This window comes from uncultured Allobosea sp. (assembly GCF_945956895.1).
GTDB lineage: Bacteria > Pseudomonadota > Alphaproteobacteria > Rhizobiales > Beijerinckiaceae > Allobosea.
In genome coordinates, this window is record NZ_CAMFJF010000011.1 from 56694 (window position 1) to 111996 (window position 55303).

General features: G+C 66.5%; 58 protein-coding genes (2 of these 58 only partly in view). 20 read left to right on the forward strand and 38 right to left on the reverse strand.

Going from position 1 to position 55303, the window contains the following annotated elements; translation table 11 throughout:
* The 3 genes in view from Q0Q02_RS09195 to Q0Q02_RS09205 are tightly spaced (at most 30 nt apart) and all read right to left on the reverse strand, a layout consistent with a single transcriptional unit that may run on beyond the window.
* Window positions 1-344 carry the start of an amino acid ABC transporter permease gene (locus tag Q0Q02_RS09195; protein ID WP_293808683.1) on the reverse strand. Its footprint begins 574 nt before the window's first position, so only the first 344 of its 918 coding nucleotides appear in the window; it begins with the start codon at window positions 342-344; its stop codon lies off the left edge, out of view.
* A gap of 3 nt (window positions 345-347) precedes the next feature.
* Window positions 348-1241: an ABC transporter substrate-binding protein gene (locus Q0Q02_RS09200; RefSeq protein ID WP_293808685.1), complete on the reverse strand. Its 894-nt coding sequence runs from the start codon at window positions 1239-1241 to the stop codon at window positions 348-350.
* Window positions 1242-1271: 30 nt separating this feature from the next.
* Entirely contained in the window at window positions 1272-2243 is a 972-nt protein-coding gene (locus Q0Q02_RS09205; protein ID WP_293808686.1) for a nitrate ABC transporter substrate-binding protein, read from the reverse strand.
* 96 nt (window positions 2244-2339) lie between these two features.
* Here Q0Q02_RS09205 and Q0Q02_RS09210 point away from each other — a divergent pair, with 96 nt between their 5' ends.
* The gene (locus Q0Q02_RS09210) at window positions 2340-3674 is read left to right on the forward strand and encodes a PLP-dependent aminotransferase family protein (protein ID WP_293808688.1); all 1335 of its coding nucleotides are present in this window, start codon (window positions 2340-2342) and stop codon (window positions 3672-3674) included.
* Window positions 3675-3692: 18 nt separating this feature from the next.
* On the opposite strand, the gene Q0Q02_RS09215 is transcribed toward Q0Q02_RS09210, so the two are convergent.
* The 5 genes from Q0Q02_RS09215 to Q0Q02_RS09235 form a co-directional block, all read right to left on the reverse strand.
* The gene (locus Q0Q02_RS09215; protein ID WP_293808690.1) at window positions 3693-4343 is read right to left on the reverse strand and encodes an ATP-binding cassette domain-containing protein; all 651 of its coding nucleotides are present in this window, start codon (window positions 4341-4343) and stop codon (window positions 3693-3695) included.
* Complete coding sequence (locus tag Q0Q02_RS09220) at window positions 4343-5089, reverse strand: ABC transporter ATP-binding protein (protein ID WP_293808692.1); 747 nt, start codon at window positions 5087-5089, stop codon at window positions 4343-4345. Before Q0Q02_RS09220 ends, Q0Q02_RS09215 begins: the two co-directional genes overlap by 1 nt.
* Window positions 5086-6009 (reverse strand): branched-chain amino acid ABC transporter permease, encoded by a 924-nt coding sequence (locus tag Q0Q02_RS09225; RefSeq protein WP_293808694.1) that lies wholly within the window; start codon window positions 6007-6009, stop codon window positions 5086-5088. Before Q0Q02_RS09225 ends, Q0Q02_RS09220 begins: the two co-directional genes overlap by 4 nt.
* A 5-nt stretch (window positions 6010-6014) precedes the next feature.
* Window positions 6015-6914, reverse strand: a complete 900-nt coding sequence (locus Q0Q02_RS09230) for a branched-chain amino acid ABC transporter permease (RefSeq protein WP_293808695.1) — start codon at window positions 6912-6914, stop codon at window positions 6015-6017.
* A gap of 76 nt (window positions 6915-6990) precedes the next feature.
* Window positions 6991-8283, reverse strand: coding sequence for an ABC transporter substrate-binding protein (locus Q0Q02_RS09235; protein WP_293808697.1), 1293 nt, complete (start codon window positions 8281-8283; stop codon window positions 6991-6993).
* A gap of 201 nt (window positions 8284-8484) precedes the next feature.
* Between Q0Q02_RS09235 and Q0Q02_RS09240 the strand changes: the two genes are divergently transcribed.
* Together Q0Q02_RS09240 and Q0Q02_RS09245 are read left to right on the forward strand one after the other, a co-directional pair.
* Window positions 8485-9171, forward strand: coding sequence for a DUF2848 domain-containing protein (locus tag Q0Q02_RS09240; RefSeq protein ID WP_293808698.1), 687 nt, complete (start codon window positions 8485-8487; stop codon window positions 9169-9171).
* Between the two features lie 58 nt (window positions 9172-9229).
* Window positions 9230-9895: a GntR family transcriptional regulator gene (locus tag Q0Q02_RS09245; protein ID WP_293808700.1), complete on the forward strand. Its 666-nt coding sequence runs from the start codon at window positions 9230-9232 to the stop codon at window positions 9893-9895.
* A gap of 18 nt (window positions 9896-9913) precedes the next feature.
* Here Q0Q02_RS09245 and Q0Q02_RS09250 read toward each other — a convergent pair whose 3' ends face one another.
* Genes Q0Q02_RS09250 through Q0Q02_RS09265 form a run of 4 tightly spaced genes read right to left on the reverse strand, consistent with a single transcriptional unit; the run spans window position 9914 to window position 13679 of the window.
* Window positions 9914-11266 (reverse strand): amidase, encoded by a 1353-nt coding sequence (locus tag Q0Q02_RS09250; RefSeq protein ID WP_293808701.1) that lies wholly within the window; start codon window positions 11264-11266, stop codon window positions 9914-9916.
* Window positions 11267-11273: 7 nt separating this feature from the next.
* Window positions 11274-11654, reverse strand: a complete 381-nt coding sequence (locus Q0Q02_RS09255) for a cupin domain-containing protein (protein WP_293808703.1) — start codon at window positions 11652-11654, stop codon at window positions 11274-11276.
* Window positions 11655-11669: 15 nt separating this feature from the next.
* Window positions 11670-13133, reverse strand: coding sequence for a 4-hydroxyphenylacetate 3-hydroxylase N-terminal domain-containing protein (locus Q0Q02_RS09260; protein ID WP_293808705.1), 1464 nt, complete (start codon window positions 13131-13133; stop codon window positions 11670-11672).
* Window positions 13134-13160: 27 nt separating this feature from the next.
* Entirely contained in the window at window positions 13161-13679 is a 519-nt protein-coding gene (locus tag Q0Q02_RS09265; protein ID WP_293808707.1) for a flavin reductase family protein, read from the reverse strand.
* 94 nt (window positions 13680-13773) lie between these two features.
* Between Q0Q02_RS09265 and Q0Q02_RS09270 the strand changes: the two genes are divergently transcribed.
* Window positions 13774-14322, forward strand: coding sequence for a MarR family winged helix-turn-helix transcriptional regulator (locus Q0Q02_RS09270; protein ID WP_293808709.1), 549 nt, complete (start codon window positions 13774-13776; stop codon window positions 14320-14322).
* A gap of 879 nt (window positions 14323-15201) precedes the next feature.
* Here the strand turns inward: Q0Q02_RS09270 and Q0Q02_RS09275 are convergent.
* Both Q0Q02_RS09275 and Q0Q02_RS09280 read right to left on the reverse strand, forming a co-directional pair.
* On the reverse strand, window positions 15202-16578 hold the full coding sequence (locus Q0Q02_RS09275) for a PleD family two-component system response regulator (RefSeq protein ID WP_293808710.1): 1377 nt from the start codon (window positions 16576-16578) through the stop codon (window positions 15202-15204).
* An 18-nt stretch (window positions 16579-16596) separates the two neighbouring features.
* Window positions 16597-16965: a response regulator gene (locus tag Q0Q02_RS09280; RefSeq protein WP_047574547.1), complete on the reverse strand. Its 369-nt coding sequence runs from the start codon at window positions 16963-16965 to the stop codon at window positions 16597-16599.
* A 135-nt stretch (window positions 16966-17100) separates the two neighbouring features.
* Between Q0Q02_RS09280 and Q0Q02_RS09285 the strand changes: the two genes are divergently transcribed.
* Window positions 17101-17391, forward strand: a complete 291-nt coding sequence (locus Q0Q02_RS09285; protein WP_293808712.1) for a DUF3572 domain-containing protein — start codon at window positions 17101-17103, stop codon at window positions 17389-17391.
* A complete protein-coding gene (locus tag Q0Q02_RS09290) occupies window positions 17388-18737 on the forward strand; it encodes a DNA polymerase IV (RefSeq protein ID WP_293808714.1) in 1350 nt (449 codons plus the stop codon). The genes Q0Q02_RS09285 and Q0Q02_RS09290 overlap by 4 nt, the downstream gene beginning before the upstream one ends.
* On the opposite strand, the gene Q0Q02_RS09295 is transcribed toward Q0Q02_RS09290, so the two are convergent.
* Window positions 18694-19539: a cell envelope integrity EipB family protein gene (locus Q0Q02_RS09295; protein WP_293808715.1), complete on the reverse strand. Its 846-nt coding sequence runs from the start codon at window positions 19537-19539 to the stop codon at window positions 18694-18696. The genes Q0Q02_RS09290 and Q0Q02_RS09295 overlap by 44 nt on opposite strands.
* A 356-nt stretch (window positions 19540-19895) precedes the next feature.
* Between Q0Q02_RS09295 and Q0Q02_RS09300 the strand changes: the two genes are divergently transcribed.
* From Q0Q02_RS09300 to Q0Q02_RS09330, 7 genes are all read left to right on the forward strand, one after another.
* Complete coding sequence (locus tag Q0Q02_RS09300; protein ID WP_293808717.1) at window positions 19896-20369, forward strand: RidA family protein; 474 nt, start codon at window positions 19896-19898, stop codon at window positions 20367-20369.
* Entirely contained in the window at window positions 20369-21148 is a 780-nt protein-coding gene (locus tag Q0Q02_RS09305; RefSeq protein WP_293808719.1) for a glycerophosphodiester phosphodiesterase family protein, read from the forward strand. Before Q0Q02_RS09300 ends, Q0Q02_RS09305 begins: the two co-directional genes overlap by 1 nt.
* A complete protein-coding gene (locus tag Q0Q02_RS09310) occupies window positions 21145-22371 on the forward strand; it encodes a GNAT family N-acetyltransferase (protein WP_293808721.1) in 1227 nt (408 codons plus the stop codon). Before Q0Q02_RS09305 ends, Q0Q02_RS09310 begins: the two co-directional genes overlap by 4 nt.
* A 148-nt stretch (window positions 22372-22519) precedes the next feature.
* Window positions 22520-23260, forward strand: coding sequence for a hypothetical protein (locus Q0Q02_RS09315; RefSeq protein ID WP_293808722.1), 741 nt, complete (start codon window positions 22520-22522; stop codon window positions 23258-23260).
* Between the two features lie 246 nt (window positions 23261-23506).
* On the forward strand, window positions 23507-23935 hold the full coding sequence (locus tag Q0Q02_RS09320) for an HIT family protein (protein ID WP_293808724.1): 429 nt from the start codon (window positions 23507-23509) through the stop codon (window positions 23933-23935).
* A 62-nt stretch (window positions 23936-23997) separates the two neighbouring features.
* On the forward strand, window positions 23998-24465 hold the full coding sequence (locus Q0Q02_RS09325; protein WP_293808726.1) for a carboxymuconolactone decarboxylase family protein: 468 nt from the start codon (window positions 23998-24000) through the stop codon (window positions 24463-24465).
* A gap of 37 nt (window positions 24466-24502) precedes the next feature.
* A complete protein-coding gene (locus tag Q0Q02_RS09330) occupies window positions 24503-25387 on the forward strand; it encodes a sigma-70 family RNA polymerase sigma factor (RefSeq protein ID WP_367275026.1) in 885 nt (294 codons plus the stop codon).
* Window positions 25388-25479: 92 nt separating this feature from the next.
* On the opposite strand, the gene Q0Q02_RS09335 is transcribed toward Q0Q02_RS09330, so the two are convergent.
* The 5 genes from Q0Q02_RS09335 to clpS all read right to left on the reverse strand — a co-directional run bounded on the left by Q0Q02_RS09335 (window position 25480) and on the right by clpS (window position 30134).
* Window positions 25480-25839, reverse strand: a complete 360-nt coding sequence (locus Q0Q02_RS09335) for an AzlD domain-containing protein (protein ID WP_293808730.1) — start codon at window positions 25837-25839, stop codon at window positions 25480-25482.
* Complete coding sequence (locus tag Q0Q02_RS09340) at window positions 25836-26558, reverse strand: AzlC family ABC transporter permease (protein WP_293808732.1); 723 nt, start codon at window positions 26556-26558, stop codon at window positions 25836-25838. The genes Q0Q02_RS09335 and Q0Q02_RS09340 overlap by 4 nt, the downstream gene beginning before the upstream one ends.
* A 356-nt stretch (window positions 26559-26914) precedes the next feature.
* A complete protein-coding gene (locus tag Q0Q02_RS09345) occupies window positions 26915-27211 on the reverse strand; it encodes a hypothetical protein (protein ID WP_293808733.1) in 297 nt (98 codons plus the stop codon).
* A gap of 7 nt (window positions 27212-27218) precedes the next feature.
* Entirely contained in the window at window positions 27219-29744 is a 2526-nt protein-coding gene (clpA, locus tag Q0Q02_RS09350) for an ATP-dependent Clp protease ATP-binding subunit ClpA (protein WP_293808735.1), read from the reverse strand.
* A gap of 45 nt (window positions 29745-29789) precedes the next feature.
* Complete coding sequence (gene clpS / locus Q0Q02_RS09355; protein WP_293808795.1) at window positions 29790-30134, reverse strand: ATP-dependent Clp protease adapter ClpS; 345 nt, start codon at window positions 30132-30134, stop codon at window positions 29790-29792.
* A 270-nt stretch (window positions 30135-30404) separates the two neighbouring features.
* On the opposite strand from clpS, the gene kdsA reads away from it, so the two are divergent.
* Both kdsA and Q0Q02_RS09365 read left to right on the forward strand, forming a co-directional pair.
* Complete coding sequence (kdsA, locus tag Q0Q02_RS09360; protein ID WP_293808736.1) at window positions 30405-31277, forward strand: 3-deoxy-8-phosphooctulonate synthase; 873 nt, start codon at window positions 30405-30407, stop codon at window positions 31275-31277.
* Window positions 31270-32493, forward strand: a complete 1224-nt coding sequence (locus Q0Q02_RS09365) for an MFS transporter (RefSeq protein ID WP_293808738.1) — start codon at window positions 31270-31272, stop codon at window positions 32491-32493. Before kdsA ends, Q0Q02_RS09365 begins: the two co-directional genes overlap by 8 nt.
* Here Q0Q02_RS09365 and queF read toward each other — a convergent pair.
* Window positions 32478-32933 (reverse strand): preQ(1) synthase, encoded by a 456-nt coding sequence (gene queF, locus Q0Q02_RS09370; RefSeq protein ID WP_293808740.1) that lies wholly within the window; start codon window positions 32931-32933, stop codon window positions 32478-32480. The genes Q0Q02_RS09365 and queF overlap by 16 nt on opposite strands.
* Before the next feature lie 288 nt (window positions 32934-33221).
* On the opposite strand from queF, the gene Q0Q02_RS09375 reads away from it, so the two are divergent.
* Window positions 33222-33545, forward strand: a complete 324-nt coding sequence (locus Q0Q02_RS09375; RefSeq protein WP_293808741.1) for a hypothetical protein — start codon at window positions 33222-33224, stop codon at window positions 33543-33545.
* A 202-nt stretch (window positions 33546-33747) separates the two neighbouring features.
* Window positions 33748-35031, forward strand: coding sequence for a phosphopyruvate hydratase (gene eno, locus Q0Q02_RS09380; RefSeq protein ID WP_293808743.1), 1284 nt, complete (start codon window positions 33748-33750; stop codon window positions 35029-35031).
* Between the two features lie 23 nt (window positions 35032-35054).
* Here the strand turns inward: eno and Q0Q02_RS09385 are convergent, their stop codons facing one another.
* On the reverse strand, window positions 35055-35735 hold the full coding sequence (locus Q0Q02_RS09385) for a hypothetical protein (protein WP_293808745.1): 681 nt from the start codon (window positions 35733-35735) through the stop codon (window positions 35055-35057).
* A 126-nt stretch (window positions 35736-35861) separates the two neighbouring features.
* Here Q0Q02_RS09385 and Q0Q02_RS09390 point away from each other — a divergent pair, with 126 nt between their 5' ends.
* Entirely contained in the window at window positions 35862-36851 is a 990-nt protein-coding gene (locus tag Q0Q02_RS09390) for a DMT family transporter (RefSeq protein WP_293808747.1), read from the forward strand.
* Here Q0Q02_RS09390 and Q0Q02_RS09395 read toward each other — a convergent pair.
* From Q0Q02_RS09395 to Q0Q02_RS09420, 6 genes are all read right to left on the reverse strand, one after another.
* Window positions 36765-37550 (reverse strand): hypothetical protein, encoded by a 786-nt coding sequence (locus Q0Q02_RS09395; protein WP_293808749.1) that lies wholly within the window; start codon window positions 37548-37550, stop codon window positions 36765-36767. The genes Q0Q02_RS09390 and Q0Q02_RS09395 overlap by 87 nt on opposite strands.
* Window positions 37547-38689, reverse strand: coding sequence for a tRNA guanosine(34) transglycosylase Tgt (gene tgt, locus Q0Q02_RS09400; RefSeq protein WP_293808796.1), 1143 nt, complete (start codon window positions 38687-38689; stop codon window positions 37547-37549). Before tgt ends, Q0Q02_RS09395 begins: the two co-directional genes overlap by 4 nt.
* 82 nt (window positions 38690-38771) lie before the next feature.
* Complete coding sequence (locus tag Q0Q02_RS09405) at window positions 38772-39530, reverse strand: hypothetical protein (RefSeq protein WP_293808751.1); 759 nt, start codon at window positions 39528-39530, stop codon at window positions 38772-38774.
* A gap of 81 nt (window positions 39531-39611) precedes the next feature.
* A complete protein-coding gene (locus Q0Q02_RS09410) occupies window positions 39612-39968 on the reverse strand; it encodes an ArsC family reductase (RefSeq protein ID WP_293808753.1) in 357 nt (118 codons plus the stop codon).
* A 12-nt stretch (window positions 39969-39980) separates the two neighbouring features.
* A complete protein-coding gene (locus Q0Q02_RS09415) occupies window positions 39981-40688 on the reverse strand; it encodes a glutathione S-transferase N-terminal domain-containing protein (RefSeq protein ID WP_293808755.1) in 708 nt (235 codons plus the stop codon).
* 118 nt (window positions 40689-40806) lie between these two features.
* Window positions 40807-41496 (reverse strand): 2'-5' RNA ligase family protein, encoded by a 690-nt coding sequence (locus Q0Q02_RS09420; RefSeq protein ID WP_293808757.1) that lies wholly within the window; start codon window positions 41494-41496, stop codon window positions 40807-40809.
* A 97-nt stretch (window positions 41497-41593) separates the two neighbouring features.
* Here Q0Q02_RS09420 and Q0Q02_RS09425 point away from each other — a divergent pair, with 97 nt between their 5' ends.
* On the forward strand, window positions 41594-42973 hold the full coding sequence (locus tag Q0Q02_RS09425) for a M20/M25/M40 family metallo-hydrolase (RefSeq protein ID WP_293808759.1): 1380 nt from the start codon (window positions 41594-41596) through the stop codon (window positions 42971-42973).
* A gap of 246 nt (window positions 42974-43219) precedes the next feature.
* Here Q0Q02_RS09425 and Q0Q02_RS09430 read toward each other — a convergent pair whose 3' ends face one another.
* The 3 genes from Q0Q02_RS09430 to Q0Q02_RS09440 all read right to left on the reverse strand — a co-directional run bounded on the left by Q0Q02_RS09430 (window position 43220) and on the right by Q0Q02_RS09440 (window position 46793).
* Window positions 43220-44002, reverse strand: a complete 783-nt coding sequence (locus Q0Q02_RS09430) for an enoyl-CoA hydratase/isomerase family protein (RefSeq protein ID WP_293808761.1) — start codon at window positions 44000-44002, stop codon at window positions 43220-43222.
* A 12-nt stretch (window positions 44003-44014) separates the two neighbouring features.
* Complete coding sequence (locus Q0Q02_RS09435) at window positions 44015-45208, reverse strand: CoA transferase (RefSeq protein WP_293808763.1); 1194 nt, start codon at window positions 45206-45208, stop codon at window positions 44015-44017.
* A gap of 268 nt (window positions 45209-45476) precedes the next feature.
* Window positions 45477-46793 carry an aspartate aminotransferase family protein gene (locus Q0Q02_RS09440; protein ID WP_293808765.1) on the reverse strand — a complete coding sequence of 439 codons (1317 nt, stop codon included), beginning with the start codon at window positions 46791-46793 and terminating at the stop codon, window positions 45477-45479.
* A 134-nt stretch (window positions 46794-46927) separates the two neighbouring features.
* Between Q0Q02_RS09440 and Q0Q02_RS09445 the strand changes: the two genes are divergently transcribed.
* Window positions 46928-47719 carry an IclR family transcriptional regulator gene (locus tag Q0Q02_RS09445; RefSeq protein WP_293808767.1) on the forward strand — a complete coding sequence of 264 codons (792 nt, stop codon included), beginning with the start codon at window positions 46928-46930 and terminating at the stop codon, window positions 47717-47719.
* 8 nt (window positions 47720-47727) lie between these two features.
* Here Q0Q02_RS09445 and Q0Q02_RS09450 read toward each other — a convergent pair whose 3' ends face one another.
* From Q0Q02_RS09450 to Q0Q02_RS09480, 7 genes are all read right to left on the reverse strand, one after another.
* Window positions 47728-48675, reverse strand: a complete 948-nt coding sequence (locus Q0Q02_RS09450) for an ABC transporter permease (protein WP_293808769.1) — start codon at window positions 48673-48675, stop codon at window positions 47728-47730.
* Window positions 48672-49550 carry an ABC transporter permease gene (locus Q0Q02_RS09455; RefSeq protein ID WP_293808771.1) on the reverse strand — a complete coding sequence of 293 codons (879 nt, stop codon included), beginning with the start codon at window positions 49548-49550 and terminating at the stop codon, window positions 48672-48674. Before Q0Q02_RS09455 ends, Q0Q02_RS09450 begins: the two co-directional genes overlap by 4 nt.
* A gap of 43 nt (window positions 49551-49593) precedes the next feature.
* Window positions 49594-51132 (reverse strand): ABC transporter substrate-binding protein, encoded by a 1539-nt coding sequence (locus tag Q0Q02_RS09460; RefSeq protein ID WP_293808773.1) that lies wholly within the window; start codon window positions 51130-51132, stop codon window positions 49594-49596.
* 32 nt (window positions 51133-51164) lie between these two features.
* Window positions 51165-52673 (reverse strand): M81 family metallopeptidase, encoded by a 1509-nt coding sequence (locus tag Q0Q02_RS09465; RefSeq protein WP_293808775.1) that lies wholly within the window; start codon window positions 52671-52673, stop codon window positions 51165-51167.
* Window positions 52674-53004: 331 nt separating this feature from the next.
* The gene (locus tag Q0Q02_RS09470; protein WP_293808777.1) at window positions 53005-53967 is read right to left on the reverse strand and encodes an ABC transporter ATP-binding protein; all 963 of its coding nucleotides are present in this window, start codon (window positions 53965-53967) and stop codon (window positions 53005-53007) included.
* Complete coding sequence (locus tag Q0Q02_RS09475; RefSeq protein ID WP_293808779.1) at window positions 53964-54776, reverse strand: ABC transporter ATP-binding protein; 813 nt, start codon at window positions 54774-54776, stop codon at window positions 53964-53966. Before Q0Q02_RS09475 ends, Q0Q02_RS09470 begins: the two co-directional genes overlap by 4 nt.
* On the reverse strand, window positions 54773-55303 hold the 3' portion of the coding sequence (locus Q0Q02_RS09480) for an ABC transporter permease (protein WP_293808781.1). 324 nt of this gene lie beyond the right edge of the window; 531 of the gene's 855 nt are visible here — the last part of the coding sequence; its start codon lies beyond the right edge, outside the window; the stop codon is at window positions 54773-54775. The genes Q0Q02_RS09475 and Q0Q02_RS09480 overlap by 4 nt, the downstream gene beginning before the upstream one ends.

Below are 55303 nucleotides of genomic sequence, written 5' to 3' on the forward strand. Positions count from 1 at the left end.
CGGAAGAACCAGATGAACAGCCCCGACAACGAGCCGAACAGCCGGTCCTTCGACATGCGCGCGATGGCGAGGACGAGGCCGAGCGCGGTGCCCAGCGTCATCGCCACCACGGTCAGGCCGAGCGTGACGCCGAGCCCGCGCAGGATCGAGGCTTCGGTGAACCACTGGCCGACGATCGGCCAGCCGAAATGCGGGTTATGCGCGGCGATCCAGGCGAAATTCGCCGCGACCGCCAGCACGAAGGCCCAGAGCAGCCAGCGCCCCCAGGCGGGGGGCTGGTGCGCGTTGGCGACGTCGCGCAGCGCCGCCTCGCCCGAGCCGATCTCCACCGAAGCGGCTGCCATGGCTCAGTTCTGTGACAGGTTGATGCCGGGAGCCTCGAGCTTGTTGTTCTCGAGCCCCCATTTCTTCATCACGGCCGCATAGGTGCCGTTGTCGACCAGGACCTTGATGGCGTCCTTGAGCACGCCGCCGAGCTCCGTCCCCTTCGGCACCACGGCGCCCTGGAACAGGTCGCTGAAGCCGTTGGACTTGCCGACCGCGGCCAGCTCCAGCTCGCCGTTCGACTGCTGGACGAAATAGGTCAGCGGTGCCTGCGAGGAGAAGAAGGCGTCGGCCCGCTTCGAGCGCACGGCGAGGATCGAGGTCGGCTGGTCCGGATAGGACTGGACGGTGAGCGTGGGCTTGCCCTCAGTGGCGCATTTCTCGGCCTGCGCCTTGATAACCTTCTCGGCCGAGCCCGCCGACTGCACGGCGATGCGCTTGCCGCAGGCATCGTCCAGGCCGTTGATGCCGCCCGGGTTGCCCTTGTGCACGGCGAAGACGACGTATTCGCGCACCCAGTCGACGAAATCGTTGGCCTCCTGCCGCGACCTGAAGTCTCCGACCGGCCCCATCGCGAACTGGTAGCGGCCGGCCTTGATGCCGGTCAGGATCGACGACAGGCCGTTCACCGTCGCGTGCTCGATCTTGATGCCGAGCAACTCGCCGATGGCATCGCCGAGATCGGCGCTGGCGCCGGTCACCTCGGTCGGGGACTGCACGATCTCGTAGGGCGGGAAGGAACCGCTGTTGACCGCGGTCATCTTGCCGGCGCTGCGGATCGCTTCCGGCAGGCGCGCGCGCAACTGCTCGTTCACGCTTTGCTTGGCGATCTTCACGCTCGCGTCGGCCTGGGCGAAGGCGGGAGCGGTGGCGAGGGCGGCGAAGACAACGGCGCAGGCCGCAATGCGAAGCTTCATGGTCTGATCCCCTTCTTTTTGCCTGTCGGTTCAGGCTGCGTCGGCGAGATGGTCGAGCGGCGGAAACAGCGTATCCGGCGTCAGATCGGTCCGGGCCAGGCCCTGATTGCGGATTTCGTCGAGGAAGCCCGCGATCATCCGGCGATTGGCTTCGAGCCCGCTGGCGTTCCAGCTCTCGGGCAGGTCGCGGCCGCAGCGGCCGAGCTCGTCGATGATCCAGGGCGTCGTGTCGGCGTATTTGCGACGCTTCTCCAGCCAGACGCGCTGTGACTCGTCGAGGAGGTCGCTCAGGGCCTGCGGCAGCCAGGGATGGCGTCGGGCGAAATCGGCCTTGAAACCGAGGATATGGATGCCGGGCACGTAGCCGACCGCGCGGAAATAGGCGAGTTCGGCGCCCGGCAGGTCGGTCAACAGATGCCGGAACGGCGAGTCCGGTGCGTAGAAACCCGGCGGCATGAACGGCGTGAAGATGGCGTCGAGCTCGCCGTCGAGCAACGCGTCGAGCATCGGCTTCTCACCGGGCATGGCTTCGATCCGCCCCGGCCGGGCATAGGGACCCAGCCGGTCGGTGATCGGATGCGCGGCGCTGAGGCGCCCGGCATACCAGCGCACGTCCTCGATGCCTACGCCGGCCGGCGCCAGCGCCGCGCGCGTCCAGGTATTGCCGGAATCCTGCCAGCCGGTGACGCCGATGCGGCAGCCCTTCAACTCCTCGAGCTTCGTCAGCCGGCTCGCGCGGCTCGTGATGATGCAGCGGTGGCGGAAGCCGCGCATGACGAAGTTCGGCACGCCGAAGATGCCGTTTTCGCCGCGGCTGCGGCCGGTCGTGTAGCGGCTGAACGAAACCTCGCAGGCATCGTAGTCCGGGTCGGTCGCCAGATCTTCGGGCAAGGTGCCGACACGATCGACCTTGAGAGCGATGCGCTTGTCGGCAACATCGCCCAGCACGAGCGGCGTCACATAGTCCCAATCGCGCAAGGCCAGCCGGACTTCGACCTTCATCGACGCACTCCGCATTGACAATGCCGCGGAGAATTGAATGTTCAGAAGCGGTGATCAATCGTTATTACGTTATCGAACAATTAAAGAGCGGATTCTTTGACACACGGAACCGACGATGCGGCCTGGCTGGCCGGGCAGTTCTCAGAGATCAGCGCGCGCGGGATCGCCAACCAGACCGCGATGCTGATCCGCCGCGGCGTGCTGCCGGCCGGCGCCAAGCTGCCGACGGTCCGCGATCTCGCCTATCGGCTCGGCATCAGTCCGGCGACGGTCTCCGAAGCCTGGAGCGAATTGCGCCATCAGCGGATGATCGAGGGGCGCGGACGCTCGGGAAGCTGGGTGACGGGCGACACGATCGGTCCACGCCCGGCCCGCACCGGCACGTCCGGCGTCTTCGGCAACGACGTGCTCGACCTCTCGCTTTCCGTGCCGGATCCCGCCGTGCTGCCGCCGCTGGATCTGGCGCTACGGCACGCCGCTGCGGCCCATAACCTGCACAGCTACGAGCGCACGCCGATCCTGGACAGCCTTCGCCAAGCCGTGCAGCAGCGCTGGCCCTATGAGCCGGAAGCCTTCCTGGCGACGAATGGCGGCTACAACGCCTTTTATTCGGTGGTGCAGGCGTTGATCATGCCGGGCGCGACGGTCGCGATCGAAGACCCTACCGGGATGCGCCTGCTCGACATCATCGAGGACAGGGGCGCGCGCCCCTTGTCTGTCGCCTGCGATGCGGAAGGGCCACTGCCCGAGGCTCTCGCCCAGGCCCTGGCGGCAAAGCCCGTGGCCTTCGTCTATCAGCCGCGCACGCATTCGGTGACGGGCCGCGCCGTCAGCCCGGCCCGGCTCGCCGCCCTGGCCGAGATCCTGGCCGGCAGCGACGCCCTGATCATCGAGGACGACGGCATCGGGGAGGTCTCGCCGCGGCCGCCTGTGAGCCTCGGCAAGCTGTTCCCCGACAGGGTCATCCACATCCTGTCCTTCTCGAAATCGCATGGGCCCGACCTGCGCCTCGCCGTGCTGTCGAGTTCCGCGACGGTCCGGCGCCAGATCCAGTCCTATCGCAGCTTCAGCTCCGGCTGGACGAGCAGGCTGCTGCAGGAGACGACGGCCTGGCTGCTCACCGACGACGACACCCGGCAACGCCTGGCCGCCAACCGCGCTCTCTATGCGGAGCGGCGCGCCGCGCTGGTGGCGGCGCTTGCGGCCTGCGACATCGCGATCCCGCCCGGCGACGGATTGAGCATCTGGGTCCCGGTCGGTTCCGAGCAATTCGCGCTTGTCACGCTCGCCGCGCGACGCATCGCGGTCCTGCCCGGCAGCAAATGCGCGGTGATGCCGACCCGCCACATCCGCGTCGCGACGGCGATCCTCGCCGATCGCTACGATTATGTTGCGGAGTCGATCCGGCTCGCGGTGACCGGCGACGGCTGAATCCGGCCGTTGGAGTCCTCAGCTGATCTCGCCGCGCTCGATCTGGAGCGTCTCGTCGGCGATCGCGTTCAGCAGGGCCGGCGTCGATTCCGTGACGAGGATGGCGAGGTCCGCGCGGTTACGCCGGAGTTCACCGAGCGTGCGCGCATATTCGAGCGCCAGCGCCGGAGCGAGCCCCTGGAAAGGCTCGTCCAGCAGCAGTGCCGTCCGCGCGACCATCAGCGCCCGGCCGAGTGCCACCATCTTGCCCTGCCCGCCCGAGACGCCGCCACCCGGACGCTTGCGCATGGTGTGGAGCTGCGGCAGCAGCGCATAGACCTCGTCGAGCCGCCGCTTCCGCTCAGGCCCGGGCAGCGCCAGCGCCAATGCCGGCAGCAGGATATTGTCCTCGACGCTGAACTCGGGAACGAGGCGCCGATCCTCCGGCGCATAGCCGATGCCCTGCGCCGCGCGGCGATAGGCCGGCGTCGTGCCGATCTCTTCGCCATCGATCCGGACCGAGCCGCCCTGCACCGGCAGCAACCCCATGATCGCGCGCAGCGTCGTGGTCTTGCCGGCGCCGTTACGGCCGATCAGGATCGTCGTCTTGCCCGATGTCAGCCCAAGCGAGACCGAGCGCAGCACCTGCACGCCAGCGATCGCGGCACTCACCCCTTCGATCCGAAGCATCACGCCACCCCCACGACGTTGCGCAGCACCCGCTCGTCCTTGAACACCACGGAGGGCGGTCCCTCGGCCATGACGCTGCCGGAATCCCAGACGACGACGCGGTCGGCGTAGCGCTGGACCACATCCATGTCGTGCTCGACGAAGAGCGCCGTAACCTTGGCTTGACGCAATGCGCCCATCAGCGTCTCCATCAGGGTGAAGCGCTCGATCGTGCTGACGCCGCTGGTCGGCTCGTCGAGCAGGACGAGGCGCGGCTTCAGCGCCAGCGCGATCACGATGTCGAGCAGCTTGCGCCGCCCTTCCGGCAAGGTGCCGGCGAGCTGCCCGGCCTCGCGGTCGAGTCCGACAAGGGCCAGCAGTTCCTCCGCCTCCTGGCGCCGCCCTTCAGCACCGAGCGCCTTGAACGGCACCCAGATGCCGCGCTTGGCCGCGACCGCGATCATCAGGTTGTCGAGCACCGTCTGGTCGAGGAAGAGTTGCGGGATCTGGAAGGCGCGGGCGATGCCGCGTCGTGCGATGGTGCGCGGCGCCATCGCGGTGATCGGCTTGCCGTCGAGATAGACCTCGCCCGAGCTCGGCCGGAGATAGCCGGTGCAGAGATTGAGGAAGGTCGTCTTGCCCGAGCCGTTCGGGCCGATGATCGCGAGGAACTCGCCCTCATGGATTTCGAGATTGACGCCGTCGGCGGCCTTCACGCCGTAGAAGGCGATGCGCAGGTCCTTGGCCTGGAGGAGTGGCGCGGTCATGCCGGCTCTCCGCCGCGGCGCCGGATCAGGCCATAGAGCCCGCTCGGCAGGAAGAAGATGACGCCGATCAGCGCGACGCCGATGATCAGGTTCCAGGCGTCGGTGACGCCGACCGCGACGGTGTGCAGCACTTCGAGGAAGAGCGAGCCGATGAAGGGACCGGCGACGCCGCCGATGCCGCCGAGCACCGCGACCAGCACGAGATGGCCGGAGGCCGTCCAGAAGGCGAATTCCGGCAGGATATGGCCGATCGCCATAGCCGCGATCGCTCCGCCGATGCCGGCGAGCGCGGCCGAGACCGTATAGGCGATCAGCAGCACGATCCGGACGGGCACGCCGAGATATTCGAGTCGGAGTTCGTTGGTGTGTACGGCCGAGAGCGCATGGCCGAGCGGGCTCGCCAGATAACGCTGCACACCATAGCCGACGCCGACCATCAGCACGATGCCGGCATAGTAGAGCGCCGTGTCGAAGCGCGGCTTGTCGAGTGTGAGGCCGAAGAAGCTCGGCACCGCGACCCGCATGCCGTCCGTGCCGCCGGTGATGCCGTAGAGCTTCGAGATCAGCGCATAGAGCACCATCGACATGGCGAGGTTGAGCATGGCGAAGAAGATCGCGCGGTAGCGCACCAGGAAGGCGCCGACGACGAGACCGGCGACCGCCGAGGCCAGCGTGCCGAGCAGCAGCAGCAGGACGAACTCGTTCACCCCGGCCCGGGCCAGGAAGGCGATGGCATAGGCGCTGACTGCATAGAACATGGCATGGCCGATCGAGATCAGCCCGCCGCGCAACAGCACGGCGACACCGAGCGCGGCGAAGCCCTTGGCGATGGCGAGCGTCAGCACGAATTGCAGCCAGGGCGCGGCGACGGGCGCGAGTGCCAGCACGACCAGCGCGATAAGGAAGAGGGCAACGCGCATGGCGGTCAGATCCTCCGGGTCGGGGCCTGGCCGAACAGCCCGTAGGGGCGGATCAGCAGCACGACCAGCATGACGATGTAGGGGGCGACGGCATCGAGCGAGGGCGCGAAATAGATCGCGAGCACGCGGGCGAGGCCGACGATGATCGCCGCCAGCGCCGCGCCCTCGATCTGGCCGAGCCCGCCGATGGCGGCGACCGCGAAGGCGAGCACCATGGTCTCGGCGCCGAGGCCGGGCGCGGCACCCGCCGTCGGCGTCGCCAGCGCGCCGCCGAGCGCCGCCAGGAAGACGCCGAGCGAGAAGGAGAGGATGAAGACGCGGTTGGTGTTGATGCCGATGCTCTGCGCCATCTCGCGGTCGGCGACAACAGCGGTGACGAGGCGCCCGATCCGGGTCTTGGTCAGCAGCACGCGCAGGCCCACGACCACCACGACCGCAAGCGCGATCAGCAGGAGCTGGTAGTTGAGATAAACGACGCCGCCGATCTGGGTCGAGCCGAGGAGCAGCATCGGCGTGTCCTCGGCCAGCGAGGAGACGCCGAAGACGATGCGCTGCAGGTCCTCCAGGATGAGGAACAGGCCGAAGGTGACGAGGATCTGGATGGCTTCGGACTTGCCGTAGGTCCAGCGCATCAGGCAGCTTTCGACCAGCGGGCCGAACAAGGCCGCGACGATCGCCGCGCTGAAGATCAACGCCGGGAAGGACAGCCAGGGATTGAGCCCCGCGCTGGCGATCCAAAGCCCGACCGAAGCGGCGACATAGGCGCCGATCGAGTAGAAGCTGCCATGCGCGACGTTGAGCACGCGCAGGACACTGAAGACGAGCGTCAGCCCGACCGCGACGAAGAAGATCAGCGCCGCGCTGGCCAGGCCATCGACGGCGAGCGGAATCAGGGTGTCGAGCATGAACGGCACCTGGACAATGACGATGAGGAAATGAGCGGGAGGGCTTGAGGCTGCCCTCCCCGCGTGTGTCTCGTGCTTACTTGTAGCTGCCGGGCTTCGGCTGCGCAGCAAGGAAGGCTGGCGTCAGCGCACCCACCCACTTGATTGCGTCCTCGCCCTGCGGCGGCATCAACGCGTCGCCCTTGTAGCGGACCATGCCGCCGATCACCGGAAACTTGTAATCGGCCGATTTCTGGGTGACGCCGACGATCTGGTCGACGAGGCCGTCATTGTCCTTGCGGGTCACGGTGGTGCCGGTCAGCGTCTTGACGGTGCTGCCGCGCATGGCGTCAGCGAGTTCGTCGCGGCTCGGCCATTTGCCGCCATTCTTCTTCAGCGCGGCCTCATAGGCGGCCTTCATGTAGACGATGGCATTGGCCATCTTCACCGACGGGAAGACCGGGTATTCGCCGTAACGCTTCTGATAGGCCTCGACGAAGCTCTTCGTCTCGGGATTGGCCCTGGCGTCGGGCGACATCCACCAGCCGTCGCCGAGCACGCCGACGATCACGCCCTCCGGCAGCGCGACGCGCTGAAGCACGGTCTCGCCCAGCGCCAGAACGACCTGGCTCGACGAGAACAGCCCACGCGGTTGCGCCTGGCGCACGAAATTTTCGAGATCGGCACCCCAGAGATTGGAGAAGACCACATCCGGACGCGAGGCCGAGAGCTTCGAGATCTCGGTCTGGAAATTGGCCGAGCCGAGCTTCGGGAAGAGTTCCGCGACGACCTCGACATCCGGCTTCAGCGCCTTCATCGCGGTCTTGAAGATCAAAGCCGCGTCATGGCCGAACGCGTAGTCGGGATTGACGATGGCGATGCGCTTCACGTCCGGCTTCTGCTGCAGCAGATAGAGCGCATAGGCGACGAATTCGGGGATCGTGTTGCCGTTCGGGCGGAAATAATAGCGGCTCTTGCCGTCGAGCAGGAGCTGGTGCGTGTCGCAGTTCCAGCCGATCGTCGGGGCCTGGAGCTGTTCGGCAAGCGGCGCCAGCGCGAGGCAGTTGGCGCTCGACAGGGCCGCGATCATCACCTGATTGGTCTTGTCATCCGCGAGGCGGCGATACTCGGCAATGACGCCCTGCGTGCCTTGCGCCTCGTCGACATAGGTCGCCTTCAGCGGCACGCCGCCGATGCCGCCCTTGGCGTTGATCTCGTCGATCATCAGCTCGGCCGCATTCTTGCCGGGCATGCCATAGGCGGCAGCCGGGCCGGAGGTGAAGGTCAGCACGCCGACGCCGAGCGATGCCGGCTTCTCCTGCGCGAAAGCCGGCGCGGCGAGCGCCCCGAGCGAAACCGCCAAGGCGGTCATCCAACCTGACTTGATCATGCTTGTCCCTCTCCGTTCCCGTCCGGTTCCGGGCCCCACTGTCCACGACACCGGCCTTCGACGCCTCCGCACCATTCCCGATGCTTGAAGGCACCATAAAAATCCTTGTGAAACTTCACAAGGATTTTTATGGTACAGCCCAGAACTTTTTTGCGGCCGGCTGCCTCCGAAACAGGCGCCTCATTCCTGGAAGGCGATGCGATGAAGACCCTGGAACTGACCGTGGAGAGCCGCAGCGGCTCCGCGCCCCTCTCGGTGACGGTCGACGAGCTGGTGATCGGCGGCTGGGCCGGGCGCGACAAGGCCGCGATGGAGCACCACATCGTCGAGCTCGAGGCGCTCGGCGTGAAGCGCCCCGCCTCGACACCGGTCTATTACCGTGTCGCCGCGGCCCGGCTGACGACCGCCCCCGTCATCGAGGATGTCGGCGCCAACGGCAGCGGCGAGGTCGAGGCCGTGCTCTTCGCCTGCGGCGGCAAGACCTATGTCGGCGTCGGCTCGGACCATACCGACCGTCAGGTCGAGACCTACGGCATCAGCGTCTCCAAGCAGGTCTGCGACAAGCCGATCGCCGCGACAGTCTGGCCCTATGAGGAGGTCGCCGGGCATTGGGACGACTTGATCCTGCGCAGCTACGCGGTGATCGACGGCGAGCGCCAGAAGTATCAGGAAGGGCCGGTTTCGGGCCTGCTCGCGCCGGCCGACCTGATCCGCGGCTTCAGCGAAAGCGGCGAGTTGCCCGAAGGCACGGCGCTCTACGGCGGCACCATGCCGGCGATCGGCGGCATCCGCGTCGCCAGCCGCTTCGAGGGCGAACTGGAGGATCCGGTGCTCAAGCGCAGCCTGCGCTTCGGCTATGATCTGAAGATTCTCCCCATCCGGGGTTGATCCAGCCCCCATCCGGAAGAACGATGCTGACGACCTCTCCAACTCGGTACAGAGAAACGTGACGCTTCTGGATATGCACAAGGGCGCGCAGCGGCATGTCTCGCTGCGCGAACAGGCCTACGACGCGATCAAGCGCCTGATCATCACCTGCGAGCTCCGGCCTGGCGAGATCCTGAGCGAGCCGACGCTCAGCAGCCAGCTCGATATCGGCCGGACGCCGATCCGCCAGGCCATCGACCGCCTGCTCGGCGACGGGCTGGTCGAGGTGATGCCGCGCAAGGGCACGATCGTGAAACCGGTCAGCCTGGACGAGATCTTCAACATCATCGACGTGCGCGTCGTGAACGAGACCTTCTGCGTGCGGGTCGCGGCGGTGCAGGCGGGGCCGGACGTCGCAATGCAGCTCAAGCGCAATCTCGATGCCATGCTGGCAGCCGCCCATCAGCGCGAAATCGAGACCATCGCCGGGCTCGACCAGCAATTCCACGCGCTCATCGCCGGCGCGATGCGCAACCCGGTGATGAGCGACCTGCTGAAGAACCTGCACGAGCGCTCAGCGCGGATGTGGTTCATCTCGCTCAGCGCCAACGAGCAGCATCTGCGCATCTGCGACGAGCATGCGGCGATCGTGGACGGCATCGTCCGGCAGGACCCCGATCTGGCCGAGCAGGCCATGCGGGCGCATATCCAATCCTTCCGCGCCAACATCACACGGCAGGTCTGAACGCGCCTCGCTGCCGGCTTAGCGCGCGACGAGCGCGGCCTCCGCCGCCGCTGCGATCGCGAACAACGCGGCATCCTCGCCGCCCGCCCGCGCCAGCATCAGCCCCGCCGGCGCCTCGCCGGCACGGTGCATCGGCAGCGAGATCGCACAGCCATCCATCACATTGATCAGGGACGGATTGCGCAGCACCAGCATGTTGATGCGGGTGAAGGCCTCGTCATCTTCCGCGAGTTCGGCGATGGTCGGCGCGATCGTCGGCACGGTCGGCATCACCAGGACGTCGAAGGCCGAAACCTCCGCGCGCATCGCCGCGACGAAGGCATCCCGCGCCTGCACGAGCCGGATATAATCGGCGGCATCCTGGTTGCGGCCGCGCAGCACGCGCGTCCGCACCCGCTGGTCGTAACCCTCGCCCTTCGCCTCGATCAGCTCGCGGTGATGGGCATAGGCCTCGGCGGGGGCGAAGCCGCCCTTGGCGTTGATACTCGCAACCTCGGCAAGGCGCGCGAACGGTGCCGCGATGACTGTCGCGCCGGCCTTCGCCAGCAGGTCCAGCGCCCGGTCGAAACTCCCGGCGACATGCGCGTCGAGTCCATCGAGCGCGACCGTCTGCGGCACGGCGATGCGCAGGCCCTTGAGACTCGTCGGCACGTCCTTCGAAAGCACGTCGCCGCTCATGATCTCGTGCAGGATGCGGCAGCATTCGACGCTGTTGGCGAGCGGCCCGATCGAGTCGAGCGTCTGCGACAGCGGGAAGGCGCCCTCGCGCGGCACGCTCGCCGCGGTCGGCTTGTAGCCGGTGATGCCGCAGAAGGCGGCGGGGATGCGGCAGGAGCCGCCGGTATCCGAGCCGATGCCGGCGAAGGCCATGCCGTCGGCGACCGAGACGGCAGCGCCTGAAGAAGAGCCGCCCGGAATCCGGCGCGTCGTGGCGCGCTCGTAGGGCGAGGCCGGCGTGCCGTAATGCGGATTGAGGCCGAGGCCGGAAAAGGCGAACTCGGTCATGTTGGTGCGGCCGATCACGATGAAGCCGGCGCGGCGCAAGCGCGCGATCGCCGGGGCGTCGCGCTCGGCCAGGCTTGCGCCGGCGAGCACGGTCGAGCCTGCCGTCGTCGGCTCACCGGCAAGGTCGAACAGGTCCTTCACCGAGATCGGGATGCCGGCGAAGGGCGACGGGGCGAGCCCCGCCGCACGCAACTTGTCCATCGCCTCGGCGGCGGCGAGCGCCGCCTCGCGATGGACCTTGATGAAGGCGCGCTTCCCCTCGCCATCCGGCGCGTCGATCCGCGCGAGAGCCTCGCGGACCAGGGCGAGCGCGCTCGTGCGGCCGGAGGCGAGATCATCGGCAAGGGCGGAAAGGGTGCGAGCCATGAGCCTGTCAGACCGGATCGAAATAGTGGATTTCGAGAAGGATGCAGCCCCCCTCGGACTTGAACGGCCCATGCTTGGCATGCGGCGGGCGGACTGCATAGGTGTGCGGCGGGAAAGCCGTTCCGCCATTGCCGCTGGCATCGTTGCCGACGGTCAGGTCGCCCTCCATCAGATAGACCTCCTCCCAGTAGTCATGGGAGAACGGCGCCGTCGTGTAGACGCCGGGCTGGAAGCGCAGCAGGCGCGTGCGCGTGCCGCGATTGTTCACCTCGTCCAGCGCGCCGGAGAGGATCTTCTGCTGGATGCCGGCGGGATAGCCGGCCGGAACCTCCCAGCCGCTGGTCATGTCGAGCGTGTAGAACTCGTCGTGCTTCTTGTTGACGGGCATGATGTGTCCTTTCGCTCAGGCGGCGGGCTTGCTGTCGAGATCGTAGGAATCCAGCATCGACTGAACGATGCCGCCGGCCCTGCCCCAGTCATAGGTGCGGAAGGAATGGCCCTTCGTCACGAAGGTCGCCCCGGCATAGAACATCTCGTACTGGTGGTGGCGCGAGCCGAATTCGGAGCCGACGGCATCCCAGGCGAGCTTGTAGAACTTCACCCGGTCATGCGAATTCGCGGCCGGCGACTGCTGCGTCTTCTCGATCATCGCCGCGATCTCGGGATTGGCGAAATCGGCGATCGACGAGGGCAGCATGATCATGCCGCCGCCGGCGAGCTCGCGCAGCGAGTTCAGGATCTTCGGATACATCTGCTGGGTCAGCACCTGCGCCGAATAGAGCATGTGCCGGTCAGGCACATAGTAGGGACCGACCTGCGTGCCCTTGGCCTCCATCGCATTGACGAAGGCGTCGACCATCGCGGCCTCCGCCGCGAGCTGGCCGAGGATTTCGCGCACCTGCGGGAACTGGGTGATGCCGTTGGTCTGGGTGGTGCGATGGGCGATGCCCATCAGGAACTGCAGCTTCACCTTGAGGCGGATCATCGCCTGGTAGTTCTGGTAGACATGCGCCGGCGTCGCGTGGAACTGCTTCTGGCACATCTCGACGCTGCCATCGATGAAGACGCGGTCCCACGGCACCTTCACATCGTCGAAGAACAGCACGGCGTCGTTCTCGTCGTAGCGGCTGGCCAGCGGGTTGTCGAAGATCGAACCCGCCTGCGCCTCATACGACTTGCGCGAGAGCATCTTGAGGCCCTTGCTGTTCATCGGAATGGCGAAAGAGACGGCATAGCGCTCCTCGCCCGGCTGCATCGGCTGGATCGAGGTGACGAAGACCTCGTTGGCGACGACGCCGCCGGTCGCCAGCATCTTGGCGCCGCGGATGGTGATGCCTTCGGCGTCGCGGTCGACCACGCCCGCGGTCAGGAAGGGATCGGCCTGCTCGGCCGCGCTCTTGGAGCGGTCGGCCTGCGGGTTGATGATGACATAGGTCAGGTAAAGATCGTTGTCGCGGGCATGGCGATAGTAGTTCTCCAGGGCCGCGGCGCGGGCCGGGTCATAGCCCTCGAACACCGGCAGCCCCATGCGCATGCCCGAGATGCAGGAGGCGACGTGGTCGGGCGCGCGGCCAAGGAAGCCGCCATGGATCGCGGTCCAGGCCTCGAGCGCCCGGCGGCGCTCGACGAGGTCGGCATAGGAGGTCGGCAATTGCCAGATGCGGTTGGCCCGGGTGCCGGTCTCGGTCTCGAAGGTCATCAGCTCGCGGCGCGAGGCATCGTTGGCGAAATCGAACAGCCCGCCGACCGAGCGCGCCACATTGCGGAAGGCGCGATGCGTGGTGACGTCCTCGACGCGGGCGCCATCGATAAAGATCGAGCGGCCGTCGCGCAGGCTGGCGAGATGTTCCTGTCCCGTCTTGGTCATGGGGCTTTCCTCTCCGATTTGATCTGGTCAGTAATGCATGGGTAGCGGCCAGGACGGCTCGCGCTCGGTTTCGTCGACGAGGTCGCGATAGCGGCCGCGGAAGAAGATCAGCGGTGCCGGATTGCCGGCGCGCACGGCGTGGCGCAGCACCCGCACCACGAAGATCACATGATCGCCGCCATCGTAATGGGCGTAGGGCGCGCATTCGAAATGAGCGAGCGCGCCCGTAATCAATGGCGCCTGCGCATGGCCGACAGTGCGCTTGACCTCGGCCCATTTGTCGCTGAGCGCACGCGCAAAACGATTGGAAATCTGCTCCTGCTCGCGCGCCAACACATTGACCGCGAAGCCCTTGGCTTCGAGCATGGCCGGCAGGCTGTTCGCCCGCCTGTCGACGCTGAACAGGACGAGCGGCGGATCCATCGAAACGGAGTTGAACGAACTCATGGTCATGCCGATGAGCTCCTCGCCGCTGCCTTGCGCGGTGATCACCGCCACGCCGGTGGCGAACTCCCCCAAGGACTGCCTGAAAGCCCTGCCGTCCATCATCCCCTCCGGCCGCGCTTCGTATTTTAATTTTGCTAGATAGCTTTGTAATAAAGCTATATATAAGTGTCAACCGCTTCCAGATGGACGAGACATGTCGACCGAGAACCGGCACCTGACCGTGGCGAAGCCCGATCTTCTGGATGGCGGAAGCGACATGCGCTTCCGCGACCTGCTCTATGATTTCTTCGCCTTCGGCAGCCGGCTGGAGGAGGCGCGCGCGCGCTTCGCCGGCTATATCGGCCTGACGCCGCCGCAATATCTGATCCTGATCGCGATTGGCCGCGGAACGCCCGAACGCGAGCTCGGCGTGGCGCAGGTGGCGGAGCGGCTCCATCTCAGCGGAGCCTTCGTCACGATCGAGGTGAACAAGCTGGTGAAGAGCGGGCTGGTCGAGAAGCGCCCTCACCCGAGCGATGGACGCCGGGTCAACCTCTCCGTCACGACGGCCGGTTTCGAGAAGCTGGAATGGCTGGCCTCCCTGCAGCGCCCGGTCAACGACGCCCTGTTTGCCTCTCTCGACCGCAACAGCTTCGAGGCATTGAGCGAGATCATGCGGCGCCTCGCCTCCGGGGCGGGGCAGGCCATCCATCTCGCCGATCATCTCGCCGCCAGCGAGCCCCTGCCGGGGGCTCGAACATAGGCCGGCTCAGCCGGAACCGGGCTAGCCTGAGACGCAAGCTTGTGCGCGCTCAGCCGCCGTAGAGCCCCCCCCGATGCAGGCAATAGAAATCGCCGGGCACGTACCGGAGGAGCAGCGGCGTCGCCCCCTGCCCACGCCATGGCACTGTTCCAGGAACGAGGCGCGCTCTCACGCGCGCTGGGCGGCAAGGCGGGAAACGCGGCATCGCCGATCGGCGAAGGCGACTTGCTTAGGAAAACGAGCCGGCGTTGCGTGGCCAGAGCTGAACAGCATCGCCAAGTATTCGCGCGCCACCTCAACCCGAAACCAAGAAACGCATGGTGGCCGGCCAGCGGCGGTTCTGAGGAGGCCAGAAATCCGTCACCGACCGGCCGAGCCCTTCGGTTTCCCAGGAGATGCGGCGGACCTGAGCTCCCGATGGGCATTTCCGAGCGATCTTTGCGATCGCTGCGTCGGCGAAACATGTACAATACAGCGCATCTGAATCAATCAAATCCGGTCGATCGGCGCCGTTCATCGATTGTTAACCCTACCCGATAAGCTTAAAATCCGCAGTGAAAAAACGGACACCGGAGCGCTTCATTTCACGACATCAGTGGCTTGCCGCGATGGCCTTGGAACTAGATGGAAGATGATCTGAAAACGTACCGCCGGACACCCGCAGCTTACGCTGGATCCCTTCGGTAATGAGATCGAAACAGGTGCGCAGCTTGCTGATTTTTCGGGGAACGCGCCTCATCCCGGGCGCGGCGAAGCGGAGATCCGGGATCCATCCCTGAACCTCGACCGGAGGCCCTCCGGCATGGCTTCCGGATCAAGCCGGGGATGGCGGCGTGGTTTTACGGAAAATCGGCACGCTTGAGCCGAACGGCGAGCCCTTTACGCCGCGCTGGCGACGATCACGCGGTTGCGGCCGGTCGCCTTGGCCCGGTAGAGCGCGTCATCCGCGCGCTTCATCATGTCAGCGGAGGAGGTATCGCCGGCGCGCCGGTTGGAGACGCCGACAGAGACCGTGACCTTGATGTCGCGGGTATTGTTCTGGATCGCGAAAGGCGAGCTCTCGACGCGCTCGCGGATGCGCTCGGCGACGCGATAGGCGGCATCGCGCCCGGTATCGGGCAGCACGACCACGATTTCCTCGCCGCCCATGCGCGCGACGAGATCGATGCCGCGCGTGCAGGCGCGGACGCGGTCGGCGAATTCGCGCAAGACCTCGTCGCCGGCATCATGCCCCCAGCTGTCATTGACCAACTTGAAATGGTCGATGTCGAGCACGAGCAGCGACAGCGAACGAGCCCTGAGCGCCGACTCGTCGAACATCACCGCCAGCCGGTTGTCCATGAAGCGACGGTTATGCAGCCCGGTGAGTTGGTCCATCACCGCCATTTCCATGGAGGACTGCACGCTGTCGCGCAGCCGCTCGGTGAAGCGCTTGCGGCGCACCTGGGTGCGCACGCGCGCCAGCAATTCGTTGCGGTCGATCGGGCGAAGCAGGAAGTCGTGCGCGCCGATCTCGAGGCCGCGCAGGATGCGTTCGCGATCCTCGGCCTCGCCCATCAGCAGTACGGATATGTTGCGCGTGCGCTCCAGCGAGCGCAGCTGGCTGCACAGGCGAAGACCGTCCTGGCCCTCGAGGCCGAGGCTGATCACGACGGCATCGAACTCGCCTTCGGCAGCTCGCATCACGGCCTGCTGCGCGTCGCTCTCGACCTCCACGGCATGGAATGCGGACAGCGCGCTCTCCAGCCTCTCGGCCGCGCTCGGGCGATCCTCGACCACGAGGACGCGACCGTTCAGGCCGGTCTCGGCTGCCGCCGTCGCGAGCGGATCGGCGATGCCCAGGCGGACGGAGGCAACGGCGCGGCTGCGCAATTCGTCGGTCATCGCCTTCAACCGGACGAGACTGCGCACGCGGGCGAAGAGCGCTGCGTCGTCGAGCGGCTTGGTCAGGAAATCGTCGGCGCCGGCATCGAGGCCCTGCAGGCGGTCGCGCGGCTGGTCGAGCGTGGTGACGATGATCACCGGGATATGCGCGGTCGCCGGCGCGCCCTTCAGCCGCCGGCAGACCTCGAAGCCGTTCATGCCCGGCATCATCACGTCGAGCAGGACGATATCGACCTCGCCGCGCTCGCACAAAGCGATCGCATCGCGCCCGTTCGTCGCTGTCACCACGCCGAAATACTCGGCCGAGAGCTTGGCTTCGAGCAGCTTCACATTGGCGGGTATGTCGTCGACGACGAGGACGCGGGCGGTCATGGCTGTGCTTTCGCCCTCTCAGGCGGCGCCGGCATAGGTGCGAACGGTCTCGAGGAACTTGGCGACCGAGATCGGCTTGGAGAGATAGGCTTCGCAGCCCCCTTCCCGGATCCGCTCCTCGTCGCCCTTCATCGCGAAAGCCGTGACCGCGACAACCGGGATCGCCTTGAGGTCGTCATCCTCCTTGATCCATTTGGTGACCTCCAGCCCGGAGACCTCCGGTAACTGGATATCCATCAGGATCAGTGCCGGATGATGCGTCCGCGCCAGCTCGATCGCCTCGATGCCATCCGACGTCTTCAGCGTCGCATAGCCATGGGCTTCGAGCAGATCGTTGAAGAGCTTCATGTTGAGCTCGTTGTCTTCGACGATCAGAACCGTCTTCATCGGGCCGCCCTTCATTCGCGCCGCGGGAAAGGCTCACGCCGATGGCGGGCTTTCCAAACTGGCGGCGTCGTTCGATGATTGCGTAACACGCGAGCAGTTGACGAAACGCAAACCGGATACGCGACTCAGGCCTTCATGATACGACGACCGACCATCGACGAGGCCGAAGCGCTCGCGCTCCAGGCCCTTGCCTTCCTGGCCTCCGAACCCGAGCGGATCGAGCCCTTCCTGAGCGCGACCGGCTTGAATCCGGCCAATCTGCGCCAGGCCGCCGGCGAGCCGGGCTTCCTTGCCGCCGTGCTCGACCATATCGGCAGCAGCGATTCGCTCCTGCTGGAGTTTGCCGGAAATTTAAGGCTGAATCCCGAAATCGTCGCCGATGCCAGGCGCATCCTCGCCGGGCCGGAGCCGGGCGACATCCCGTGAGCACGGGCGCGCCCTCGCCGCGCTGGCTCTGCCGCGACTGCCTGGCCGATCATGACGCAGGCGCTGCGTCAAAACGCTGCCCGGCCTGCGGCTCGCCGCGGCTGCTGAGCCATGCCGAGCGCGATTCGCTCAGTCTCGCCCATATCGACTGCGACGCCTTCTACGCCACGATCGAGAAGCGCGACGATCCGAGCCTTCAGGACAAGCCGGTGATCGTCGGCGGCGGCAAGCGCGGCGTGGTCTCGACCTGCTGCTACATCGCCCGCACCTATGGCGTGCGCTCGGCCATGCCGATGTTCAAGGCGCTGAAGGCCTGCCCCGAGGCGGTAGTGGTCAAGCCGAATATGGCGAAATACGTCACGGTCGGCCGGGAAATCCGCCAATTGATGCGCGAATTGACGCCGCTGGTCGAGCCGCTCTCGATCGACGAGGCCTTCCTCGACCTCTCCGGCACGGAACGATTGCACCATGCGAGCCCGGCGGTGACGCTCGCCCGCTTTGCCCGGCATGTCGAGGCCGAGCTCGGCATCACCATCTCGGTCGGGCTGTCCTACGCCAAGTTCCTCGCCAAGGTCGCCTCCGATCTCGACAAGCCGCGCGGCTTCTCGATCATCGGCAAGGCCGAGGCCGTGTCCTTCCTCGCAGGCAAACCGATCAGCCTCATCCCCGGCATGGGCCCGGCCGGCGTCGCGAAACTGGCGGAAGGCGGTTTCAAGCTGATCGGCGACCTGCGCGAGGCGCCGGTCGACAAGCTCTTCAAGCTCGCCGGCAAGGACGGACCGCGCCTGAAGAACCTCGCCAACGGCATCGACCCCCGCCAGGTCACGCCGGAACGCGAGACCAAGAGCGTCTCCAGCGAGACGACGCTCGATATCGACCTCGCCCGCTTCGAGGAACTGGAGCCGATCCTGTGGCGTCTCTGTGAGAAGACCTCAAAAAGGCTGAAGGCGCAGGAGCTTGCCGGCCGGACCATCACCCTGAAGCTGAAGACCGCCGACTTTCACATCATCACCCGCGCTGCCCGCCTGCCGGAGCCGACGCAGCTCGCCGCGCGCCTCTTCGCCGCCGGGCGCGATCTCCTGAAGCGCGAATGCAACGGCGCGCATTATCGATTGATCGGCATCGGCGCCAGCGACTTCAGCTCGCCGGAAGCCGCCGACCATGGCGATCTCGCCGATACCGCGACGCCGCGCCTGAAGGCGATGGAAGGCGCGCTCGACAAGTTGCGCGCCCGCTTCGGCGACGAGTCGATCGGCAAGGGCCTGAATCTCAGGTTTCCGCAACGCCGCTCGTCGGAGCCCGCTATTTCGCGCAAGATTCCTGAGGAAGAAGATCCAGACGCGTGAGCGTGCCGCGCAGCGCGAAGGTGCCGTAATCGAGCCTGATCGCGCCGGTGACACCGTTATCGTAGAGCTCGAAAGTGATGCTGTAGGCGGGCGTCGATTCGCCCGAGCCGGCCTTGAAATACGAGATCGTCACCGGCCAGCGCGCCATCTTCTCGAACTCGGGACGCTGCAGCGGCTTCTCCGAGGGCTCTGCCTCGATCCGCTTCCCGATGATCGAGAGCGTGTCATAGACTTCCTTGCCGGAATTCGCGCCGTCATAGAGCCGCACACTCAGAGTCTTCTGCCCGGCGCGCGCGGCCTGGATCACGGCCTTCATCTGCGCGTTCGGGAACAGGGCGTCGCTCGCCTCGCGATGGGTCTCGGTCTTGGGCTGGCGCAGCTTCACCTCATAGCCGCTGCCGCTCTTCTGCGCGGTACCGTCGACGGTGTCCGGCTTGGCGCCGCCGGTGGAGCTTTCGGTCTTGAAGCGGTAATTCGCGCCGTCCCCGGCCTCGAAGCTGGTGGTGCGGGCATCGATCAGGCGGGGGCCCGCTTCGGTGCCCAGTTGCGTCACCTGCCGGAAGGACAGCGCATAACCCTCGCAGGCATCGCCGGTGAATTCGAAGGCAATGCGGCCCTTGGCCGTCTCGATATTGCCGGATGGCTTTCCGTTGTCGAGCACGAGGTCATAGACCGCACGATGCGGCGCCAGGACCACCCGCTCCGCCGCAGCCTGCGCAAAGGCCGGCATCGCGGCCAGAACCAGCACTCCCGCCAAAACCCCGCTCGCCTGTGCCGCGAGCTTCGAGACTGTTTCGTTCATGCGCCGCTTGTCCGTTATGGCCTTCTGCGAAATCTAGGTGCATCGCGGCAATGGCGCAAACATGGCGAAATCGAAGAGCACAACGCTGACGACGCCTTGGCAATCGAGCCCTCGTCCTGAGGAGCCGTTCCGTCAGGAACGGCGTCTCGAAGGATGTTTCAGGAGGCTCCGGAACCCTCTGGAGCATCCTTCGAGACGCCGCTGCGCGGCTCCTCAGGATGAGGCCTGCGAGAGTTGCAGGCAACGCAGTGACCGCCCTGCCCGCGCAGCATGCCCCGATGCTTGCGGGCGGCCCGGCCATCGGCCATGAAAGGCGTGCCCGAAAGGCACCCTGCCTCGCTCGCGGAGCCAAGATCATGAACGTCGTCGACACTCGCCTCGCCGAACTCGGCATCATCCTGCCGAGCCCAGCAGCCCCCATCGCCAACTATGTGCCTTATGTGATTACCGGCAACCTGCTGGTCATCTCCGGCCAGATCTGCTTCGGGCTCGATGGCAAGCTCTCCGACAAGCACAAGGGCAAGCTCGGCGCCGAGATCTTCAATGAGGCCGGCCTGGAGGCCGCCCGCCTCTGTGCCATCAACGTGCTGGCGCAGGCCAAGGCCGCGCTCGGCGGCGATCTCGGCCGCATCGTGCGCTGCGTCCGCCTCGGCGGTTTCATCAACGCCGCCCCGCATTTCGCCGCGCTGCCGGCGATCATGAACGGCGCGTCGGACCTGATGGTCGAGGTGCTTGGCGACAAGGGCCGCCATGCCCGCTCGACCGTGGGCGTCGCCGAACTGCCGGCGGATGCCGCCGTCGAGGTCGAAGCGATGTTCGAGATCGCCTGATGGCTCAGGGAGTGCTCAAGGATGCCAGCCGGCCCGACCTGGGCTGGCTGGTGGCGAAGCCGATCGCCCATCGCGGCCTGCATGACCTTGCGGCCGGCGTGATCGAGAACAGCCCCTCGGCCGCGACCGCCGCGATCGCAGGTGGTTTCGGCATCGAATGCGACGTTCAGCTCACCGCCGATGGCGAGGCGGTCGTCTTCCATGATTTCGTGCTCGACCGCCTGACGGGCGAGACCGGTGCCGTGGTCGCCCGCAAGGCGGCTGAGCTCGGCGCGATCACGCTGAAGGGCTCGAATGACCGCATCCTCACGCTCTCGGCCTTCCTCGACCTGATCGGCGGGCGCGTCCCGCTTGTCATCGAGATCAAGAGTCGTTTCGACGGCGATCCGGCTCTCACCAGGCGGACCGTTGAGGTGGTCGCGGGCTACAAGGGTCACCCGATCGTGATCAAATCCTTCGATCCCGCGATCGTGACCGCTTTGCGCGAGCTGGCGCCGGAGATTCCGCGCGGCATCGTGGCGATGAACGCCTATGATTACGGCGATTACGACAGCCTCTCGGCCGACCGGAAGCATGCCCTCGCCAATCTCCTGCACTTCACCGAGAGCCGGCCCGACTTCATCTCCTGGAAGGTCGCGGATCTCGACAGTGCCGCGCCCTATCTCTGCCGCAACGCACTGGGCCTTCCGCTGATGAGCTGGACGGTGCGCACGCCGGAAGAGCGGCAGCGGGCAGTGACGATGGCCGACCAGATGGTCTTCGAGGGCTTTCGTCCTTGAGCGAAGCGGAGAACGGCGATCTCACCGTTCGTGTCGCGACCTCCCTCAAGGCCGTCCCCGCAGGCGCATGGAACGCCTGCGCCAACCCTCGTGCGCTGGCGGACGCCCTCTCGGCGCCCGCCGATCCCGCCCTCGACCGGGACAACCCCTTCGTCAGCCATGAATTCCTCATGGCGCTGGAGGACAGCCGCTGCACCGGCGGCCGCACCGGTTGGTCACCGGCCTATCTCCTCGTCGAGGACGATGCCGGCCAGCTCCTGGCGGCGGCGCCCAGTTTCCTGAAGAGCCACAGCCAGGGCGAATATGTCTTCGACCATAGCTGGGCCGATGCCTATGAGCGTGCCGGCGGACGCTATTACCCCAAGCTCCAGGTCGCCGCGCCCTTCACACCGGCAACCGGCCCGCGCCTGCTGGTCTCCGACACTCCGCGCGCAGATGAGGCCCGCGCCGCCCTGATCGGCGGACTGGAGGCACTGCGCGGACAGACGCAATCCTCCTCGGTCCATGTCACCTTTGCCCAGGAACCGGACACTACCGCCCTGAAACAGGCCGGCTATCTCGAGCGTAACGACCTGCAGTTTCATTGGCAGAACGAAGGTTTCGGCAGCTACGATGACTTCCTGGCGACGCTGGCCTCGCGCAAACGCAAGGCGTTGAAGCGTGAGCGGCGCGAGGCGCTCTCTGCCGGCATCGCCATCGATATCCTCTCGGGCAATGACCTTACCGAGGCGGTCTGGGACGATTTCTTCTCGTTCTACGAGGATACCGGTTCGCGCAAATGGGGCCGGCCCTATCTCAACCGGGCGTTCTTCTCAGCGGTCGGCGCCGCGATGGGTGAACGCATCGTGCTGGTGATGGCGAAGCGCGCCGGGCGCTATATCGCCGGCGCGATCAATTTCCGCGGCGCCAACACCCTTTACGGCCGCAACTGGGGCTGCATCGAGGATCACCCCTTCCTGCATTTCGAGGTCTGCTACCATCAGGCCATCGACTATGCGATCGCCCACAGCCTCGCCCGCGTCGAGGCCGGCGCGCAGGGCGAGCACAAGCTCGCGCGCGGCTACCGGCCGGTCATCACCCGCTCGCTGCACCATATCGCCGATCCCGGCCTGCGCCGCCCCGTCGCCGCCTATCTCGCGCAGGAGCGCGAGCAGATCGCGGCGGCGCGGGAAGCGCTCGCGGCCGAAAGCCCCTTCCGCAAGACGGACACCGCCGATGACTGACGAGGCCATCAAACTCGCGAGCCCTCATCCTGAGGAGCCGCGCAGCGGCGTCTCGAAGGATGCTCCAGATGGCTTCCGAGCCTCAGCGAACATCCTTCGAGACGCCGCTCCTGACGGAGCGGCTCCTCAGGATGAGGGCTCAGGGGAATTGCCCGCCTTCTGCGAGGATGGCGAGCTTGGCTATCGCCGCAGCCTCACCGACTTCACCACCCCGCTCACCCTCGACGAAAGCTACCGGTTGGCGCATCTGCCTCTGGTCGCGCCTGAGCATCCCGGTGTCATCGCCCGGCGCGAGGGCAAGTTCTACGAGATGGGCCGCCATCCGGCAGTCCACTCGCTGGTCCTCCCGGTAGAGGACCGCACTCTACGCGCCACCTCGGCCTTCCTCGTGCTGGAGGCCGAGCTGAAGGCCGCGCCCTTCGCCGGCAAGATCGCCTGGGACATCCTGCCGAAGCGGCAGGACCGCCTGCATGCGACGGTCTGCGGCTCGCTCAGCCTCGCCGAAGCCCCAATCATCACCGTGGAAACCCGCGAAGCCCTGCGCCAGATCGAACCCTTCACGGTTGAGCTGCGCGGCTTGTTCTCCGGCAATGTCAATCGCGGCCGGCTCTATCTCCCGGTCTATCCGGAGAAGCGCGCCGGCCGGAACATCTTGCAGGCGGTGCAAGCCGCCTTCGGCCGGGCTCCGGGCGATCTCTGGCTGATCGGCCTCTACAATCTCACCGACGACCTCGATGCGACCGAGACCGCGGCGCTGGCCGAGATCGTCGCGCGTTGGTGGAACAGGCCGCTGCTCGGCCTCACCGTGAGCGAGCTTCAGGTGATGGGCGCGAGCGACGATCTCGTGCTCGACGCCCATGTCGAGACCGTGTTGCCGCTCGGCGTCTGAGGCGGCTATCAAAAACACAGCCCTCATCCTGAGGAGCCGCGAAAGCGGCGTCTCGAAGGATGCTCCAGAGGTTCCGGAGCCACGACGACCATCCTTCGAGACGCCGCTCCTAACGGAGCGGCTCCTCAGGATGAGGGCTTTCCCTAAGGCAGTGATGAACGCGGCATCCGACCTCAGTGCGACCTTGACGCCCCGGCCGGGGCGCCGCAGCTTGCGCCTACCTTTTTCGATCCTGCCGGACCCGCCATGACCGCCTATGATCAATCCAATGTCTTCGCCAAGATCCTGCGCGGCGAACTGCCCTCCCACACCGTCTACGAGGATGGCGAGACGCTCGCGATCATGGACATCATGCCGCGCGCCGACGGCCATGTGCTGGTGATCCCCAAGACGGCCTGCCGCAATGTCTTCGATGCTCCCGCCGATGCGCTGAAGGCGGTGGCGCTGACGACGCAGAGGCTGTCGCGCGCCGTGAAGGCCGCCTTCTCGGCCGAGGGTGTCACCATCCAGCAGTTCAACGAGGCCGCCGGCGGCCAGGTCGTGTTCCATCTCCATGTCCATGTCATGCCGCGCTTCGAGGGCGTGGCGCTGCGCCCGCATACCGGCGCGATGGAGAAGAACGAGGTGCTCGCCAGCAATGCCGAGAAAATCCGCGAGGCCCTGAAAAAAATCTGACGGGCCATGTCACAACGCGGCGCGCTGCCTCGTCTTGTCATCATCAACCGATGGAGAAGACCGTGAACAAGCGCCTCAACCCCTATACCGCCGCCCCCGAAGCGGTGAAGCCGCTGCTTGCGCTCGAGGAATCGATCAAGAATTCCGGCCTCGAATACAGCCTGATCGAACTGGTGAAGATGCGTGCTTCGCAGATCAATGGCTGCGCCTTCTGCCTGCACATGCACTCCGCCGATGCCCGCAAGGCCGGTGAGAGCGAGGCGCGGCTGTATCTGCTCAATGCGTGGCACGAGTCCGCGCTCTACACTCCGCGCGAGCGCGCCGCCCTGGCCTGGACCGAGGCGCTGACGCTGCTACCGCAGACCCACGCGCCGGACGTCGATTATGAAGAAGCCATGCGCCATTTCAGTGAGGAGGAGATGGTGAAGCTCACCCTGCTGATCGGCACGATCAATACCTGGAACCGGATCGCGGTCGGGTTCCGCTCCCACCATCCCAACGACAGGGCGCCCAAAGCCGTAGCGGCCTGATACCCCTGCCGGCGCCTGCCGGAGCTGCATGACGGATATGTCGGGGACCGCGTTCGAGGCCAACCGGTCCTACCTGACCCGCCTCGCCTACCGCATGCTCGGCTCGCTCAGCGATGCCGAGGATGTGGTGCAGGACGCATGGCTGCGTTGGCATGACTCCGCGCCGGAGGCGATCGCGAACCCGCGCGCCTGGCTCGGGCGCGTGGTGACGCGGCTCTGCCTCGACCTGATGAAGTCGGCGCGGCGCAAGCGCGAGACCTATGTCGGCGGATGGCTGCCCGAGCCCCTGATCGAGACGATCGGCGCCGCTCCGAGCGCCGACGAAGCGATCGACGTGCCCTACGCGCTCCAGCTTGCGCTGGAACGGCTCTCCCCGCTGGAGCGCGCGGCCTTCCTGCTGCACGATGTCTTCGACCTGCCCTTCTCCGAGATCGCCGACACGCTCGGACGCAGCGAGGCCGCCTGCCGGCAGCTCGTCTCGCGGGCGCGCCGCCACGCCCGCGAGGAGGACGGCCCGCGCCACCCGCTCTCGCCCGACGACGCCCGGCGCTATGCGAAAGCCTTCTTCGAAGCCGCTCACAGCACCGATGCCACGATCCTGAAGAGCATGCTCGCCCATGATGCGATCCTGCGCGCCGATGGCGGCGGCAAGGTCAATTCGGTGCTCAATCCGATCCTTGGCAGCGACAAGATCGGCCGCTTCTTCGAAGGCATCGGTCGCCATGTCGAACGGGAGGCTCGTGCGACGACGCGCTATGAATTCGTGATGATCAACGGCCTGCCCGGTTATGTCAGCCTGGAGCGCGGCGAAACGGTCCAGGCGATGGCGCTCGATATCCGCGACGGGGCGGTGGCCGCGATCTACATCATCCGCAACCCCGACAAGCTCGGCCATGTCCGCCGGTTGCTGACGGACGCCTAGGCCGCGACGACCATTGCCAAGTCTTTCCTAGCTCGCCCCCTTGTCATTCCGGGGCTTCGTGCAGGCGCGAACCCGGAATGACAAGGAGGCGCCTAGCCCGCGAACAGCCAGACGCCGCCGATCAGGACTGCCTCGCCCGCCAGCACGGCGAGCATCATCCGGCGCTTGTCGAAAAGCATCACGGCGGCTGCTGCCGCCAGCGCCGCCACCCGCACCCACGCCGGAGCTGCGGCCAGAACACCAGGCGGCGAAACCATCAGCTTGGCGACGATTCCCGCGAGCAGCGCGGTCGCGACCGCCCTCACCCATTCGAGCAGCGGCGAATCGTTGGAGAGGCCGCGCGAGAAGCCGACCGCGAGCCAGCGCCAGATCTCCGTCGGCAGCACGGCGAAGAGCATCAGCGCGAGATAGGGCCAGAGCGGCCCGTCGAGCATGGCGATCGGCTGGGTCATGCCGGCCTCCGCTTCCGTCCGATAAGAAAGGCAGCGGTTCCTGCGACTAGGCCGGCAACGATCAGGTCGAAGCCCCCGCCGATGAAGCGTTCGCAGATCGGTGCCAGCGCAAGCCCGAGCAGGAGCGCCGCCACGTCGCCGCGATGGCGCAGGCCCGCCATCAGAGAGACCAGAAAGAACATCGGCGTGAGGCAGAGCAGCCCCGCAGCGAAGGGAACCGGTAGCGCGCCGAGCAGGTAATAGCCTGCGAAGGTGCCGATCGAGCTCACCACCATGCAGGTATTGGCGAAGCCGAGGAAATAGGCAACGCGCTGATGCGGGGCGATGCCGGGCAGGCGCCGCAAGCCCTCGCTCCAGGCAGTGACGGCGACGTAATGCGCCAGCAGGAGCTGCTGCCAGATGCTCTGGCCGGGCCGGCGCAGCAGCGGCAGGATCGCCATCGTCATCGGCAGGAAGCGCAGCGAGGCGAAGGCGATCGCGATCACGATCGCGCTCCAGGCGGCGCCGGCGGCGATCGAGGCGAAGAACAGCACCTGTGAGGGACCGGCCCAGACCAGGATCGTCGAGAGCACGGCGACATCGACGGGATAGCCGACGTCGCGGGCGAGCGAGCCAATGCCGATCAGGCCGAAGCCGACGATCCAGGCCGGCAGCATCAGCGCATCGCGCATGCCGGCCAGCGCGACGCGCTGCCAGCTCCAGTCGGCGGATACGCTCATGAGGTCATCGCTGCGGGATGGCTCGACTCAGGTAGCGGCTCGGAAGAGCGAGCCGATCCCTCTATCGTTCATGCACGCGACGCTTGCATAGGCGCCGGCAAGCCGGTCCGCCCTGCGGCTGATGCAGGGACTGTGCCACAACAACAGACCCGGAACAGCCGCCAGAGCACCCCACCTCTGGTGAATTTACGCGGAACCGCGCGAGTCATCCCGGGCTTGACCCGGGATCCATTCCGGAGCGCTTCTGGCCAAGGTTCAGGCATGGATCCCGGATCGGCGCCGCTTCGCGGCTTGTCCGGGATGACCCGCGTTTTCATGAGAACGCGACAGGCCCGCGATCCGGCCAGCGCCGCCGGTCAGCCCTTGCTGCCCTTCATCGCGATGGCGATGAGTTCGTTGGCGAAGTCGATCAGTTCTTTGGGGATGCCGCCGACAGCCTGCACGCCCAGATAGATCAGGTAGATAAAGGCCGGCACCAGGATCCAGCCCAGCACTTCCTCGAAGATCTTGCGGCGGCGACGCCGCCGGTCCCGCTTCTCGAACCAGCCGAGCTTTTCCTTCTTCGGCCGCGCCGGCGCTGCGGGCGCCGCCGGGGCCTCCTGAAGCACCTCGCCGCTATCGGCGGCGAGGCTTGCGGTCTTGCGCTTGAACAACACGTTCTCAGGCCTTCGTCAGCGGAACCTTCGGCACGGTGCGGACGCCCTTGGCCGAGGCCTTCGGCGCGCCACCTGTCCCATCGGGAGTTCCGCCACCTTTAGGCCCCCGCCGCGGCGGAGTCTTGCTCGTTTTTCCGGCAGTCGCAGCTTTCGCACGCGGCTTCGGCACCCGCTTGGCGGTTGCCGCCTCGACATCCTTCTCCGGCTTGGGCTTGGCCGGCCCGTCCGGAAATTCGAGGCCGAGCACCTTGATGCCGGTCTCGGACTGGACGACGACGACCTTGACCGCCCCACCGTTCTTGAGGCGCCCGAACAGCACCTCGTCGGCGAGCGGGGTCTTGATCGTCTGCTGGATCAGGCGGGCCATCGGGCGTGCGCCCATCGCCTCGTCATAGCCGTTATCGACCAGCCACTCGCGCGCCTCGTCCGAAAGCTCGATCGTAACGTTGCGGTCGGCGAGTTGCGCCTCGAGCTGGAGCACGAACTTGTCGACGACGCGGGCGACCACCGTCTTCGGCAGGTGGCCGAAGGAGATGACCGAGTCGAGCCGGTTGCGGAATTCCGGCGCGAACAGCTTGTTGATCGCCTCGGTGTCGTCGCCCTCGCGCTTGGTCCGGGTGAAACCATAGGCGTTGCGGGCCATGTCGGCGGCGCCGGCATTGGTCGTCATGATCAGGATGACGTTCCTGAAATCGACCTGCTTGCCGTTATTGTCGGTCAGCTTGCCGTGGTCCATCACCTGCAGGAGGATGTTGAACAGGTCGGGATGGGCCTTCTCGATCTCGTCGAGCAGCAGCACGCTGTGCGGATGCTGGTCGATCTGGTCGGTCAGCAGCCCGCCCTGGTCGAAGCCGACATAGCCCGGAGGCGCGCCGATCAACCGCGAGACGGTGTGGCGCTCCATATATTCCGACATGTCGAAGCGGATCAGCTCGACGCCGAGCGAGGAGGCGAGCTGGCGCGCGACCTCGGTCTTGCCGACGCCGGTCGGGCCGGCGAAGAGATAGCAGCCGATCGGCTTCTCGCCGTCGCGCAGGCCGGCGCGGGCAAGCTTGATCGAGGAGGACAGGGCCTCGATCGCCTTCTCCTGGCCATAGACCGTGCGCTTCAGCGTCGTCTCGAGATTGCGCAGCACCTCGGCATCGTCCTTGGAGACGGTCTTGGCCGGGATGCGCGCCATGGTCGCGATCGCCGCCTCGATCTCCTTGACGCCGATCGTCTTCTTGCGCTTCGACTCGACCACCAGCATCTGCGAGGCGCCGGTCTCGTCGATGACGTCGATCGCCTTGTCCGGCAGCTTGCGGTCATGGATGTAGCGGGCCGAGAGCTCCACCGCCGCCTTGATGGCGTCGTTGGTGTAGCGCAGCTTGTGGAACTCCTCGAAATAGGGCTTCAGCCCCTTCAGGATCTCGATCGTGTCCGGCACCGACGGCTCGTTGACGTCGATCTTCTGGAAGCGGCGCACCAGCGCCCGGTCCTTCTCGAAATACTGGCGGTATTCCTTGTAGGTGGTCGAGCCGATGCAGCGCAGCGAGCCCGAGGCCAGCGCCGGCTTGAGCAGGTTGGAGGCATCCATCGCACCGCCCGAGGTCGCACCGGCGCCGATCACCGTGTGGATCTCGTCGATGAACATGATCGCCTTCGGGTGCTGCTCGATCTCCTTCATCACCTGCTTGAGGCGCTCTTCGAAATCGCCGCGATAGCGCGTGCCGGCGAGCAGCGTGCCCATGTCGAGCGAGAAGACGGTCGCGTCCTCCAGCACCTCGGGCACCTCGCCGCGCGTGATCTTGAGGGCGAGGCCCTCCGCGATCGCGGTCTTGCCGACGCCGGGGTCGCCGACCAGCAGCGGGTTGTTCTTCTGGCGGCGGCACAGGATCTGGATCGTGCGCTGCACCTCGGCCTCGCGGCCGATCAGCGGATCGATGCGTCCGTCCCTCGCCTTGCGGTTGAGGTTGACGCAGTAAGCGTCGAGCGCGCTTTCCTTTTTCTTCTTGTCCTTGTCTTCGCTCTGGCCCTGCTCGGAGCGCTGCTCGCGCTGCGGCTCGCCCTCCTCCTCGGCGCCGCGGACAGGCCGGCTCTCGCTCGCGCCGGGGCGCTTGGCGATGCCGTGGCTGATATAGTTGACCGCGTCGTAGCGCGTCATGTCCTGCTCCTGCAGGAAGTACGCGGCGTGACTCTCGCGCTCGGCGAACATCGCGACGAGCACGTTGGCGCCGGTCACCTCCTCGCGGCCCGAGGACTGAACGTGGATCACCGCACGCTGGATGACGCGCTGGAAGCCGGCGGTCGGCTTCGAATCGTCACGCCCGTCGGTGACCAGATTGGTCAATTCCGCGTCGATATAATCGACGAGATTGCGCCTGAGCAGGTCGAGATCGACGCTGCAGGCGCGCATCACCGCGGCCGCGTCCTGGTCGTCGACCAGCGCGAGCAGGAGGTGTTCGAGGGTGGCGTATTCGTGACGGCGCTCATTGGCCAGAGCCAGAGCCCGGTGAAGCGCCTGTTCGAGACTGCGCGAGAAACTCGGCAAGGGGCGCGCTCCTATCTGTTTCAGGTACGTGTAATCAACCGAAGGCTACTTCTTCTCCATCACGCATTGCAGCGGATGCATGTGCTTGCGCGCCAGATCCATGACGAGCGTAACCTTGGTCTCGGCGACTTCGTAGGTAAAGACGCCGCATTCGCCGACGCCGTTCTGATGCACATGCATCATGATCTGCGTGGCTTCGGCGCGGTCTTTGTTGAAGAACCGCTCCAGAACGTGAACGACGAACTCCATTGGCGTGTAGTCGTCGTTGAGCAGCAGGACACGATAGAGATTGGGCTTGCGCGTGCGGGTCCGCGTGAGGACGGCGGTGCCGCTGCCCTCGCGCCCGCCGCCGTCGCTCGGCGGCTGCGTGCGCTTGGGGCGGTCGGCCATGACCAGCCCGTCGCTGGCGCGCACCAGCCGCCCGGCCTGCATTGCTCTGCCTTGGCCTGACTGCATCATTCCCGTCCGCGCCGTATCCACATCCGATCCCGCATCGACAACCGAGATAGTGCTTCGCTCGCGAATTTACAGACCTCGCTCCCGCTTCGCCAGCCCGTTCGCAGCGAGCATGGCCGATCCGCTCTCCGCAGGGCAGTCCTGACTTGACCCGGCAAGGTTACCGGACATAAGCCCGGCGGCCCGCTGGACAAGGACGCCGCCATGACTCCCAACGCCATCGTGACCATCGGCGAGGATCTCGCCCGCCCCGTGCGCTTCGGGAATGCGCTACCGCTCGCCCTGATCGCGGGTCCCTGCCAGATGGAAAGCCGCAACCATGCGCTCGAGTGCGCGCTGGCGCTCAAGGAGATCGCGGCGGAACTCGATATCGGCCTCGTCTTCAAGGCCTCATTCGACAAGGCCAACCGCACCAGCGTCAAGGGCGCCCGCGGCATGGGGATGAAGGCCGGCCTGCCCGTCTATGCTGAAATCCGCGAGCGCACCGGCCTGCCGGTCCTGACCGACGTGCACGAGGTCGACCAATGCGCGCCAGTGGCCGAGGTCGTCGACATCCTCCAGATCCCGGCCTTCCTCTGCCGTCAGACCGACCTGCTCGTCGCCGCTGCGAAGACCGGCCGCGTCGTCAACGTCAAGAAGGGCCAGTTCCTCGCGCCCTGGGACATGGTCAATGTCGCCGCCAAGGTGACCGAGAGCGGCAACCCGAACGTGATGCTCACCGAGCGCGGTGCCTCCTTCGGCTACAATACGCTGGTCTCCGACATGCGCGCCTTGCCGACGATGGCCGAGATCGGCGCGCCCGTGATCTTCGACGCCACCCATTCGGTGCAGCAGCCCGGCGGCAAGGGCGCCTCGACCGGCGGCCAGCGTGAATTCGTGCCGGTCCTGTCGCGTGCGGCGGTCGCCGTCGGCGTCGCCGGCCTGTTCATCGAGACCCATCCCGACCCGGACAAGGCACCGTCGGACGGCCCCAACATGGTCCCGCTCGGCGAGTTCAAGGGCCTGATCGCCGAATTGCAGCGCTTCGACCGCCTCGCCAAGTCGCGGACCGCCCCGACGGCGGTCGCCTATGTCTGAACCTGCGTCGCTGAAGGAACCATCGGCGACATCGCTCAGAACGCTCGTTCTCGTCCTCGGGGCCTGCGGTTTTGCCTCGACCTTCACCATGCGGCTCATCGATCCGCTGGTTCCGACGCTCGCAGTTCATTTCGGACGGTCGATCGCGCAGGTCGCGGTGATGGCGACGGCGTTCTCCTTCTCATACGCCTTCGGGCAGCCGATCCTCGGCCCCATCGCCGACGCGGTCGGCAAGATCCGCACGATCGGCACCTGCCTCGCCCTTCTGACCCTGCTGTCGATCGCCTGCTCTTTCGCGCCGAATTTCGAGGCATTGCTCGCGCTGCGTGCTGCAAGCGGCATCGTCGCCGGCGGAATCATCCCGATCGCGATGGCGGCGATCGGCGATCGCGCGACCATGGCGCAGCGCCAGATCACGCTCGGCCGCTTCACCGTCATCATGATCTTCGGCCAGATGGCTGGCGCCGCCTGTTCCGGCGTGATCGCCGAATATGTCGGCTGGCGGGGCGTCTTCCTGATGGCAGGCGGCATTGCCGCGCTCGCCTTCCTGATGCTGACCCTGACGATGCGCCCCCGCGCCAACGCGGTGCGCCGCCGTCCGACCCTGGGGGGAGCGATCGCAAGTTACGCGGCCGTCTTCTCGAACCCGCGCTCAAAGCTCCTTTATGCCCTCGTGATCACCGAGGGCAGCCTGATTTTCGGCATGCCTCCCTTCGTCGCCGCAATCCTGCAGGAACGGGCCGGCGTCGGCCCGTCGCTCGCCGGGCTGGTCATCGCGGGAACGGGCATCGGCGGGCTGATCTACGGTCTCTCGACCCGTATCCTGGTCGATCGGATCGGTCCCGCCCGCATGCCGGTCGTCGGCGGCGTCTTGATGGCGGTCGGCTATGGGCTGTTTGCGCTGCCGTTCCTGCCGTGGTGGAGCGCCGTGCCGTTCTTCGTTGTCAACGGCTTCGGCTTCTTCCTGATGCACGGCACGTTCCAGGCACAGGCCACCGAGTTGGCGCCCGGCGCTCGCGGCTCAGCAGTCTCGCTGTTCGCCTGCTCGCTTTTCGCCGGCCATGCGCTCGGCCCCGTGCTGATGGGCACCGCGCTCGCCCTGCTCGGCACGACCGGCGCCATCACCCTCTTCGCCGTCGGGATCGGATTGCTCGGCTTTGCCGCGCCGCGCATCCTGCCGATGCTCGGCGCGGCTGAATCTCACCGCCCGCGATAAGGCGCGACGCCCTGGTCCGGCAGCCAGAGGCCCTTCGGCGGCTCGCCCGTCTGCCAGAACACGTCGATCGGGATGCCGCCGCGCGGATACCAGTAGCCGCCGATGCGGAACCATTCCGGCTCCAGCAGATCGACCAGCGTCTTGCCGATCGAAACGGTGCAATCCTCGTGGAAGGCGCCGTGATTGCGGAACGAGCCGAGATAGAGCTTCAACGACTTCGACTCCACCAGCCATTGCCCCGGCAGATAATCGATCACAAGGATGCCGAAATCGGGCTGGCCGGTAACCGGGCAGATCGAGGTGAATTCCGGGCAGGTGAAACGGGCGAGATAGTTCGTGCCGGCATGCGGATTGGGCACGCGGTCGAGCCGCGCCTCCTCCGGAGAGGCGGGCAAGGCGCTGCTTTGGCCGAGTTGCAAGGTCGAGGCGTCGATGGTCATGGGATGCTCCTGCATTTGCGGGCGTTCTAGAGCATCTCTGCCCGATCTGGGAACTATCGGAAGCGTCACCGTCATTTCCACCACGGCCTGCAAGCAAGGTCGACGGCCAGCGACCTGAAGCGAAGCAAAATCTCCCCGCAAGAAATTCATATCAGAATAGATCAAATTTTATGAGAATAGAACCGGTGATTTTCTTAAATATCTCGTGAGTTTCCACACGCTTGTTTGCGTACTCGATCGGTACGGTCTAGATCGAATTCACGAAATCAGAAGCCTAGATTCAACTATATGATCATTGCCGGCATATTATTTCTGGTAGGCTTGCTGATCGGCCTGTCCCACGGCTATCCGGCGATCATCCTGACAAGCGCCGCGGTCACGCTCACCGTCTTTCCGTTATGGATCGTCCGTGGCGAGTTCGGCTTGTTCGCCGTCCTGGTCTGGATTGGCTATCTCTTCGCGCTGCAGGCCGGCTTCCTGCTCGGCAGCTATCTCGGCCTGCCCGATGAGACGACGAACCTACCAGAACCAGACCGGCCGCCCGGCGAACAGGCAAAGCCCCGTCCACCAGAGCACAGTGAGACCGGACCAGAACAGGACAGAGGTGAGTGAAGGCCGGCGGCGGTTGGGCATGGTCTGGAACATGATCGTTTCCCGATGGGACGAAGCGTCGAAACTGCGGGACAATCCGCAAGCCGCGCGCCATCGAACCGCCATCGCACCATCTCTCGCCTGCGGATTGAGGCTTTCCCCGCGGCAGGCTCTTGGCTAGAAGCGCCCTATCCTTCCCGCCCCGCCTCTCCCGGAGCCTGCCATGACCGCGATCATCGACATCATCGGACGCCAGATTCTCGATTCCCGCGGCAATCCGACGGTCGAGGTCGATGTCGTGCTGGAAGACGGCTCGATGGGCCGCGCCGCCGTTCCGTCGGGCGCCTCGACCGGCGCGCATGAGGCCGTCGAGCTGCGCGACGGCGATAAGTCGCGCTATCTCGGCAAGGGCGTTCTCAAGGCGGTCGAGGCGGTCAACGTCGCCATCGCCGAGGCGATCGTCGCCATGGACGCCGAGGACCAGACCGCGATCGACCAGGTGATGATCGATCTCGACGGCACGCCCAACAAGTCGAAGCTCGGCGCCAACGCCATCCTCGGCGTCTCGCTCGCCGTCGCCAAGGCCGCGGCCGAGGCCTCCGGCCTGCCGCTCTACCGCTATGTCGGCGGCACCTCGGCCCGCGTCCTGCCGGTGCCGATGATGAACATCGTCAATGGCGGCGCCCATGCCGACAACCCGATCGACTTCCAGGAATTCATGGTCATGCCGGTCGGCGCGACCTCCTTCGCCGAAGGCCTGCGCATGGGCGCGGAGATCTTCCACACCTTGAAGAAGAAGCTGCACGACGCCGGCCACAACACCAATGTCGGTGACGAGGGCGGCTTCGCCCCGAACATCAAGTCGGCCGAGGCCGCGCTCGACTTCGTCATGCAGGCGATCGAGACCGCCGGCTACAAGCCGGGCCAGGATGTCGCGCTGGCGCTCGACTGCGCCGCGACCGAGTTCTTCAAGGACGGCGCTTATATCTACGAAGGCGAGCGCAAGACGCGCGATCCCAAGGCCCAGGCCAAGTATCTCGCCAAGCTCGTCGGCAACTACCCGATCGTCTCGATCGAGGACGGCATGGCCGAGGATGACTGGGAGGGCTGGAAGGCGCTGACCGATCTCGTCGGCTCGAAGTGCCAGCTCGTCGGCGACGACCTCTTCGTCACCAACGTGACCCGCCTGTCGCAGGGCATCAAGACGAAGACGGCGAACTCGATCCTGGTCAAGGTCAACCAGATCGGCTCGCTGACCGAGACGCTCGCCGCCGTCGAGATGGCGCAGCGCGCCGGCTACACCGCCGTGATGTCGCACCGCTCGGGCGAGACCGAGGATTCGACCATCGCCGACCTCGCCGTCGCCACCAATTGCGGGCAGATCAAGACCGGCTCGCTCGCCCGCTCGGACCGGACTGCGAAGTACAACCAGCTCCTGCGCATCGAGGAAGAGCTCGGCGCCCAGGCGATCTATGCCGGCCGCAACGCCCTGAAGGCGCTGGCCTGATCGAAAGCCTCAAGCTGCCGCGCTCACCAGCGCGGCAGCAGGCCGTTCGCCTGCGTCAGGGTCCAGGACCCGGCCGCCAGCATGCTTCCGGCCGCGCCGGACACCGCGTCGACCACCTTCATCGCCGGCGCGACGACGAACTGACTCAGGGATGAATCGGCGCCCGCGCTGCCCGCTATTTCCGCAGCCTGCATCGGCTCCACCGTGGTCATCGCCGCCGGGGGCAGGATCACGAGCGGAGCGGCGGCCGCCTGCCCCTTCTTCTCGGAAAGCACCGCCAGACGGCGCGGCGGCAGCGCAACGTTACTGGTCGCGACGGCTGCCTTCGCCTGCGCCCCGAGCCGCGGCGGCGTCCAGTCCCCCTGCTCCGGCCATGCCAGCGACATCGGCATAACCAGCGCTGCCGGCGTGAGCGTGCGCCCAGCCGCGAGTTCGTCGTCACCGACCGGCCCGGCTTCCGCGAGACGATCGGCGATCTTGCCATCGCGCAGCAAGGTCAGGGTCGGCGGTTTGGCGCGATCAGGCGCCGCATCGGACATGAGGGTAGGCACCATCACGAGCAGGGCCGTCGCCGTCGCGACGCCCAGCGAGAGCAGAAGATGGCTCCCCAACCGCGCCGCCATCGTGGCCGGCGCCGGAAAATCAGATTCTGTCGACATCTGCTTCGCTCCGTATCGCTGCGCCCCTTGCATGTTGCCGCGCAAGAAAGCCGTCGCGTCTGGGCGCCAGCAGGGCCGAAACGGGGCACAAATTGGATCTGCCGCCGCACGCGCGGGCGCCATGCGCGCCGGCCCGTAACCAGCCAGCCAGCCCGGCGCTAGAGAGGGGCAATGGACCAGATCACCCCCGCTGCGATGATCGAGACGGATGCGAGGGTGCGCCGTCGCAAGCGCCTCGCCGCGCTCGGCATGCTGCTGGCCGTGCTGATCTACGGCTCCAATTTCGTCATCAGCCGCCATGCCGTCCTGAACGGGCTGAGCCAGCATGACCTGATGGCGCTGCGCTTCGCCATCGCCGGCCTGCTGCTGCTGCCGGTCTTCCTGCGGCCCGGCCTGGCATCCTGCGGCGGCGTCGGCTGGAAGCGCGGCTTCTGGCTGACGCTGAGCAGCGGCTTCCCGATGACCTATCTGATGCTGACCGGCCTCACCATGGCGCCCGCCGCGCACGGCGCCACCATCGGACCGGGCACGGTCACGATGATCGGCATCATCGGCTCGGTCGTGATGTTCGGCGCCGCCCTGAACGGGCGGCTCATGATCGGCGTCGCCGGCGTGCTCGCCGGCCTGATCTGCCTCGGCATCGCCGGCAGCGCTGGCGCGAACGCCATGACGCTGCGCGGCGATCTCTGCTTCCTCGGCGTCGGCCTGCTCTGGGGCTTCTATCCCCTGATGATCCAGCTCTGGCAGGTCGATGGCCTGAAGGCGACGGCGATCGTCTCCGTCCTGTCGCTGGTCTACCTGCCGATCTATTTCCTGTTCTATTTCCGTGGCTTCGACGTCGCGCCCTGGTGGGTGCTGGCGCTGCACGGCTTCAATCAGGGCGTGCTCAACGTCATCGTCGGCCTCTGGGTCTGGGGCTGGGCCGCGCATGTGCTGGGGCCGTCCGTGGTCGGACGTTTTCCGCCTTTGATCCCGGTCACCGGTACGCTGCTGGCAATCCCGATCCTGAGCGAAATCCCGTCCTCGCTACAGCTCGCCGGCATCGTGCTGATCATCGGCGGCCTGTTCGTGGCCTCATGGCGTCGGCCGGCGCGCCAGCCCGAGCAGGATCAGGTTCCACAGAACCGCGATGGCGAGGCCGAGCCCCAGCGCCGTCCATGAGCCCCAGGGCACGGCGGCAAGGTGCACCGCCGCCAGCCCCAGCCCGGCCCCGAGCAGGCCCAGTGCGCTGCTGCCGATGACCGCGGCCGCCGCCGGCCCGCCGGCCCGCGTATGCAGGATGATGATAAGGCTCGACAGGATGATCGGCAGGCCGGCAAGGATGCCGGACCATTGCGGACCGACGCGCTCGCTAAGGCCGGTCACGATGCCGACCAGCGCCGCGACGCAGGCCGCGCGTATCGGGATGGCATAGCGCGAGATTCCGGCCGGAGGCTTGGCGCGCACCTTGAGATAGGGCCGCACGAGCCTATGCACGAGCGACAGCGCCAGGATGGTCAGCACGGTGAGGGGAACCACCGACAGCGCCATGCTGCGAAGCCCCAGCAGCAACACCGTCCAGATCGCCAGGGCTCCCCCGAGGGAGACGACCACGCCGTGGCGCTGGGCGAGCAGCACATAGCTCAGCACGAAGCTGGCATGGGTCGCATTGGCGTTCATCGTGCCGAGCGCAGCGCCCGCGATGAAGGCCGGGCCGTGATCGAGCGCCAGGAAGACGAGGACCGGACCGAGCGAGATCGGCAGGGTCGCGATCATCGCCGCCATCAATGGCCCGGCACGCTCGGCCAGCAGCGAGCAGCTCACGACCACCGAGGCCGCGAGCGCCATCTTGAGAGGCAGCAGGGCGAGGCCCATGCTCAAGCCGGCTCGCCCCTTTCCCAGCCTTCGCGGGTCTCCGCGATGAAGTCGTCGAGCCGACCGGCGGCGATGGCGGCGCGCAGGCCGGCCATCAGGTCCTGGTAATAGGCGAGATTGACCCAGGTCAGCAGCATCTTGCCGAGCATCTCCTCGGCCTTGACGAGATGGTGCAGATAGGCGCGCGACCAACTGTTGGCGGCCGGGCAGGAGGATTGTTCGTCGATTGGGCGGGAATCCTCGGCATGCTTGGCATTCTTCAGGTTCATCCGGCCGAAGCGGGTGAAGATCTGGCCGTGGCGGCCGGCCCGCGTCGGCATCACGCAATCGAACATGTCGATGCCGCGCGCCACCGATTTCACGATATCGTCGGGCGTGCCGACGCCCATCAGGTAGCGCGGCTTCTCCTGCGGCAGATGCGGCTCGACCGTCTCGATCATCGCCAGCATGACATCCTGCGGCTCGCCGACGGCCAGCCCGCCGACCGCATAGCCCTTGAGGTCCATGGCAGCGAGTTCGCGCGCGCTCTCGACGCGCAGATGCGGCACGTCCCCGCCCTGCACGATGCCGAACAGCGCCCGGCCCGGATGGTCGCCGAACGCGATCTTGCAGCGCTCGGCCCAGCGCAGCGACAGCCGCATCGCCTTCTCCGCCACCTTCTCCTCGCAAGGCAGCGCCACGCATTCGTCGAGCTGCATGACGATATCGGAGCCGAGCAGGTTCTGGATCTCGACCGAGCGCTCAGGCGTCAGGACATGCTTCGAGCCGTCGATATGGGAGCGGAAGGTCACGCCCTCCTCGGTCAGCTTCCGGAGCTGCGACAGCGACATCACCTGGAAACCGCCCGAGTCCGTCAGGATCGGGTGCGGCCAGTTCATGAATTTATGCAGGCCGCCGAGCCTGGCGACGCGCTCGGCGCCCGGCCGCAGCATCAGGTGATAGGTATTGCCGAGCACGACATCGGCGCCGAGCGCCCTCACCTGCTCGGGATACATGCCCTTGACGGTCGCGGCGGTGCCGACCGGCATGAAGGCCGGCGTGCGGATGACGCCGCGCGGCATGGTGATCGCGCCGGTACGCGCGGCGCCGTCGCGGGCCGCGACCTTGAAGATGAATTCGGGAGTGGCAGCGATTTCCGGCTGCATGGACTGGGGCTGGACGGTCATGGCCTGCGAGGTAGCGCAGTCGACCGCACTGCGAAAGAGCCTGCTGCGCAGAGCGCCCGCATCAGCCTTGCGCGCCGGACCGGTATGAGCGGCGCAAGGCGAGCACAAGAATCGCGACGGTCAACCAAAGCCGTATGGTCGCGAAAATCACGACATAGCTGAAGAACAGCGCGATCTTGATGCCTTGCGGTGCGTCGGCCTTGAACCACAAGCCGGTGATCACGGACCTGAACCAGCCTTGAACGGGGTGGAGCAGGATCGAAAGCACGGCCACCAGCAGGGCTCCCGGCACGAGCCAGGCGGCGCGCCGCAGAAGCTCCCGCATGGCCCGAAACAGGTTGGGTTTCTGTCCTTCGTCGACCTGGAGGACCATGAGCAGCACGATCGCCGCAACGATCGGGCTCCACAACCGCCCGATATGCGTTGCCTGATCGAATGCGATCCCGTCGAAGCCCATCATCAATTGCCCAGGCTCGGCGGTGAGGCCGGACAGTCCAGCGACGCATGTTGCTGCGATCAACAAGCCGAAGATCGGGACGAGGACGCTGCGCGTCATCACCAGTTGCTGGGCCAGGCCGCGTTCCGCCAGGCTCGTCTGCCCGTTCGTGATCGTGACCATCTTCCATGTGACGATCACGAAGGCGAGCAGCAGCGACACGTCGGCGATCACGATGGCCGGCACGGCGATCAGCCCGCCGCCGAACGCCAAAACCCGCATCAACGCGGCGAGAAGCAGCCAGGGTACCGCCCCGATCTGCCGAAACGGACCGTACGAGACGGATGGCAATACGCGAGATGGAAGCGAGCGAGGAGAGGCCATTCTCGCCAGGATAAGCGGGAACCCCCAATCAAAGGTTGACGGTTCCCGTAAACATCGCAACGTAACGTTAAGGTCGCCTCCTCAGCCCTTCGCCACCGCCGCCTCGTAGATCTCCGGCTTGAAGCCGACGATCGTCTTGCCTTGGCCCAGATCGAGCACCGGCCGCTTGATCATCGAGGGCTGCGCCAGCATCAGTGCGATCGCCTTCCCGGCGTCGAGTCCCTGCTTCTCGGTATCGGGGAGCGCGCGGAAGGTGGTGCCGGCGCGGTTCAGCACCGTCTCCCAGCCGTGCTCCTTGACCCAGCGTTCGAGCGAGGCCTTGTCGATCCCGCTCGCCTTGTAGTCATGGAAACCGACCGCGACGCCGTGGCCGTCGAGCCAGGTGCGCGCCTTCTTCATCGTGTCGCAATTCTTGATGCCGTAGATCGTGATAGCCACGTCGCGAACCTCTCAGGCCGGGCGCTTCGGGCTGTCGAGGCCGCGCTGGACCGCGGGGCGCGACAGGCAGCGCTCCAGCCAGATCGGCACGTTGGTCAGCTTCGAATAGTCGACGAGCTCGCCCGCGCCATAGAAGCCGACGAGATTTCGAACCCAGCCGAGGATCGCGATATCGGCGATGCTGTAGGCGTCGCCCATGATCCAGGTCCGGCTCGCCAGCCTGTCCTCCAGCACGCCGAGCAGGCGCTTGCTCTCGCTGGCATAGCGGTCGCGCGGGCGCTTGTCCTCGTATTCGCGGCCGGCGAATTTATGGAAGAAGCCGAGCTGGCCGAACATCGGGCCGATCGCCGCCATCTGGAAGAACACCCACTGGATGGTCTCGTAGCGGGCGGCGGGGTCCTTCGGCAGGAGCTTGCCGGTCTTCTCGGCGAGATAGAGCAGGATCGCGCCCGACTCCCACAGGCCCATCGGCTTTCCGTCGGGGCCGTTGGGATCGATGATCGCCGGGATCTTGCCGTTGGGATTCAGCGACAGGAATTCCGGCCCCCAGGTCTCGTTCTTGCCGATATCGATGAGATGCGGCTCGTAGGGAAGTTCCAGCTCTTCCAGCGCAATCGAGACCTTCACGCCGTTGGGCGTCGGCAGCGAATAGAGCTGGATGCGGTCGGGATGCACTGCCGGCCAGCGCTTGGTGATCGGGAATGCGGAGAGATCGGCCATGACAGGCTCCGTCTGAATCGGATGAGGCGTCGGCCGGAAACGATAGAGCCGGCCGCGCCCAAAGCAACGGCGCGGGGGCTCGATTGCCGCAAACCGACCTTGCACGGCTGCATGGAGGTCAGTCGAGCGGCCAAGTGCCTAGGATTGCGTACTTCCTGTTGTCGATGCTCTCGATCAGCACGAACTCGCGCACATGCCAGAGCAGCTGCGGCAAGGCTAAGGGCTCCCTACGCCTCCGGTCGTAGAAGAGCGTCACATGCGGCTGGAAGCTCGATCCATCGACCTTCAGGCCAGCGTGCCGCAAGGCATCGAGGAGTGTGGTGGACAAGCCATTGGCAGCAAGCAAATCCGCCCCCGTTGTCAGGGAAAATGCGCAGTTTGGTGCTGCTCCGAGGCTCGCTGCCTGATTGAACATGACGGCGAAAGAGGTCTTTCGGATCGCGTCGGCCACTGTGCGCGCCATCGCGATGCTCTGCCCGAACGGCCCATCAGGGGCAGCGATGCCTCGCAAGGTCACATGATACTGGTCCGGTTCGCGCAGCGGTCTCACGGGGCGAAGCTGCTTGTGCAGGTCATGCGCCACGCTATCGATCCGCGCCTTCGCCTCCGCATCCGGAAGAAGCGCGAAGAAATAGCGGGGCGGGCGGCGGCCTTCTCGCGGCCGAAACTCTCGCCCACCATCGAGGTCGAGAACGAACTGCATCAGCGCACGATAGAACAAAGCAAGAACATGGTAACCGGAAATCGACCAGCAAAAATCGCAAGGTCGCCAGTCGCCGCGACAGCCCACCCCGCGCTTGAGCACCACCGGTCCCGCGTCTAGGCTGCCTTAAGTGGCCGCTCGGCCGCCGCTTGCGCCCCCGCCCGGTGGGCGGCACGGATTCCTCTCCTGTCAGGCATTGGCTATGGCTTCCTCAGACGCACTCGCCGCGGTCTTCGAGCATATCGAGACCAATCGCAGCGCCTTCCTCGACCGCCTCATCGCGTATCTGCGCCATCCCAGCATCAGCGCCGAGAATATCGGCATCGCCGAGGTCGGCGTCCTGCTCGTCGATATGCTCACGGAGATCGGCCTCGAGACCAGCCTGATCCCGACCGAGGGCCACCCGGTCGTCGTCGCGCGCCGGGAGAAGGCGCCGGGCAAGCCGACCGTGCTGCTCTACGGCCATTACGACGTGCAGCCGCCGGACCCGCTGGATAAGTGGGTCTCGCCGCCCTTTGAGCCGACGATCCGCGACGGCCGACTCTATGCGCGCGGCGTCGGCGACAACAAGGGCCAGCATTTCGCCCAGATTCTCGCGATCGAATCCCATCTCAAGGTCCATGGCGAACTGCCCTGCAACGTCATCCTGGTCCTTGAAGGCGAGGAAGAGATCGGCAGCCCGAACATCGCCGGTTTCGTCCGCGCCAACCCGCATCTGCTGAAAGCCGACCTTGCCGTCACCGCCGACGGCCCGCGCCATGCCAGCGGCGCGCCGACCATCAAGTTCGGCTCGCGCGGCGTCGTCTCCTTCGACCTGCGCTGCCGCCATGCCAGCCGCGACGTCCATTCCGGCAATTTCGGCGGCGTCGTGCCGAACCCGATCTGGACGCTGGTCCATCTGCTCGCAACAATGAAGAATCCCGAAGGCGAAATCACGATCGAGGGCCTGCACGATGCCGTCGAACCGCCGACGGCGGAGGAGCTGGAAGCGGTCGCGCGCCTGCCGCTCGACATCGAGGCCTTCAAGAAGGGCGTCGGCCTCACCCGCCTCGACGCGCCGGCGGACCGCCCGTTCTACGAGCGCCTCTGCTTCCGGCCGACGCTCACCATCAACGGCTTCCATGGCGGCTATGGCGGGCCGGGTACCAAGACCGTGCTGCCGAACGAGGCGCTGGTGAAATGCGACATCCGCCTCGTCGAGGCGCAGGACCCGGAGGACATCCTGCGCAAGGTCCGCGCCCATGTCGAAAAGCACGCGCCCGAGGTCGAATTCATCGCCGAGGAAAAGGGCATGCAGCCCTCCAAGACCTCGATCGTCTCGCCCTATACCGCCCCGCTGCGCCGCGCCTTCGTCGCGGCTCAGGGCGAGGAGCCGCTGCTGATCCCAGCCGGCTTCGGCAGCCTGCCGAACTACGTCTTCACCAAGATCCTGGGCATCCCCGCCTTCGTGACCCCTTACGCCAATCACGACGAGGCCAACCATGCCCCCAACGAGAACATGACGCTGGACTGCTTCTATAGCGGCCTGCGCACGGGCGCGGCGCTGCTGCACGAGCTCGGGCAGTTGGGGAAGGCGGCCTGAGGGTTTGGCTACAGCACACCGTCATGGTCGGGCTTGTCCCGACCATCCACGTCTTCGCTGGTCGAATGTCCTGTTCAAGACGTGAATGCTCGCCACGAGTACGAGCAGGACGCGGGAAAGCAGGGCCGCCGTCATCCCGGACGCAGCGAAGCGGAAATCCGGGATCCATCATAGAGCACGGCGCCCTTCGATGGATCCCGGGTCAAGCCCGGGATGACGGCGTGGTTCCGGTGGAAACGGACAGACCTACCGCCCCTGCCAGTTCGGCGTCCGCTTGCCCAGGAAGGCTTCCATGCCCTCGCGGAAGTCGGCACTGGTATAGCAGAGCGTCACCAGATCGTGGCCGTCGATGCCCGCAGCGGTCGCGGCGGTCAGCCGGCGCATCGCTTCCTTGGTAGCGCGTATGGTCAGCGGCGCATGGCCGGCGATGGTCTGCGCCAATTCGCGAGCCCGCCGCATCAGCGCCTCATGGTCCGGCACCAGCTCGTTATAGAGCCCGATCCGCGCGCCCTCCTCCGCCTCGACTAGTCGGGCGGTGAAAACGATATCCTTGACCCGCGCCGGGCCGAGAATGGCGTAGAGCCGCCCGTAATTCTCCATCGACAGGCAGTTGCCGAGCGTGCGCGCGATCGGGAAGCCGAAGCGCGCGCTCTGCGTCGCGATGCGCAGGTCGCAGGCGAGCCCGATCGCCGCGCCACCGCCGGTGAAGGCGCCGGAGATCGCGGCAAGCGTCGGCACGGGGCAGCTCTCGATCGTGCCGATCACGGTCTCGATCCGCTCCTCATAGGCGAGCGCATCCGCGGCGCTGGAGAAGGAGCGGAACTGGGCGATGTCGGTGCCCGCCGCGAAAGCCTTGTCGCCCGCTCCGGTCATGATGATGACGCGCGGATCGCCATGGCCGGCCGGGTCGCGGCAGATCTCGGCGATGCGCTCGTACATGGCGAAGGTCAGCGCGTTGCGCGCCTGGGGCCGGTTGAGTGTGATCGTGCCGACCCCGCCCTCGACCGCATACAGGATTTCGTCGTTCACGCAGGCTCTCCGTCAGATCACGCCATCGGCCCGCAAGCGCGCGAGCCCGGCTTCGTCATAGCCGAGATCGGCCAGGATCTCGTCGTTGTGGGCGCCAGCCGCAGGCGTCGGCGTCGCGACATCGGCCGGCGTGCGCGACAGCGTGACCGGCTGGCCGATCAGGCGGATATCGCCGAGCTCGGGATGGCTCACCGGCTTGGCGATGCCGAGATGGCGCACCTGCGGGTCCTCGAACATCTCGTCGACGGCATAGATCGGCCCGGCCGGAACGCTGTTGCGCTCCATCGCCGCCAGCCAATGAGCGCTGTCGGCTTCGGCGAAGATCTCCTCGATCATCTCCCGCAATTCCGGCCGGCGGGCGAAGCGCTTCTCCGTGCTGTCATAGCGCGCATCCGCGCCCCATTCCGGCCGCCCGATCGCCCGGCAGAACGAACGCCATTGCTCCTCGCCGCCAACGCCGAGATTGATCGCGCCGTCGCGCGTCCGGTAGACGCCCATCGGCGTCTGGTAGGGGTGGTCGTTGCCGGATTGCGGCGGCACCGAGCCCTCGACGAGATAGCGCGCCGCCTGGAAATCCATCATCGCGATCTGGGCTTCGAGCAGCGAGGTCTGCACCCACTGCCCCTTACCCGAGACCGCCCGCTCCTGCAGCGCGACCAGCGCCCCGACCGCGCCATAGAGCCCGGCCGAGGAATCGGCGAGCGCGATCCCGGCCCGGACCGGCCCTTGCCCCGGCAGCCCGGTCACCGACATCATCCCGCCCATGCCCTGCGCGATCTGGTCGAAACCGGCGCGCGTCCGATAGGGGCCGGATTGTCCGAAGCCGGAGATCGAGACCAGGATCAGGCGCGGATTGCGCGCATGCAGCGTCTCGAAATCGAGCCCGAGCCGCTCCTTTACGTCCGGCCGGAAGTTCTCGACGACGAGATCGGCCTCGTCGACGAGCTTCATCAGGATCGCCTTGCCTTCGGGCGTCTTCAGGTTCAGCGCCAGCGAGCGCTTGTTGCGATGCAGGTTCTGCATGTCGTAGCCGAGGCGCGGCCCGCTCATGTTCTCGTTGGGATCGAGCCCCGGCGGGCTCTCGACCTTGATCACGTCGGCCCCGAAATCGGCGAAGACGCGCACGCAGGTCGGCCCGGCCCGCACCCGCGTCAGGTCCAGCACCTTGAGCCCGGCAAGCGCGGTGGACGGTTTCGGCTGCGGCATCGGCATTCGCTCCCTGTTGGGGCGAACTATCCGGTACGGTGAGCCGCGCGGTCAATGGCGCCGTGCATGCTGCATGCAGGAGTGGAGCGCATGGCAGAGAGGCGCGTATCCACGCCGTCATTCCGGGGCATTGCGCAGCAATGAGCCCGGAATCCAGAACCGATGTCATCAACCCGAAAGGCGATCGCAACCGCGAGCCTCCATGCCGAACGGCATCGGCTCTGGATTCCGGGCTCGGACCTGCGGTCCGCCCCGGAATGACGGCGTGCTAAGCCACCGCCCGCGCCGCGTCCCGCACCGCCGCCAGCGTCGCATCGACCACCGCCTCATCATGCTCCGACGACACGAACCAGGCGCCACGCTCCAGCACGCGCACGCCGCGCTTGAGCAGTTCATGGGCGAAGCGACTATAGGCGGCCTTGTCGGCCCGCGCGACGTCTCGGTAATTTCGCGCCGGCGCGTCGAGCCCGAAGGCGACGTGGAACATCAGCGGGAAGCCGGCGACCTGCGCCTTGATGCCCGCTTCCTTCAGGATCACGCGGATGCCGTCCTGCAGGCGCTGCCCATGGGCAGAACTCCTCTCGTAATGCTCCGGCGTCAGCGCCTTCTGGGTCGCGACCAGCGCCGCCATCGCGACCGGCTGGGCGTTGAAGGTGCCGCCATGCAGCACGCCATCGGCGAAGAGGTCGAGCAGGTCGGCCCGGCCCGCGATTGCTGCAACCGGGAAGCCGTTGGCAATCGCCTTCGCCATCAGGGTGAGGTCGGGCGTGACCCCGAAGCGCTCCTGCGCCCCGCCGCGCCCCAGCCGGAAACCGGTGATGACCTCGTCGAAGATCAGGATGGCGCCATGCTTGCGGCAGGCGGCGAGTGCGCCTTCCAGATAGCCCGGCGCAGGCGCGATGGCGCCCTGGTTGCACATCGCCGGCTCCATCAGCACGGCCGCGACATCGCCCTTGGCGAGCCGCGCTTCCAGCGCCGCGAGATCGTTCCAGCCGAGGATCGAGAGCCCCGCGCCCGCTTCCGGGTCCTGGCCCTTGCTACCGATCACCGGCGTCGGCGCCTCCTCTGGACCTGCCGCGTTCAGCCCCGGCGCCGTCGACCACAGGATGTTGTCGAACCAGCCGTGATAATGCCCCTCGAACTTGACGATGGTCCGCTTGCCCGTGGCAGCACGCGCCAACCGCATCGCCGCCTGCGCCACCTCCGAACCGGATGAGCCGAAGCGCAAACGCTCCGCCGAGGGAATGCGCTCGCAGATCAGTTGAGCGGCCTCCGCCTCGATCGGCATCTGGCCAGCGAAGAGAATGCCCTTCTCGGCCTGGCGCTTCACCGCCTCGATGACGGGAGCCGGCGTATGGCCGAGCACGGTCGCGCCCATGCCGCAGTAATAATCGATGATCCGGTTGCCGTCGGCATCGATCAGATAGGCGCCCTCGCCGCGCTCGAAGACGAGCGGGCCGGGCTGCATGCCCAGCCGGAAATTGCTGTTCACGCCGCCGGCGATGAAGCGCGCATTCGCCGCGATCTGCCGGGCGGATTCGTCGAAGCGCAGAGCGCCCGCCTGCTGGCTGTCCTTGCCTGTCACTGGGTTGCCTCCTGCTGTTGCGCTCGACCAGACCAGACCGCCCGCTCCGCGTAAAGGAACAGCGGTTTCGTCTTGCGGAATTCGTCGGCCTTGGCCATGCTGGCTCTGAAGCGAGCCCGACCACCGGAGCGGCCATGCCTAGGAAAACCGACAACCCCTATGTCGTGCAGCCGGTGATGAAGGCGCTGAAGGTGCTGGAGCTGGTCGCCCGCCACGGCCACGAGATCGCGCTCACCGCCGTCAGCAAGGAACTCAAGATTCCGAAGACGACGACCTTCCGCTATCTGCAGACGCTGACCGCCGCCGGCTTCCTCGACCACAACCGCGCGACCGACCGCTACAATCTCGGGCCGCAATTGCGCGCCATCGCCCGTGCCGATGCCAGCGTCAGCAAGGTCCGCGAACTGGCCCGCCCGGCCATGATCGAATTGATGCAGGAGTTCAACGAGACGGTGAACCTCGCGGTCAAGGGTAACGGCAGGGTCGTCTATATCGACCTGATCGAGGCCAACCGCTCGCTCAGGATGCAGGCGCGCATCGGCGAGAGCCACCCGATGCATTCGACCGCTCTCGGCAAGGCGATCCTCGCCTTCCTGCCCGAGGCGGAACGGCAGCGGCAGCTCGACCTGCCGCTCACCGAGCGCACCGGCCGCACCTTGTTGGAGCGCGAGGAGATCGAGCGGCAGCTCCGGCAGGTCGCCCGCACCGGCTACGCCACGGAGATGGGCGAAAACGAGGACGGCGCCATGTGCGTCGGCGTGCCGATCCTCGACGAGGACGGCTATCCCGTCGCGGCGCTCAGCGTCTCGGCGCCCTTGATGCGGATGCCGCACTCGCTGGCGGCGAAGGTCGGCACGCGGTTGCGCGAGGTCGCGGCCGGCATCTCGACCCATCTCGGCTCGCGCCCGACCGCCGATCTTCGCTAGAGCCCGGCTCATCGGTATTCGATCCGCGGGTCAATCCAGGCGTAGAGCATGTCGACCGTGAGGTTGATCAGCATATAGGCGACCAGGATCACCAGGATGCAGCCCTGGAGCAGCGGGTAGTCGCGGGTGCTGATCGCCTGGATCAGCAGGCGCCCGAGCCCCGGATAGGTGAAGACCGCCTCGGTCACCACGGCCCCGCCGATGAAATTCGCCATCATCAGCCCGACGATGGTGACGAAGGGCAGGAGCGCATTGCGCATGATGTGCAGGCCGACAATGCGGTTCTCCGGCACGCCCTTGGCGCGGGCGGTGCGGACGTAATCGGCCCGCGCCTCGCCGATCAGGGAAGCCCGCAGGAAGCGCGCCAGGATGCCCGAGACATAGGTGCCGAGCGTGATGGCCGGCAGCGCGAGACTGCGCAAAGCATCGACCGGCGACTCCCAGAACGGGACATGGCGCGAGGCCGAGGGCAGCCAGCGCAATTCCACCGCGAAGAGCAGGATCAGGAGGATGCCGAGCCAGAAGGTCGGCACGCCCAGCGCCAGCGCACTCCAACCGCTGAGCAGGCGGTCGAGCCAGGAATTCGGCTTTACTGCGCTCGCGATCGCCACGGGAATGCCGATGACCAACGCGACAAAGATAGCCGCCAGCGCCAATTGCAATGTCGCGGGCAAGCGCTCGCCGATCAGTTGCAGCACCGGTTGGCGGCTATGGAGCGAGAGTCCGAAATCGCCGGTGAGCGCCCGGCCGAGCCAGTCGGCATATTGCACCACCATCGGCCGGTCGAGCCCGTAGCGCTGGATCGCGGCGGCGATCTCCTCAGGCCCGGCATTCTCGCCGACGATCACCGCGACCGGCCCGCCAGGCACGGCATAGATCATCGCGAAGATCGCGAAGGAGGCGATCAGCAGCACCGGCAGCATCTGGAACAGGCGGCGCAGGACATATCCCGTCATCGCCGGCCCCCGATCGTCTCGCCGCTCGCATCGGTCTCGTCGCGGTCGAGGATCGCGGTCAGCGTCCGGCCGATCGTATCGAGCGACAGGATCGTCAGCGTCAGCACGATGCCGGGCAGCACCGCATAGGTCGGCGCCTCGTAGAGATAGGATTTGCCGGTGCGCAGCATCTCGCCCCAACTCGGCGTCGGCGGCGGCACGCCGACCCCGAGGAAGGCGAGCGCCGCCTCCAGCAGGATCGCGATCGAGGCCAGCACGATCGCCTGCACCACCAACGGACTCAAGGCGTTGGGCAGGATCGTTCTGAACATGATGTAACCTGGGCTGCCTCCGAAGCCGCGCACCGCCGTGACGAAATCGAGCTGGCGTAGCGCCATGACCTGCGCCCGCGCGATGCGGGCGAAGCCCGGAATGCCGGCGATGCCGACCGCGATCAGCGCCGCCCCCTGGCTGCGCCCGAGCACGGCGATCAGCGCCATCGCGAACAGGATGTTCGGCAGCGCCAGCAGCACGTCGATACAGCGCATCAGCAGGGAATCGCGCCAGTCGCCATAGAAGCCGGCGGCGAGCCCGATCGGCACGCCAACCAGCGCCGCGATCACGACCGCGCCAACCGCCGTGACCAGCGAGGTCCGCGCGCCATAGATCACACGCGCCAGGATACCGCGGCCGAGTTCGTCGGTGCCGAACCAGTTCTCGGCCGAGGGCGGCAGCAGCGACGCAGCCACGCTCTGCGACAGTGGATCGAAGGGCAGCACGGTCGCGAAACCCGCCGCCAGCGCCACCAGCGCGAGGAAGCCGAGCCCCAGCGCAGCGCCACGCCGGGCCAGCAGCCGGCGCAGCAACCCTTTCAATCGGGCAAGCGTCCCCGTCATCGCCGGGCGCCGTGCTCGCGCTGCCCGGCGCCGTCAGGCCGCGTCATTTGAAGCCGATGGTGCGGGCGATGAAGAGGTTGTCGATGTCGAGCGTCACGCCGCCGATCTTGTCGGAGGCGACGATCAGGCCGACATCATAGGAGTTGGTGGGGATGCCGAAGGCCTCCTCGACCATGACCTTGTTGAGGTTGTCATAGGCCGCCTTGACCTCGGCCGCGCCGCCGGACGCGCCATCGACCCTGGCGATCGCCGCCACATAGTCGGGATGCGGATGCGGGTCCTTCAGGACCGGATTGCCCGAGGTGCGATAGATCGAGTTCGTGGCGACGCGCGACGGGAATTTCTGGACGTTGCCGACCGCGCCGAAGGTCGCCGCGAAATCGCCGCCGAGCAGCGCGGTGACGTATTCTGCGCCCTGCCGCATGTCGAGTTCGACGGGGATGCCGATCTTCTGCAGCGAGCCCTGCACGATCTGGCTGATCGCCACCGAAGGCTCGTCGCTGCCGTTGACCAGAAGCTTCCAGCTCTTGAGCTCATCGGCGGAAAGGCCGGAAGCGGCGATCAGCTTCTTCGCCTTCTCCAGATCATAGGCATAGGTCGCGTTGTAGCTCTCGTCATAGGCCGGGCTCGCCGGCGCCCAGGGCAGCGCCACAACCTTGCCCATGCCGGCATAGCCGACGCGCAGGATGCTCGCCCGGTCCATCAGATGGTTGAAGGCCTGCCGGAACGCCTTGTTGCGGAAGGGTCCGCGCGTCGAGTTGATGCGGAAGACCTGCACCAGCGGCCCCGGCCCGGCGAAGACCTGGAAGCCGGCATTCTTGAGTCGGACGGCGCTGCGTGAGGAGCCGTTATAGACGATGTCGACCGCGCCCGATTCCAGCGCAGCGCTCGCCGAGGCATCCTCGCTGAACACCGTGAAGACGAGGTCCTGCACGACCGGCTGCTTCTCGCGCCAGTATTTCGGATTGGCCTTGAGCGTCAGGCTCTGGCCGACGGCCCGGTTGACCAGCGTGTAGGGCCCGGTGCCGGCCGGCACGGTCTCGACCGTGTCGATGCCCTTCGGGTCGATCGGGATCAGGAATTGCAGGAGGTCGAGCATCTGCCGCTCGGGCACCGGCGCCTTGAAATTGATCGTCACCGTGGAATCGTCCGGCGCCGACCAGTCCTTGACGATCGACATTGTCGCAAAGACGTTCTTGCCGCGCTTGGGATCGGCACCCTTCTGCAGGGTCGCCAGCACGGAATCCGCCTTGAACGGCGTGCCGCTGTGGAAGGTCACCCCGCTGCGCAGCTTCAGCGTCACCGAGGTCTTGTCCGGCGCGATCGTCCATTCCGTCGCCAGGCTGGGCTCCGGCTTCCCCTCCGGCGTGTACTCGATCAGGCTGTCATAGAGGTTCTTGATGACGTGGAAATTCACCGTCGAGAGCTGCTGCGGATCGTAGTTCGCCAGCTCGCTCAGCACGGCGACGCGCAGCCTCCCGCCCTTGAGCTGCTGGGCGGCGGCCGGCAAGGCTCCCGCCAGGGACACGCCCGCCAGCGCAAAGCTGGCCATGCCGAATTGACGTCGCGACAGCTTTGTCATCGCTTTCCCCTCTTGTTGTGTCTGGTTTCGTCTCAGCTTTTCCCCGCTCCCGGCTGGGACGAATGCGCCCGCCAGTCGCTTATGGTCTCCAACGGATAGACCGGGCGCGGAATCCGCTGCCACGGCAGGGTGAACACGTCCGATTGCCCCGGCCCGCGCGTATCGGCACGGACGAGCCCGGAAGCGATGCGGTCGAAATACTGGAAGTTCGAGGCCGTCTTGAGCACCGCCATCTTGTAGTCGGAGAGGTCGATGCCGAAGGCCTCGTAGACATCCGGCACATTGCCGGCGACGCCGCGCAGTTCCGAGATCAGGAGCGTCACCGGCCCGACATCGAAGACCGCGACCCGGCCCATGTCGACCTCCGGCTGATGGTTGAACTTGAGCGGAATCGATCCGCCGCCGAGCTTCCTCACCTTGCCCGTCACAGTCAGCGGCTTGAAGAAGGCGGTGGCCGCATCGCCCCCGAGCGGCAGGGTCACCTCGGCGCCCTCGCCCGCCGCCGTCAGCGTCGCGACGGCCTTGGGCGAGATCAGCGGGATCAGCGCCTTGCTCCTGATGCCGAGCCGCAGCATCGATTCCAGCAGCAGGTTGCTGTCGCCGGCCGCGCCGCCGAAGACGGTGTCGCCGGTATCGCTGACCACGACCATGCCGCGCTCGGCCGCATCGGCCTTGCGCACGGCGTCATCAATGGAGACCGCCTCGCGCACCTGAAAATCATCGCGCATCGACCAGGCGAGATCGGCGAGTTCGTCGGCCAGCGTCTCGGCCAGCGCCTGGTCGCCATCGGTCACGACGATCGTCGACCAGCCGCCCTCGGCGACATCGAGCCAGGGCTGCATCGGGTAGTTCGACGCCTGCAGCACCCGGCGGTCGGCCTCGATGGCGCGGGCCCGGTCGAACCAGATCTTCATCGGCCCCTTCGAGGTTAGGAACTGCTCCTGATGCGAGAGCAGCGGGATCTTGCGCCAGGCCATGACCGGCTTGCACTTCTCCGTGAGAATGCGCAGCAGCACCTCGGTCCCGACCTTGCCGGTATCGAACACGTCATGCGGCTGGGTGCGGTGCCCGACGATGGCCGTGCAATTGGCCATGATCTTGTGGGTGACATTGGCATGGTGATCGAGCCCGAGCAGGATCGGCACGTCCGGCCCCAGAATCCTGCGGCAGAGCTCGGCCTGCTCGCCCTCGACATCGTCGATGCCCTCGGCCGCGCAGGCGCCGTGCAGATGCAGGACAAGCCCGTCGATCGGCCCGACCGTCTCAAGACCCGCCCGGATCTTCGCCTGGAAGAAATCGAAGGCCTCGCGCGAGATGCGCCCGCCCGCCACCGCCCAGGCCCGGATGATCGGGATCGTCTCGATAGCGAGCCCGCTCTCCTTCACCGCCGCGTAATGCCCACCGATCTGGCCGATCTCGCCGAATTGCCGGGCGATCTCCTCGCCTTCGACGAGACCGAACGCCTCGAAATCCGCGAGCGTCGTCAGCAGCGGATTGAAGTCGTTCGTCTCCTGAACGATGTGGATCAGCGCCAGACGCACGGGCATCCTCCCGGATTGCGACCGCTGCTCCGGCCGATGCCGGGCGAAGCGGTTTGTCGACTTCAGGGCATCGTTCCCGGCTGCATTTCGGTCGATCGGCAGCTCGGCTTCAGCGTCAAAAGCGTAGTTGCGTCAAATATTTCACGTCAAGGATTGGATGTTCCACCTGAAGGAACATGGCCTTGGCATCTGAAAGGGTGCGGGTCATCCCGGACGGAGCGAAGCGGAGATCCGGGATCCATGCCTGAGCCCCTGTCGGAAAGGTTCTGGCATGGATCCCGGGTCTCCCTTCGGTCGCCCGGGATGACGCCGATGGAGCAAGATAGCTTGTTCAGGCTGCGTCCCGCCCAGTTCCCCTCGGCCAGTAGCGGCAGGAGACGCCATGGCCCGGCGCAACCTCATGCCATTCGGGCGTCCCATCGCGCGCGTGATCGATGCCATGGACGCACCCGCAGTGATCACCGTCGAGGAAGCGCAGATCCGGAGGCGGACGCCTCAATCGCTCGCGCTGGAGCACGGGATCAGGCACCGGCACCGCATCGAGCAGGAGCTGCGTGTAAGGGTGCGCCGGGCTGTCATAGACCTGGGCTGCACTGCCCATCTCGACGATGCGCCCGCGGAACATCACCGCGACGCGATGCGCCATCTCCCGGACGATCGCGAGATCATGCGCGATGAAAAGATAGGACAGGCCGAGTTTCTCCTGCAGCGATTGCAGGAGCGTGACGATCTGCGCCTGGGTTCGCACATCGAGCGCCGAGACCGGCTCGTCGCAGACCACGAAATCCGGATTGACCGCCAAGGCGCGGGCAATGACGACACGCTGCCGCTGCCCGCCGGAGAATTCGTGAGGATAGCGCCTGATCATCGCCGGATCGAGATTGACCAGCTCCAACAGTTCTTCGACGCGCTCGCGGATGCGGTTCTTCGGCACCGTGTGATGGACCTGCAAGGGCTCGCTCAGGATCTGCCCGATCGTCATGCGCGGATGCAGGCTGGAATAGGGGTTCTGCAAGACGAACTGCATGTGCCGGCGCATCCGGCGCAACTCGCCGGAACGCATCGTCGTCAATTCCTGCCCGAGCAATCGGACCGAGCCCGCGCTCGCCTTCTGGAGCTGGAGGATGGCGCGCCCGGCCGTGGTCTTGCCCGAGCCGGACTGGCCGACGAGCCCGAGCGTCTGGCCCGGCGCGATCTCGAAGGAAAGCCGCTCGACCGCCTTGACCGGCGGAGCTCCACGCCGCGCCGGAAACAGCACCGATAGATCGCGGACCTGCAGCAGCGGCTCCGTCATCGCGCCGCCCCCACCCCGTGCAGGCGCGGCACCGCATCGAGCAACGCCCGCGTATAGGCATGCTGCGGCCGGGCAAAGACATCGTCGACCGGCCCGGCCTCGACGATCTCGCCGCGATACATCACGTTCACCCGGTCGACCATGCCGGCGACCACGCCGAAATCGTGGGTGATCAGCATCAGCCCCATCCCACGCTCTTCCCTGAGCCGCAGCAGCAGGCGCAGGATCTGCGCCTGCACGGTGACGTCGAGCGCCGTCGTCGGTTCGTCGGCGATCAGCAAATCCGGCTCGCAGGAGATCGCGATGGCGATCAGCACGCGCTGGCGCTGCCCGCCCGAGAACTGATGCGGGAAATCGTCGATGCGATCAGCCGGATCGGGAATGCCGACGAGAGCGAGCAGCTCGATGCTGCGCTCGCGCGCATCCTTCACGGAGAGGCCGAGATGGCGGCGCAGCATGTCGCCCATCTGCGCGCCGATGCTCATCACCGGATTGAGCGAGGTCATCGGGTCCTGGAAGACCATGGCGATGCGCCGGCCGCGCAGGTCGCGCATTTCATCCTCGCCGAGCCCGAGCAGGTCCTGCCCCCAGAAGGCGACGGAGCCGCCAAGCCCGATCGAGGCGCCTTCGGGCGCCAGCCGCATCAGCGCCTTGGCGGTGACGCTCTTGCCGCAGCCGGATTCGCCGACGAAGCCGACGGCCTCATCGGCATTGATGTCGAAGGAGATGCCGCGCACCGCCTGGATCACCTCGCGGCGGGTGGTCACGGTCGCGGTGAGGCCGCGGACCTCGAGCAGCGGGCCGGTCATCGCACGCTCCCCACGTCGAGAACCTCGCGCAAGCCATTGGCGATGATGATGAAGGTCAACGTCGCGAAGACGATCGCCAAAGCCGGGCCGACCACGGTCAGTGGCGCGAGCTCCATGAACTGGCGGGCTTCCGAGAGCATGCCGCCCCAGTTCGGATCGGGCGGCGGCGGGCCGAGGCCCAGAAAGGACAAAGCCGTTACCGTGAAGATCGTCTGCGACAGCGTCAGGCTCGTCGCGACGAGGATCGGCGAGACCACGATCGGCAGGATATGGCGCAGCACAAGCCGCATCTCGCTCATGCCGACGCTGCGCGCCGCCTCGACATGGTCCCATTGCTTGACGCTGAGCACCGGCGCCCTGACCACCCGCGCCATGGCCGGCGTGTAGACGATGGCGATGGTCAGGATCAGGTTGGGCACGGTCGGACCCAGAGCCGCCACCACCGCGATCGCCAGCAAGAGCACCGGGAAGGCGAAGACGACATCGAGCAGCCGCATGATGATCTCGTCGGTGCGCCCGCCCATGTA

What these genes read in the sequence shown, in the direction of transcription:
- Q0Q02_RS09405 (WP_293808751.1), bottom strand. Translation starts at nt 39,530, where the DNA reads ATGGCCTCTCCTCGCTCGCTTCCATCTCGCGTATTGCCATCCGTCTCG.
- Q0Q02_RS09240 (WP_293808698.1), top strand. Translation starts at nt 8,485, where the DNA reads ATGAAGACCCTGGAACTGACCGTGGAGAGCCGCAGCGGCTCCGCGCCC.
- Q0Q02_RS09375 (WP_293808741.1), top strand. Translation starts at nt 33,222, where the DNA reads ATGATCATTGCCGGCATATTATTTCTGGTAGGCTTGCTGATCGGCCTG.
- Q0Q02_RS09220 (WP_293808692.1), bottom strand. Translation starts at nt 5,089, where the DNA reads ATGACCGCGCCACTCCTCCAGGCCAAGGACCTGCGCATCGCCTTCTAC.
- Q0Q02_RS09300 (WP_293808717.1), top strand. Translation starts at nt 19,896, where the DNA reads ATGAACGTCGTCGACACTCGCCTCGCCGAACTCGGCATCATCCTGCCG.
- Q0Q02_RS09285 (WP_293808712.1), top strand. Translation starts at nt 17,101, where the DNA reads ATGATACGACGACCGACCATCGACGAGGCCGAAGCGCTCGCGCTCCAG.
- Q0Q02_RS09205 (WP_293808686.1), bottom strand. Translation starts at nt 2,243, where the DNA reads ATGAAGGTCGAAGTCCGGCTGGCCTTGCGCGATTGGGACTATGTGACG.
- Q0Q02_RS09260 (WP_293808705.1), bottom strand. Translation starts at nt 13,133, where the DNA reads ATGACCAAGACGGGACAGGAACATCTCGCCAGCCTGCGCGACGGCCGC.
- Q0Q02_RS09340 (WP_293808732.1), bottom strand. Translation starts at nt 26,558, where the DNA reads ATGAGCGTATCCGCCGACTGGAGCTGGCAGCGCGTCGCGCTGGCCGGC.
- queF (WP_293808740.1), bottom strand. Translation starts at nt 32,933, where the DNA reads ATGACCATCGACGCCTCGACCTTGCAACTCGGCCAAAGCAGCGCCTTG.
- Q0Q02_RS09450 (WP_293808769.1), bottom strand. Translation starts at nt 48,675, where the DNA reads ATGACGGGATATGTCCTGCGCCGCCTGTTCCAGATGCTGCCGGTGCTG.
- Q0Q02_RS09235 (WP_293808697.1), bottom strand. Translation starts at nt 8,283, where the DNA reads ATGATCAAGTCAGGTTGGATGACCGCCTTGGCGGTTTCGCTCGGGGCG.
- clpS (WP_293808795.1), bottom strand. Translation starts at nt 30,134, where the DNA reads ATGGCCGACCGCCCCAAGCGCACGCAGCCGCCGAGCGACGGCGGCGGG.
- Q0Q02_RS09320 (WP_293808724.1), top strand. Translation starts at nt 23,507, where the DNA reads ATGACCGCCTATGATCAATCCAATGTCTTCGCCAAGATCCTGCGCGGC.
- Q0Q02_RS09305 (WP_293808719.1), top strand. Translation starts at nt 20,369, where the DNA reads ATGGCTCAGGGAGTGCTCAAGGATGCCAGCCGGCCCGACCTGGGCTGG.
- tgt (WP_293808796.1), bottom strand. Translation starts at nt 38,689, where the DNA reads ATGCAGCCGGAAATCGCTGCCACTCCCGAATTCATCTTCAAGGTCGCG.
- Q0Q02_RS09225 (WP_293808694.1), bottom strand. Translation starts at nt 6,009, where the DNA reads ATGCGCGTTGCCCTCTTCCTTATCGCGCTGGTCGTGCTGGCACTCGCG.
- Q0Q02_RS09415 (WP_293808755.1), bottom strand. Translation starts at nt 40,688, where the DNA reads ATGGCCGATCTCTCCGCATTCCCGATCACCAAGCGCTGGCCGGCAGTG.
- Q0Q02_RS09330 (WP_367275026.1), top strand. Translation starts at nt 24,503, where the DNA reads ATGTCGGGGACCGCGTTCGAGGCCAACCGGTCCTACCTGACCCGCCTC.
- Q0Q02_RS09435 (WP_293808763.1), bottom strand. Translation starts at nt 45,208, where the DNA reads ATGCCGCAGCCGAAACCGTCCACCGCGCTTGCCGGGCTCAAGGTGCTG.
- Q0Q02_RS09280 (WP_047574547.1), bottom strand. Translation starts at nt 16,965, where the DNA reads ATGAAGACGGTTCTGATCGTCGAAGACAACGAGCTCAACATGAAGCTC.
- Q0Q02_RS09460 (WP_293808773.1), bottom strand. Translation starts at nt 51,132, where the DNA reads ATGACAAAGCTGTCGCGACGTCAATTCGGCATGGCCAGCTTTGCGCTG.
- Q0Q02_RS09455 (WP_293808771.1), bottom strand. Translation starts at nt 49,550, where the DNA reads ATGACGGGGACGCTTGCCCGATTGAAAGGGTTGCTGCGCCGGCTGCTG.
- Q0Q02_RS09230 (WP_293808695.1), bottom strand. Translation starts at nt 6,914, where the DNA reads ATGCTCGACACCCTGATTCCGCTCGCCGTCGATGGCCTGGCCAGCGCG.
- Q0Q02_RS09215 (WP_293808690.1), bottom strand. Translation starts at nt 4,343, where the DNA reads ATGCTTCGGATCGAAGGGGTGAGTGCCGCGATCGCTGGCGTGCAGGTG.
- Q0Q02_RS09445 (WP_293808767.1), top strand. Translation starts at nt 46,928, where the DNA reads ATGCCTAGGAAAACCGACAACCCCTATGTCGTGCAGCCGGTGATGAAG.
- Q0Q02_RS09295 (WP_293808715.1), bottom strand. Translation starts at nt 19,539, where the DNA reads ATGAACGAAACAGTCTCGAAGCTCGCGGCACAGGCGAGCGGGGTTTTG.
- Q0Q02_RS09200 (WP_293808685.1), bottom strand. Translation starts at nt 1,241, where the DNA reads ATGAAGCTTCGCATTGCGGCCTGCGCCGTTGTCTTCGCCGCCCTCGCC.
- Q0Q02_RS09390 (WP_293808747.1), top strand. Translation starts at nt 35,862, where the DNA reads ATGGACCAGATCACCCCCGCTGCGATGATCGAGACGGATGCGAGGGTG.
- Q0Q02_RS09475 (WP_293808779.1), bottom strand. Translation starts at nt 54,776, where the DNA reads ATGACCGGCCCGCTGCTCGAGGTCCGCGGCCTCACCGCGACCGTGACC.
- Q0Q02_RS09275 (WP_293808710.1), bottom strand. Translation starts at nt 16,578, where the DNA reads ATGACCGCCCGCGTCCTCGTCGTCGACGACATACCCGCCAATGTGAAG.
- eno (WP_293808743.1), top strand. Translation starts at nt 33,748, where the DNA reads ATGACCGCGATCATCGACATCATCGGACGCCAGATTCTCGATTCCCGC.
- Q0Q02_RS09265 (WP_293808707.1), bottom strand. Translation starts at nt 13,679, where the DNA reads ATGGACGGCAGGGCTTTCAGGCAGTCCTTGGGGGAGTTCGCCACCGGC.
- kdsA (WP_293808736.1), top strand. Translation starts at nt 30,405, where the DNA reads ATGACTCCCAACGCCATCGTGACCATCGGCGAGGATCTCGCCCGCCCC.
- Q0Q02_RS09365 (WP_293808738.1), top strand. Translation starts at nt 31,270, where the DNA reads ATGTCTGAACCTGCGTCGCTGAAGGAACCATCGGCGACATCGCTCAGA.
- Q0Q02_RS09255 (WP_293808703.1), bottom strand. Translation starts at nt 11,654, where the DNA reads ATGCCCGTCAACAAGAAGCACGACGAGTTCTACACGCTCGACATGACC.
- Q0Q02_RS09335 (WP_293808730.1), bottom strand. Translation starts at nt 25,839, where the DNA reads ATGACCCAGCCGATCGCCATGCTCGACGGGCCGCTCTGGCCCTATCTC.
- Q0Q02_RS09250 (WP_293808701.1), bottom strand. Translation starts at nt 11,266, where the DNA reads ATGGCTCGCACCCTTTCCGCCCTTGCCGATGATCTCGCCTCCGGCCGC.
- Q0Q02_RS09270 (WP_293808709.1), top strand. Translation starts at nt 13,774, where the DNA reads ATGTCGACCGAGAACCGGCACCTGACCGTGGCGAAGCCCGATCTTCTG.
- Q0Q02_RS09470 (WP_293808777.1), bottom strand. Translation starts at nt 53,967, where the DNA reads ATGACGGAGCCGCTGCTGCAGGTCCGCGATCTATCGGTGCTGTTTCCG.
- Q0Q02_RS09425 (WP_293808759.1), top strand. Translation starts at nt 41,594, where the DNA reads ATGGCTTCCTCAGACGCACTCGCCGCGGTCTTCGAGCATATCGAGACC.